At 64.5% G+C, this 57,142-nt stretch carries 50 protein-coding genes and 1 tRNA gene (1 of these 51 only partly in view); 22 read left to right on the top strand and 29 right to left on the bottom strand.

From position 1 onward, the window contains the following. Positions 1-41 precede the first annotated feature (41 nt). The 3 genes from FFS18_RS08190 to FFS18_RS08180 all read left to right on the top strand — a co-directional run bounded on the left by FFS18_RS08190 (position 42) and on the right by FFS18_RS08180 (position 2,555). A complete protein-coding gene (locus FFS18_RS08190; protein WP_120217846.1) occupies positions 42-563 on the top strand; it encodes a winged helix-turn-helix transcriptional regulator in 522 nt (173 codons plus the stop codon). Positions 564-627: 64 nt separating this feature from the next. Further along, positions 628-1,752, top strand: coding sequence for a sensor histidine kinase (locus FFS18_RS08185; RefSeq protein ID WP_120218385.1), 1,125 nt, complete (start codon positions 628-630; stop codon positions 1,750-1,752). After that, entirely contained in the window at positions 1,749-2,555 is an 807-nt protein-coding gene (locus FFS18_RS08180) for a LytR/AlgR family response regulator transcription factor (RefSeq protein ID WP_120217847.1), read from the top strand. Before FFS18_RS08185 ends, FFS18_RS08180 begins: the two co-directional genes overlap by 4 nt. An 89-nt stretch (positions 2,556-2,644) precedes the next feature. On the opposite strand, the gene ribA is transcribed toward FFS18_RS08180, so the two are convergent. From ribA to FFS18_RS08160, 4 genes are all read right to left on the bottom strand, one after another. Further along, the gene (gene ribA / locus FFS18_RS08175) at positions 2,645-3,709 is read right to left on the bottom strand and encodes a GTP cyclohydrolase II (RefSeq protein WP_137870400.1); all 1,065 of its coding nucleotides are present in this window, start codon (positions 3,707-3,709) and stop codon (positions 2,645-2,647) included. Continuing rightward, on the bottom strand, positions 3,706-4,500 hold the full coding sequence (locus FFS18_RS08170) for an exodeoxyribonuclease III (RefSeq protein WP_137870399.1): 795 nt from the start codon (positions 4,498-4,500) through the stop codon (positions 3,706-3,708). The genes ribA and FFS18_RS08170 overlap by 4 nt, the downstream gene beginning before the upstream one ends. A 386-nt stretch (positions 4,501-4,886) precedes the next feature. Continuing rightward, positions 4,887-5,540: a LolA family protein gene (locus FFS18_RS08165; RefSeq protein ID WP_137870398.1), complete on the bottom strand. Its 654-nt coding sequence runs from the start codon at positions 5,538-5,540 to the stop codon at positions 4,887-4,889. A gap of 203 nt (positions 5,541-5,743) precedes the next feature. After that, positions 5,744-8,056 (bottom strand): FtsK/SpoIIIE family DNA translocase, encoded by a 2,313-nt coding sequence (locus FFS18_RS08160; RefSeq protein WP_137870397.1) that lies wholly within the window; start codon positions 8,054-8,056, stop codon positions 5,744-5,746. 121 nt (positions 8,057-8,177) lie between these two features. On the opposite strand from FFS18_RS08160, the gene FFS18_RS08155 reads away from it, so the two are divergent. Together FFS18_RS08155 and FFS18_RS08150 are read left to right on the top strand one after the other, a co-directional pair. Then, a complete protein-coding gene (locus FFS18_RS08155; protein ID WP_137870396.1) occupies positions 8,178-9,419 on the top strand; it encodes an FAD-dependent monooxygenase in 1,242 nt (413 codons plus the stop codon). Positions 9,420-9,762: 343 nt separating this feature from the next. After that, positions 9,763-10,464 (top strand): sigma factor, encoded by a 702-nt coding sequence (locus FFS18_RS08150; RefSeq protein ID WP_137870395.1) that lies wholly within the window; start codon positions 9,763-9,765, stop codon positions 10,462-10,464. 7 nt (positions 10,465-10,471) lie between these two features. Here FFS18_RS08150 and FFS18_RS08145 read toward each other — a convergent pair whose 3' ends face one another. Next, positions 10,472-11,122, bottom strand: coding sequence for an LON peptidase substrate-binding domain-containing protein (locus FFS18_RS08145; RefSeq protein ID WP_120217855.1), 651 nt, complete (start codon positions 11,120-11,122; stop codon positions 10,472-10,474). Continuing rightward, complete coding sequence (locus FFS18_RS08140) at positions 11,122-12,033, bottom strand: tetratricopeptide repeat protein (protein ID WP_137870394.1); 912 nt, start codon at positions 12,031-12,033, stop codon at positions 11,122-11,124. The genes FFS18_RS08145 and FFS18_RS08140 overlap by 1 nt, the downstream gene beginning before the upstream one ends. A 192-nt stretch (positions 12,034-12,225) precedes the next feature. Between FFS18_RS08140 and FFS18_RS08135 the strand changes: the two genes are divergently transcribed. Then, positions 12,226-12,300 (top strand) — tRNA-Gly (locus FFS18_RS08135). Between the two features lie 195 nt (positions 12,301-12,495). Here the strand turns inward: FFS18_RS08135 and FFS18_RS08130 are convergent. From FFS18_RS08130 to FFS18_RS08105, 6 genes are all read right to left on the bottom strand, one after another. Then, positions 12,496-13,092, bottom strand: a complete 597-nt coding sequence (locus tag FFS18_RS08130; protein WP_003046522.1) for a cation efflux transmembrane domain-containing protein — start codon at positions 13,090-13,092, stop codon at positions 12,496-12,498. A 117-nt stretch (positions 13,093-13,209) separates the two neighbouring features. Then, entirely contained in the window at positions 13,210-16,371 is a 3,162-nt protein-coding gene (locus FFS18_RS08125) for an efflux RND transporter permease subunit (protein WP_037553392.1), read from the bottom strand. A 17-nt stretch (positions 16,372-16,388) separates the two neighbouring features. Beyond that, positions 16,389-17,651, bottom strand: a complete 1,263-nt coding sequence (locus FFS18_RS08120; RefSeq protein ID WP_003046516.1) for an efflux RND transporter periplasmic adaptor subunit — start codon at positions 17,649-17,651, stop codon at positions 16,389-16,391. Next, positions 17,648-18,883 (bottom strand): TolC family protein, encoded by a 1,236-nt coding sequence (locus FFS18_RS08115; RefSeq protein WP_003046513.1) that lies wholly within the window; start codon positions 18,881-18,883, stop codon positions 17,648-17,650. The genes FFS18_RS08120 and FFS18_RS08115 overlap by 4 nt, the downstream gene beginning before the upstream one ends. Before the next feature lie 65 nt (positions 18,884-18,948). Continuing rightward, the gene (locus tag FFS18_RS08110; RefSeq protein WP_003046510.1) at positions 18,949-19,287 is read right to left on the bottom strand and encodes a hypothetical protein; all 339 of its coding nucleotides are present in this window, start codon (positions 19,285-19,287) and stop codon (positions 18,949-18,951) included. 49 nt (positions 19,288-19,336) lie between these two features. Then, the gene (locus tag FFS18_RS08105; RefSeq protein WP_037553271.1) at positions 19,337-19,711 is read right to left on the bottom strand and encodes a DUF3703 domain-containing protein; all 375 of its coding nucleotides are present in this window, start codon (positions 19,709-19,711) and stop codon (positions 19,337-19,339) included. 446 nt (positions 19,712-20,157) lie between these two features. Here FFS18_RS08105 and FFS18_RS08100 point away from each other — a divergent pair, with 446 nt between their 5' ends. The 12 genes from FFS18_RS08100 to FFS18_RS08045 all read left to right on the top strand — a co-directional run bounded on the left by FFS18_RS08100 (position 20,158) and on the right by FFS18_RS08045 (position 35,350). Continuing rightward, a complete protein-coding gene (locus FFS18_RS08100; RefSeq protein WP_003046504.1) occupies positions 20,158-20,520 on the top strand; it encodes a hypothetical protein in 363 nt (120 codons plus the stop codon). Positions 20,521-20,585: 65 nt separating this feature from the next. Continuing rightward, on the top strand, positions 20,586-21,893 hold the full coding sequence (locus FFS18_RS08095) for a TolC family protein (RefSeq protein ID WP_037553274.1): 1,308 nt from the start codon (positions 20,586-20,588) through the stop codon (positions 21,891-21,893). 109 nt (positions 21,894-22,002) lie between these two features. Beyond that, the gene (locus FFS18_RS08090; protein WP_003046498.1) at positions 22,003-23,172 is read left to right on the top strand and encodes an efflux RND transporter periplasmic adaptor subunit; all 1,170 of its coding nucleotides are present in this window, start codon (positions 22,003-22,005) and stop codon (positions 23,170-23,172) included. Positions 23,173-23,175: 3 nt separating this feature from the next. Beyond that, positions 23,176-26,418 (top strand): efflux RND transporter permease subunit, encoded by a 3,243-nt coding sequence (locus FFS18_RS08085; protein WP_003046495.1) that lies wholly within the window; start codon positions 23,176-23,178, stop codon positions 26,416-26,418. Positions 26,419-26,430: 12 nt separating this feature from the next. Further along, positions 26,431-26,775, top strand: coding sequence for a DUF190 domain-containing protein (locus tag FFS18_RS08080; RefSeq protein WP_003046493.1), 345 nt, complete (start codon positions 26,431-26,433; stop codon positions 26,773-26,775). Positions 26,776-26,856: 81 nt separating this feature from the next. Then, a complete protein-coding gene (locus FFS18_RS08075) occupies positions 26,857-27,327 on the top strand; it encodes an SRPBCC family protein (RefSeq protein WP_003046490.1) in 471 nt (156 codons plus the stop codon). A 190-nt stretch (positions 27,328-27,517) separates the two neighbouring features. Then, positions 27,518-30,058, top strand: a complete 2,541-nt coding sequence (locus FFS18_RS08070; protein ID WP_003046486.1) for a heavy metal translocating P-type ATPase — start codon at positions 27,518-27,520, stop codon at positions 30,056-30,058. Positions 30,059-30,102: 44 nt separating this feature from the next. Then, a complete protein-coding gene (locus FFS18_RS08065; protein WP_003046483.1) occupies positions 30,103-33,282 on the top strand; it encodes an efflux RND transporter permease subunit in 3,180 nt (1,059 codons plus the stop codon). 13 nt (positions 33,283-33,295) lie between these two features. After that, positions 33,296-33,781: an SRPBCC family protein gene (locus tag FFS18_RS08060; protein WP_003046480.1), complete on the top strand. Its 486-nt coding sequence runs from the start codon at positions 33,296-33,298 to the stop codon at positions 33,779-33,781. Then, the gene (locus tag FFS18_RS08055; RefSeq protein ID WP_003046478.1) at positions 33,778-34,212 is read left to right on the top strand and encodes a disulfide bond formation protein B; all 435 of its coding nucleotides are present in this window, start codon (positions 33,778-33,780) and stop codon (positions 34,210-34,212) included. The genes FFS18_RS08060 and FFS18_RS08055 overlap by 4 nt, the downstream gene beginning before the upstream one ends. Next, positions 34,209-34,853: a DsbA family protein gene (locus FFS18_RS08050; protein ID WP_003046475.1), complete on the top strand. Its 645-nt coding sequence runs from the start codon at positions 34,209-34,211 to the stop codon at positions 34,851-34,853. Before FFS18_RS08055 ends, FFS18_RS08050 begins: the two co-directional genes overlap by 4 nt. Before the next feature lie 191 nt (positions 34,854-35,044). Further along, positions 35,045-35,350, top strand: a complete 306-nt coding sequence (locus tag FFS18_RS08045) for a hypothetical protein (RefSeq protein WP_003046472.1) — start codon at positions 35,045-35,047, stop codon at positions 35,348-35,350. Between the two features lie 27 nt (positions 35,351-35,377). Here the strand turns inward: FFS18_RS08045 and FFS18_RS08040 are convergent, their stop codons facing one another. The 4 genes from FFS18_RS08040 to FFS18_RS08025 form a co-directional block, all read right to left on the bottom strand. Beyond that, positions 35,378-36,037: a class I SAM-dependent methyltransferase gene (locus FFS18_RS08040; RefSeq protein ID WP_037553277.1), complete on the bottom strand. Its 660-nt coding sequence runs from the start codon at positions 36,035-36,037 to the stop codon at positions 35,378-35,380. A 47-nt stretch (positions 36,038-36,084) separates the two neighbouring features. Next, positions 36,085-36,639 (bottom strand): helix-turn-helix transcriptional regulator, encoded by a 555-nt coding sequence (locus FFS18_RS08035; protein WP_171005260.1) that lies wholly within the window; start codon positions 36,637-36,639, stop codon positions 36,085-36,087. 261 nt (positions 36,640-36,900) lie between these two features. After that, complete coding sequence (locus FFS18_RS08030) at positions 36,901-38,847, bottom strand: cytochrome c/FTR1 family iron permease (protein ID WP_003046463.1); 1,947 nt, start codon at positions 38,845-38,847, stop codon at positions 36,901-36,903. A 5-nt stretch (positions 38,848-38,852) separates the two neighbouring features. Continuing rightward, positions 38,853-39,494 (bottom strand): cation efflux transmembrane domain-containing protein, encoded by a 642-nt coding sequence (locus FFS18_RS08025; protein ID WP_037553278.1) that lies wholly within the window; start codon positions 39,492-39,494, stop codon positions 38,853-38,855. A 70-nt stretch (positions 39,495-39,564) separates the two neighbouring features. Between FFS18_RS08025 and FFS18_RS08020 the strand changes: the two genes are divergently transcribed. Then, positions 39,565-39,978: a MerR family transcriptional regulator gene (locus tag FFS18_RS08020; protein WP_003046458.1), complete on the top strand. Its 414-nt coding sequence runs from the start codon at positions 39,565-39,567 to the stop codon at positions 39,976-39,978. Positions 39,979-40,013: 35 nt separating this feature from the next. Here the strand turns inward: FFS18_RS08020 and FFS18_RS17830 are convergent, their stop codons facing one another. Together FFS18_RS17830 and FFS18_RS08010 are read right to left on the bottom strand one after the other, a co-directional pair. Next, entirely contained in the window at positions 40,014-40,241 is a 228-nt protein-coding gene (locus FFS18_RS17830; RefSeq protein ID WP_081611194.1) for a GDCCVxC domain-containing (seleno)protein, read from the bottom strand. Further along, positions 40,234-40,491 carry a hypothetical protein gene (locus FFS18_RS08010; RefSeq protein ID WP_003046455.1) on the bottom strand — a complete coding sequence of 86 codons (258 nt, stop codon included), beginning with the start codon at positions 40,489-40,491 and terminating at the stop codon, positions 40,234-40,236. The genes FFS18_RS17830 and FFS18_RS08010 overlap by 8 nt, the downstream gene beginning before the upstream one ends. Positions 40,492-40,665: 174 nt before the next feature. Here FFS18_RS08010 and FFS18_RS08005 point away from each other — a divergent pair, with 174 nt between their 5' ends. Next, a complete protein-coding gene (locus FFS18_RS08005) occupies positions 40,666-41,067 on the top strand; it encodes a MerR family transcriptional regulator (protein ID WP_003046453.1) in 402 nt (133 codons plus the stop codon). 84 nt (positions 41,068-41,151) lie between these two features. On the opposite strand, the gene FFS18_RS08000 is transcribed toward FFS18_RS08005, so the two are convergent. The 7 genes from FFS18_RS08000 to FFS18_RS07970 all read right to left on the bottom strand — a co-directional run bounded on the left by FFS18_RS08000 (position 41,152) and on the right by FFS18_RS07970 (position 48,781). Then, a complete protein-coding gene (locus tag FFS18_RS08000) occupies positions 41,152-41,520 on the bottom strand; it encodes a copper-binding protein (RefSeq protein WP_003046451.1) in 369 nt (122 codons plus the stop codon). Continuing rightward, a complete protein-coding gene (locus tag FFS18_RS07995) occupies positions 41,517-44,651 on the bottom strand; it encodes an efflux RND transporter permease subunit (RefSeq protein WP_037553279.1) in 3,135 nt (1,044 codons plus the stop codon). Before FFS18_RS07995 ends, FFS18_RS08000 begins: the two co-directional genes overlap by 4 nt. Then, a complete protein-coding gene (locus tag FFS18_RS07990; RefSeq protein ID WP_003046445.1) occupies positions 44,648-45,874 on the bottom strand; it encodes an efflux RND transporter periplasmic adaptor subunit in 1,227 nt (408 codons plus the stop codon). The genes FFS18_RS07995 and FFS18_RS07990 overlap by 4 nt, the downstream gene beginning before the upstream one ends. Further along, positions 45,871-47,097 carry a TolC family protein gene (locus tag FFS18_RS07985; protein ID WP_003046442.1) on the bottom strand — a complete coding sequence of 409 codons (1,227 nt, stop codon included), beginning with the start codon at positions 47,095-47,097 and terminating at the stop codon, positions 45,871-45,873. Before FFS18_RS07985 ends, FFS18_RS07990 begins: the two co-directional genes overlap by 4 nt. Before the next feature lie 66 nt (positions 47,098-47,163). Continuing rightward, a complete protein-coding gene (locus FFS18_RS07980; protein ID WP_228383749.1) occupies positions 47,164-47,502 on the bottom strand; it encodes a hypothetical protein in 339 nt (112 codons plus the stop codon). Continuing rightward, positions 47,495-47,857 (bottom strand): hypothetical protein, encoded by a 363-nt coding sequence (locus FFS18_RS07975; RefSeq protein WP_003046437.1) that lies wholly within the window; start codon positions 47,855-47,857, stop codon positions 47,495-47,497. The genes FFS18_RS07980 and FFS18_RS07975 overlap by 8 nt, the downstream gene beginning before the upstream one ends. Positions 47,858-47,959: 102 nt before the next feature. After that, on the bottom strand, positions 47,960-48,781 hold the full coding sequence (locus tag FFS18_RS07970) for a MauE/DoxX family redox-associated membrane protein (protein WP_003046430.1): 822 nt from the start codon (positions 48,779-48,781) through the stop codon (positions 47,960-47,962). Between the two features lie 80 nt (positions 48,782-48,861). Here FFS18_RS07970 and FFS18_RS07965 point away from each other — a divergent pair, with 80 nt between their 5' ends. Together FFS18_RS07965 and FFS18_RS07960 are read left to right on the top strand one after the other, a co-directional pair. Beyond that, complete coding sequence (locus tag FFS18_RS07965; protein WP_039578962.1) at positions 48,862-49,260, top strand: MerR family transcriptional regulator; 399 nt, start codon at positions 48,862-48,864, stop codon at positions 49,258-49,260. Between the two features lie 646 nt (positions 49,261-49,906). Beyond that, positions 49,907-52,021 carry a TonB-dependent receptor gene (locus FFS18_RS07960; protein WP_058455286.1) on the top strand — a complete coding sequence of 705 codons (2,115 nt, stop codon included), beginning with the start codon at positions 49,907-49,909 and terminating at the stop codon, positions 52,019-52,021. A gap of 307 nt (positions 52,022-52,328) precedes the next feature. On the opposite strand, the gene FFS18_RS07955 is transcribed toward FFS18_RS07960, so the two are convergent. The 4 genes from FFS18_RS07955 to FFS18_RS07940 form a co-directional block, all read right to left on the bottom strand. Then, a complete protein-coding gene (locus FFS18_RS07955; RefSeq protein ID WP_011542709.1) occupies positions 52,329-53,606 on the bottom strand; it encodes a type II restriction enzyme NmeDI-related protein in 1,278 nt (425 codons plus the stop codon). Positions 53,607-53,791: 185 nt separating this feature from the next. Then, a complete protein-coding gene (locus FFS18_RS07950) occupies positions 53,792-54,385 on the bottom strand; it encodes a c-type cytochrome (protein WP_223181176.1) in 594 nt (197 codons plus the stop codon). Between the two features lie 264 nt (positions 54,386-54,649). Next, positions 54,650-55,126, bottom strand: a complete 477-nt coding sequence (locus FFS18_RS07945; protein ID WP_011542707.1) for a YybH family protein — start codon at positions 55,124-55,126, stop codon at positions 54,650-54,652. A gap of 52 nt (positions 55,127-55,178) precedes the next feature. After that, a protein-coding gene (locus tag FFS18_RS07940) for a heavy metal translocating P-type ATPase (protein ID WP_039578973.1) crosses the window boundary here: on the bottom strand, positions 55,179-57,142 show its 3' portion. The gene runs 358 nt beyond the window's last position; 1,964 of the gene's 2,322 nt are visible here — the last part of the coding sequence; its start codon lies beyond the right edge, outside the window — the gene reads right to left on this strand; it ends in the stop codon at positions 55,179-55,181.

Below are 57,142 nucleotides of genomic sequence, written 5' to 3'. Positions count from 1 at the left end.
TTTTTTGGCGCAGGGGTCGATTTTACGTTAGGGCATAGGGCATGGGAAAATTACGCGAACTGCTGAACGACATGGATGGGGGCAATTGCGCCCTGCCGCTGGCGCTGGAAGCGATGGGCGAACGCTGGTCGTTCATGATCCTGCGCGCTGCCTTTAACGGCGTCCATCATTTCGAGGAGTTTCAGCAGGAACTGAACATCGCGCGCAACATCCTGTCGAACCGGCTGTCGCGGCTGGTCGATCATGGCATCATGGCGCGCGAAGTGATGGCCGAAGACCGCCGCAAGGTGCGTTACCAGCTGACCCAAAAGGGTATCGAGTTGCTGCCGGCGATGATCGCGCTGCGCCAATGGGGCGAGAAATGGGGCGCGGGTGTGCCGTCGACCCCGGTGCTGGTCGACGCGCGCGACGAACAGCCGATCGGGCCGGTGACGCTGACCGCGCATGATGGGCGCGTGATTGGTTACAAGGAACTGCTGTGGAAGCATCGCGCGGAGCTCCAGCCGCTTGGTCAGGCTCGCCAGCGCGCCGACGGTGCGATGGCGCCGGTGGCCGCCGAATGATCGGCTGCGCCGGGTTCCGGCTGCGTATCCGCGGCCGCTGACCATCGCGACCTACCGGACCCCCATGCCGCTGTTTCGCCTGTCTTCGCCGGGACCCTTTTTCGACAACAAGGTCCGCGCCTTCTGGAACCTCCAGCTATTGGGCTGGGCCGCGTGGCTCGGCCTGCGCGGGGTTTCGGGCCTCGCCAACGGGCAGCCGCTGACCTTTCTGATCCCGCAGACGATTTCGGCGATCACCGGCTTCTCGCTCTCGCTCATTCTGGCGGTCTGCTACCGCGCCTTGATCAGCCGCCGCCCCCTGCTGATGTGGGGCGTGAGCTTCGGCCTGTCGGGGCTCGCGACGGCGCTATGGGCGTTTATCGACGCCTGGGTGGCGCAGATCCAGAATCCGAACAGCGAGGCGGGTTTCACTAGCCTGCTTCTCGGCGCCGTCTATATCGACGCGACGTCGCTCGCGGCGTGGTCAGCGCTCTATTTCGCGATCAACTATTTCCTCCAGCTCGAGGAACAGAATGACCGCGTGCTGCGGCTCGAGGCGCAGGCTGCGTCGGCGCAGCTTGCGATGCTGCGCTATCAACTCAATCCGCATTTCCTGTTCAACACGCTGAACAGCATTTCGACGCTGGTTCTGCTCAAGCAGACCGAACCCGCCAATGCGATGCTGTCGCGGCTGTCGGCGTTCCTGCGCTATACGCTCGCGAACGAGCCCACCGCGCAGGTCACGCTGGCGCAGGAGATCGAAACGCTGAAGCTCTATCTCGACATCGAAAAGATGCGTTTCGAGGACCGGCTGCGCCCGCATTTCGAGATCGATCCGGTTGTGGCGCGCGCGAGGCTGCCCTCGCTTTTGCTGCAACCTCTGGTGGAAAACGCGATCAAATATGCGGTCACACCGCAGGAAAACGGCGCCGATATCACGATTTCCGCGCAACTGGCCGGTCAAAATGTTCGGATTACCGTGTCCGACACCGGGGCGGGATTGTCAGCCGACCGCTCGGACCCCACGACGGGCTTTGCAACGGAATCGACCGGCGTGGGTTTAGCCAATATCAGGGACCGTCTGGCGCAGGCTTTTGGCGACCAGCACCGGTTCGACGCTCAACGTGGCGCTGATGGCGGGTTCACGGTGATTATCGAGTTTCCGTTTCAGCCCGATGGGCAAATGACGATTGGAACCGAACGGACATGACGATCAGAACCATCCTGGTGGATGATGAAAAACTGGCCACCCAAGGCCTGCAATTGCGGCTCGAACCGCATGCGGACGTTGAAATCGTCGACACCGCGCAAAATGGCCGCGAGGCGATCCGAAAAATCAAGACGCACAAGCCCGATCTGGTCTTTCTCGACATCCAGATGCCGGGTTTCGACGGCTTTTCGGTGATCCAGGGCTTGATGGAAGTCGAACCGCCGCTGGTGGTGTTCGTCACCGCCTATTCGGACCATGCGATCCGCGCGTTCGAGGCGCAGGCGGTCGATTATCTGGTCAAGCCGGTCGAACCCGAACGGCTGGCCGACGCGCTCGACCGCGTGCGCCAGCGCCTCACCGAAAAGCGCGGCGCGGCCGAGGTCGAGCGGCTGAAGACCGTGCTGGCCGAGGTCGCCCCCGATGCGGCGGACGATTATGGCAGCGAGGCGGCGCCCGACGCGCATGCCGCCGATCGCTATGAAAAGATGATCAATATCAAGGATCGCGGCCAGATCTTCCGCGTCGATGTCGACAGCATCGAACGCATCGACGCCGCGGGCGACTATATGTGCATTTACACCGCCGACAACAGCCTGATCCTTCGCGAAACCATGAAGGATCTGGAAAAGCGGCTCGACCCGCGCAACTTCCAGCGCGTGCATCGCTCGACGATCGTCAACCTGTCGCAGGTGAAGCAGGTGAAGCCGCACACGAACGGCGAATGTTTCCTCGTGCTGGGTTCGGGCGCGCAGGTGAAGGTCAGTCGAAGCTATCGCGACGTGGTTGCGCGGTTCGTGCATTGAATTGGCCGTCGCCCCCGCGAAGGCGGGGGCCGCCATCGGCGTAGTGCTACGTTGCCTGCGGCCCCCGCCTTCGCGGGAGCGACGTGTTTCTAAAGCTGGTGACCGGTGCGATCGCGTTTCGTCGCGAGATATTGCTCATTATATTTGTTGGTCGGCAGCGCCAGCGGCAGGCGTTCGACCACCTCGACGCCCTCCTTTTCCAGTCGCGCCACCTTTTCCGGGTTGTTCGTCATCAGCCGGATGCGCGGGATGTTGAGCAATTCCAGCATCCGCCCAGCGATCGCAAAATCGCGCGCCTCCACCGGAAACCCCAGCCGGAGATTGGCATCGACGGTGTCATAGCCTTGATCCTGCAGTGCATAGGCGCGCAGCTTGTTGACGAGGCCGATGCCGCGTCCCTCCTGCCGCAGGTACAGCAGCACCCCCCACGGCGCGTCGGCCATTGCATGCAGCGCGGCGTGGAGCTGCGGCCCGCAATCGCATTTCAGACTGCCGAGCACATCGCCGGTCAGGCATTCGCTGTGCAGGCGAACGACCGGGGGATTGCCGTCGCGCTTTCCGATGACGAGCGCGACATGGTCGGAGGCTTCTTCGGGCGAACGGAAGGCGACGATCTCGGCGCTCTCGCTCGCCGCCACGGGCAGGCGCGCGCGCGCCGCAATCTGAAGCCGCGACGGGTCGAGCAGCGCCGCGACATCCTCGGCATGGCACGCTGTTTCGGCGTCGCCCGCCGCCGCGCGGACAAAAAAGGCCGGGAGCAGCCCGGCGTGGCGCGCCATCGTCATCGCGGCGGAGGCGGCGCTTTCGCTCCCGGTGGCGACGGTGCGAAACGGTCCCTTGAGCGGATTGGCGAGGTCGAGCGCCGGATCGGCGATCGCCAGCGCCGCGGCGACGGTCGGGGCGGCGGCATCGAGGCGCACCGGACCCGGGGTCGCGGCGACGCGCTGGTTGGTGAGCTTCAGCGTGACCGCGCGCTCGCCCGACAGCAGCACATCATGGCTCGCGAAATCGGCGAGCGCGTCGTCGCGCGCGCTTTCGACTGCGAGCAGGTCGAGCGCGCCGTCGGCGCTCTCGACGCGAAAGGGCCAGCCGCGGCGTAAGGCGTCGATCGCGCGCGCGGCGCGGCGGGCGCCTCTATGGTCGGCGTCGCTCAAAAAGCGAATTCCGTGACCAGCGGGATATGGTCCGACGGCCGCTCCCAGCTCCGCGCCGGCTGCACGATGCGGTGCGACACCGCTTTGTCGACGAGGTCGGGGGTCACCCACATATGGTCGAGGCGGCGGCCGCGGTTTGATGCTTCCCAATCCTTGGCGCGGTAACTCCACCAGGTATAGAGCCGCTCCGGCGCCGGAACGAAATGGCGACCTAGATCGACCCAGTTCGACGCCGCCTGCAACCGCGCGAGCGTTTCGACCTCGATCGGCGTGTGGCTGACGACGTCGAGCAGCGCCTTGTGGTTCCATACGTCGCTTTCGAGCGGCGCGACGTTGAAGTCGCCGGTCAGCACCGTCGGCGTACCGTTCAACGCCCCCGACCATTCGGTCATGCGGCCAAAGAAATCGAGCTTCTGCCCAAATTTGGGGTTGAGCTCGCGATCGGGAATGTCGCCGCCGGCAGGGATATAGACATTGTCGAGGCGCACCCCCGACGGCAACGTCACCCCGACATGGCGCGCCTCGCCATTCGCCTGCCAGTCATATTTGCGCACGTCGGTCAGCGGCACCTTGCTGATGATCGCGACGCCATGGTGCATCCGCTGGCCGTGGGTGATGATGTGTTCATAGCCTAACGACTGGAACATGTCCTTGGGAAAGATGCCGCATTCGACCTTGGTCTCCTGCAGGCACAAAATGTCGGGCGCTTCCTCGCGCAGGAATTTCTCGACGATGCCGATGCGGGCGCGGACGCTGTTGATATTCCACGATGCGATGCTGGTGCGAGTCATGCAGTCGGCTCTATCGGCGCGGTGCATTGTTCGCAATGCGATTGCGGACTGGTGCTGCAAAGCCGCGTTAGCGGAAAAAAACGCCGGGAATCATAAACCCCCGTCCCAGGGGCGGTGGAACGGGGGTTCAAGGTCAGCGTTCGTCACGCTCTTGAATGAAGACACCGGGCAATCCGGGTGGGGCAACAGGGGGAAACCCAAATCCGGGGCCGTGTTGGCGTCTTCGAGAGTTGAAATAGCCCGCTCTCCCTGTCGCCAAGCTGAACAGAAATTGGCCGCAATGCGCCGATTTTGCAGTTCGTCGATGCCGGGCGACGGTTCGGCGGAAAAAGGCCGGGGAATTTTGCAAGAAAACGCCCCGGCCTGAATTTTTCGTTCAGCTTCGACTACCGACCACGCTTGTTCGGGCGCGGATCGGTCCAGCGGAACGCCGAATCGGCGACCGCGACGTTGAATTTCTGGTTGCTGAGGTCGATGCGCGTCCGGTTGTTCTGCGAATCGAGCGCGACCCAGCCGCGTAGGCGCAGCCCGGCGGGCGCCGATCCGTCGCGCACGAACACCATCGTGATCGTGCCATATTCGGGGCGCTTGGGATCCTTGACCTCGACGCTCAGCACATCGTTGCTGCCGGTGGGCAGGACCTTGGCGTATCGGGTGAGATCGCGGTCGGGGTCGAGTAGCGCGCCCAGCGGCGAATTCTTCACCGGCCAGCGCTGCACCTGCCGCACCTCATAATCGATCATGGTCAGCGAGCTGCCGTCACCAACGATCAGCAGCGGCACGCCCTTCTGATACTGGAACCGGATCTTGCCGGGGCGCTTCAACGTCAGCTTGCCCGACAGGCGCTGGCCGTTGCGGTCGGTCTGGACAAAGTCGGCGGTCATCGAACTCGTCGATTTGAGGTGCGATTGGACCGACGCCAGCGCGTTTGCCGATTGCGCGGTGGCGGGTGCGGTCGCGGCAAGGCCGGCCGCGGCCAGCGGCGCAAGCGCCAGCGCGGCGGCGCGCGTCAGGTTCAGGCGAGGAAAAGTCAGGGTCATGATGCTCTCATTCTGCAAAAATCGTGGTTCGCATGTGACGTTGGGGCGTTGAATATCCACTGAACCGCCGTTTCATCTCTCCGTCATCCCGGCGAAGGCCGGGATCTCACCCTCGCGCAACGACGCATGGCGAGATCCCGGCCTTCGCCGGGATGACGATGATGGGAAGTCCGGATTGAAACCCTAAACCCCGTAAAAGTTCCCTACCGCGGCTGGCCATATTGATCGGTCAGCACGTCGCGGCGACCGACATGGTTCGGCGGGCTCACCAGCCCTTCCTCCTCCATCCGTTCGATCAACCGCGCAGCGCTGTTGTACCCGATCCGCAATTGACGTTGCAGCCAGCTGGTCGAAGCCTTCTGGCTCTCGACGACGATCTGGCACGCCTTTGCATACATGCGGTCTTCGGCGCTGTCGCCGCCCGCGGGGGCGCCCTCCATCGCAAAACCGCCGTCCTCGGGATCTTCGGTGACGCTCTCGATATAGTCGGGGCGGCCCTGCCCCTTCCAGTGATCAGCGACCGCGCGGACCTCGTCGTCCGACACGAAGGGACCGTGGATGCGCGTGATCTGCTTGCCGCCGGGGACATAGAGCATGTCGCCCTTGCCGAGCAGCTGTTCGGCGCCCGCTTCGCCCAAGATCGTGCGGCTGTCGATTTTCGACGTGACGTTGAAGCTGATGCGCGTCGGCAAATTCGCCTTGATGACGCCGGTGATGACGTCGACCGAAGGGCGCTGCGTCGCAAGGATCAGGTGGATACCCGCCGCGCGCGCCTTCTGCGCGAGCCGCTGGATCAGGAATTCGACCTCTTTGCCCGCGGTCATCATCAAATCGGCGAGCTCGTCGACGACCACGACGATCTGCGGCAGCGGCGCATAATCGAGCGTCTCTTCCTCGTAGACCGGCTGGCCGGTGTCGGGGTCGTATCCGGTCTGGACGCGGCGCCCCAGCGACTTGCCCTTGGCGAGCGCCGCGCGCACCTTGTCGTTGTACGACGCGAGGTTGCGCACCGACAGCGACGACATCATCCGGTAGCGATCCTCCATCTGCTCGACCGCCCATTTGAGTGCGCGGATCGCCTTCTTGGGTTCGGTCACCACCGGAGCGAGCAGGTGCGGGATGTCGTCGTAGACGCTGAGTTCCAGCATTTTGGGATCGATCATGATCATCTTCACCTGATCGGGACCGAGGCGATAGAGCAGGGACAGGATCATCGCGTTGAGCCCGACCGACTTGCCCGATCCGGTGGTCCCCGCAATCAGCAGGTGCGGCATCGGCGCGAGATCGGCGATCACCGCGTCGCCGCTGATATTCTTGCCCAGGATGATCGGCAGCGCACCGGTCTGGTCCTGGAACAGCGCACTGCCGATGATTTCGTGCAGCACCACCGATTCGCGGTGCGCGTTGGGCAGTTCGATGCCGATCACGGTGCGGCCCGGGATCGGCGCGATGCGCGCCGACAGCGCCGACATGTTGCGCGCGATATCGTCGGCGAGGTTCGACACCCGGCTGGCCTTGGTCCCCGGCGCGGGCTCGAGTTCGTACATGGTGACGACCGGACCGGGACGGACCGCGGTGACGACGCCTTTGACCTGAAAATCCTCGAGCACGGATTCGAGCAGCCGCGCGTTGCGCTCCAGCCCCGCCTTGTCGATCTGGCCGGTCGGTCCCGGCGGCGGCGGCGCGAGCAGGTCAATCGATGGCAGCTGGTAATTGGTGAACAGCTCGGTCTGCGGCTTGGGCCGGGGCTTCGACGGTGCGGTGCGCTCGGCTGGGTCGGCGATTTCGGGCGGGGCGCGGTCGCTCGGCTCGGCGATCGCGCGGGGGCGCACGACGCGCTCCATCAGGTTTGGCGCGCGGGCGCCCTCGTCGGCGGTGCGCGCCGGCTCGGCGACGCGGCTCCGCTCGGCGGCGGGCAGGCGGAAGCGCGAGGCCCATCCCTTTTCAAGCCGCAGCGCGCGCCAAGCGAGCCACAGCCCCGCGGTCACCAGCAGCAGGATCGTCGCAATGCGGATCAGCGCTGCGGCGGGTTCGCCCGCGGCTGCGAACAGCGGCGTGATCGCTCCGCCGACCAGCAGCGCGATGATGCCGCCCCACCCCGCGGGCATCGGCGCGCCGGTCGCGGGCGACCACAGTTCGGCACCCAGCCCGACAAGGAGGATGCCGACGAAGCTGTACGCGAGCTGGCGCGGCCAATAGGGTTGGGGTTCGCCCAGCCACAGCCGCCACGCGAGCAGGCCGAGCAGCGGCAGCAGCAACGCGATCCCGACCCCGCCGATCGACAGCCCCAGATCGGCGAACCACGCGCCGGTGCTGCCCATCCAGTTGGCGGCGGTGCCGTCGGCGGCGGTGTTGAGCGCCGCATCGGTGCTGTCGTAGGTAACAAGCGCAAGCGCCAGGAACAGTGTGAAGAGCCCAAGCGCGGCCGCCGCGGCGATCACCAGCGATCGCGCGATGCTCTGGCGGAAAACGGTGCGCCAATCGGCCTTTATCGGTGCGGCCTTGCGGCTAGCCATGTTCTTCACGGTCCCTGTCAGTTAACCACGGCGATATGCGCATGGGGGGGAGTCGCCGTCAAGCGCGGCCCGGCGCGCACACGGCCTTTCCAACCGCCCTGCCGCGCGCTAGGGCAGCCCCATGAGCGAAACGCTGCGCAGCGATGTCCTGATCTCCGGCGGCGGCCTCGTCGGCCAGGCGCTCGCCCTTGCCCTGGCGCACCATGGCCTGTCGGTCCAGATCGTCGATCCCGCCGACCCGGTGGCGACGATCGCACCGGGATTCGATGGCCGCGCCTCGGCGATCGCCAGCGCGACCTGGCAGATGTTCGAGGTGCTGGGGATCGCGCAGCGGCTGGCGGGTCATGGCTGCCCGATCCGCGCGATCAAGGTCGGCGATGGCGCCCCCGACAGCGGCCGCGGCGGCGAGCTCGATTTCGTCACCGCCGACGGCGATCCGCCGCTTGGCACGATGATCGAGAACCGCCAGCTGCGTCTGGCACTCGCCGCGGGGTTGGCCGATGCACCGCTGGTGCGGCTGCATATGCCCGCCACCGTCACGACCCGCGACATCGGCGTCCATGGCGTCACGCTGACGCTCGCCGACGGGACGCGGCTTGCCGCGCCGCTGCTGATCGTCGCGGAGGGTCGCCGCTCGCCGACGCGCGACGCGGCGGGGTTCAGTATCGCGAGCTGGTCGTACCACCATCACGCGATGATCGGGGCCGTTGCGCACGAAAAGCCCCATGGCAATATCGCGCACGAAATCTTCTACCCCTCTGGTCCCTTCGCGCTGCTGCCGCTCGTCGATGATGGCGAAGGGCGGCACCGTTCGGCCTTTGTGTGGACCGTTGCCGAAAAGGACGGCCCCGGATTCGTCAAGCTGGGCGACCGCGGCTTTGTCGCCGAACTCGAAAAGCGCGCCGGCGGGGTGCTCGGCGCGATGGAGCTCGTCGCGCCGCGCATGACCTATCCGCTCGGTTTCCATCACAGCGCGTCGATCGTCGCCGAGCGGATCGCGCTCGTCGGCGACGCCGCGCATGGCATCCATCCGATTGCGGGGCAGGGGCTCAATCTTGGCCTCCGCGATGTCGCGGCGCTGACCGAAGTGCTCGTTGAGGGCGCACGGCTCGGACTCGATCTGGGCGATGCGGCCTTGCTCGCGCGCTATCAACGCTGGCGCGGGCTCGACAATATGATGGTCAGCCTCGCGACCGACGGGCTGACCCGCCTGTTCGGTATTCCGGGCCGCACCGCCGCCGCCGTGCGCCGCACTGGGCTCGGCGCGGTGCAGCGGCTGCCGATGCTCAAACGCTTCTTCATGGACGAAGCGCGCGGCGAGGCCGGCGATCTGCCCAAACTGCTCGCGGGGGCCGAAGTTTAAAGTCTGTCCTGCTCAAGCAGAATCATATCACCGTCGCCCTGAGCCTGTCGAAGGGCGCTTCTCGGCGATAAGCGCCCTTCGACAGGCTCAGGGCGACGTTTCCGTTTGAACAGGACAGACTCGAACCGGTTTTGTTCATCCGTCATCCCGGCGAAGGCCGGGATCTCGCCGGTGCGTAGAACCGCGAGGTTGAGATCCCGGCCTTCGCCGGGATGACGGAACATCTAAGCCTTGTTCGGCCGCGGTACGTATTTCTACCTAGCCCTTCAGCAGCCCGCCGCTCACCCTGTTTCCTTATCCTTGTCACCGCGGCACCCCCGCCGCGGCACGATGGGGAAGGACCATGTCGGCAAAAAGCGATGCACTCGAAACAGCGGTGACGGACTATATCCAGGCGCGAACCGCGCTCGATATGGCACCGGGCGCGCGGGCACGGACGCGCGCCGACCGAGCCTTCGCGCGCCTCGCGGAGCTGGCAGCGCCGCGCATCCGCTATTTCACCCGCCGCTACGGCCTCTCCGATGTCGCCGACGACGCGGCACAGGTCTGCGCCATCGCGCTGCACCGCGCCGCCGAACGCTATGATCCGGCGCGGGCGCGCTTCACCACCTATGTGAACTGGCAGCTGCGCGCCGAGCTCCAGGCACTGCGCCTTCGCCTCCATGGCGACCAGCGGACGGCGGGGCGGCAGCATGTCACCGCAACCTTGTCGCTCGATGCCTTGCAAGCCGATGGCGCCGACGACTGGCTGATCGATCCCGCCGCCGAAGCCGCGACCGAACAAGCCGCTGCCGACGGGCTGGCGATGCTTGCCGCCGATCGCCTGGTTGCCGATTGGGCGACGCGGCGCCGCGCGACAATGTCGCGGTCGGCGCGACACACGGATGCGCGGATCGAGGCGCGCGTCGCTGCCGAACAGGCGCTGGTCCGCCGCCAGCTGACCGTGACCGCAACGACCGAGCGACTAAGCGAAAGCGACCGCCATATCGTGCGCCGCGCGCTCGCCGACATCGCGCGCCACGCGGCGCCGCGCAAATTGCATTGAATGCCGCCTATTGCAGCGTGGCGCGGCCGTCGTCGCTATCGTAGCGACCGAAAAACTGCATCAGCTGGACGACCAGCTCGGCGCGCGCGTCGATCGGCGATGCTTCCAAGAGCGCCTGCTTGGCGGCGGCGTCGAACGGCGCGACCTGCGCGATGCCGTTGACCAGCGTCGCATCATCGAGCTGCCCGACCGAATCCCAATCGACGACATAACCCTGTCTGGTCGCAAAGCGCTTTGCCTCGCGTTCCAGACTGGCGCGCTCGACGCTCGACAGCACCGCATCATCCTCGATTTCGGCCTCGATCTCGGCCTCCACCTGACGAAAGGGGGTCGTGACGTCGAGTTCGCGGCGGACGCGAAACCGCGCCACGCCTTCCAGCACCAGATTGAAACGTCCCTCGTCGAGCGCTTCGACATCGACAATACGCCCGACGCAACCGACGTCATAGAGCGCGGGCGGCTCGCGGCTTTCCTCGCCCGGCAGCATACGCGGCTGGATCATCCCGATCTGGCGGTCGCGCGCCAACACCTCCTGCACCATCGCCGAATAGCGCGGCTCGAAAATATGCAGCGGCAGGTGCAGCCCGGGAAACAGCACCGCGCCGGGCAGCGGAAAAATCGCGATCCGCTGAATGGTCAGGGGCGCGTCCGCGTTCATCAACCAAACAGTACCAGCGACAGGCGGCGGCGCTGCGCCGCCACCCACGGATCCTCCAGCCCGACGGCTTCGAACAGCGACAGCAGCTTGGCGCGCGCCGCATCCTCGTTCCATTCGCGGTCGGCGGCGACGATATGGAGCAGATTGTCGGCAGCCGCGTCGCGTTGACCCGCCCCGATCTGCGCACTGGCGAGGTCGAAGCGCGCCTGATGATCGGCAGGATTTGCGGCAAGAGCGGCTTCAAGCGCCGCCAGCTCGCCAGCATCGGGGGCGTCGGCGGCCAGTGCGAGTGCGCTTTTCGCCTGCGCGATCGCGGGGTCGTCGGCGATTTCAGCGGGCAGCATGTCGAGTGCACCTTGTGCGCTGGTCAGGTCGCCTGCGAGGACAAAGGCGCGGATCAACCCGCCATGTGCCGCAGCATTGTCAGGCGCCATTTCGAGGATCTGCCCGAAGATGCTCGCGGCACGCTCGCCGTCGCCTTCGGCCAGCACGGTTTCACCCATGTCGATCAGCGGCGCGATCTCGACCGCGCGTGCCGTCGCTTCGCTTTCGATCGGCAGCTGCGCGAGCAGCTGGTCGAGCATCGACTTCAGCTGGCTTTCGGTGCGCGCGTTGGTGAGGTTGGCAACCGGCTGGCCCTGGAAAATCGCATAGACGGTCGGGATCGACTGAACCTGGAACTGGCTGGCGATGAACCGATTCGCATCGACGTCGATCTTGGCGAGCAGCACGCCCTTGTCGGCATAGTCGGTGGCGACCTTTTCCAGAATTGGGGTCAGCTGCTTGCACGGCCCGCACCATTCGGCCCAGAAATCCAGGATCACCAATTTGGTCATCGACGGTTCGACGACATCGCGGCGGAACGCGTCGACGGCTTCCTTTTCTTGCGGATTCAGACCCAATGTGGCCACGAAATCATGCTCCTGTTGCTCGTCCCCGGTCGTCGGCGCACCGATAGCAAGGACTCTTGTCCTGCTTATGTGGGAATTGCGGGCGATATGCCAACCCTTCGGCAAAAAACGCAAACAGGGCTTGCCGAGTCAAAAAGCCGGTGCTAATCGCCCGCCTCACCCGCTGGAACCGACCGGTTTCCAGCCGCCAGAGCGGGCGTAGCTCAGGGGTAGAGCACAACCTTGCCAAGGTTGGGGTCGAGGGTTCGAATCCCTTCGCCCGCTCCAGTTTTCCTAACAATTTCAGACACTTACGCCGAATGGCGGCGTAATACGCGTCGTTACGTGGGCTCGATTTTTGCCTCGCGTAATAAGGACGTAATATGATGGGAGCGAGCTGTCGGGTGCCTCTAGGGCAGGATCGGCGACGTTGTTCGCAGAGGTCCGAACATTCTTCCGCCGATCCGACACGCCTCACATGCTCTAATCTTTCTGCTGTTTGGCCTCTTGGCGGGCGTCGCGAAGGATTTCGATGCCGCCCTTGATCGCGATCAGCGCAGTCGCAAATCCAACCAGAAGGTCCGGCCAGTTCGTACCGAGCCACCAGACGAGGACACCCGCGATCAGGATGCCGCCGTTCGAGATGAAGTCGTTGTAGCTGAAGGTTGTCGCGGCTCTGAGGTTGACGTCCGGATCCTGAATGCGCTGCAAGAGCTTCAGACAAGCATAGTTCACCACCGCAGCGACGGCCGACATGATCATCATTGTCGGACCGATCGGTTCGCTGCCTTCGAAATAGCGCCGTCCTACATCGAACAGGACGCCGGCCGCGAAGACCAGCAGCATGACACCCGATGCCGTGGCAGCACGGGTTTTCCATTTCAGGCCGTGGCTGAGCGCAACGAGGCTCAAGGCATAGACCGCGGCGTCGGACAGATTGTCGAGCCCATTGGCGATGAGCGCGCTCGAATCGCCGAGCCCGCCGGTTACGAGGAAGGCGATCGCGATAGCCGAGTTCAGGACGAGAACGATCTGGAGCGTTCGCTTTTCGCGTTCGCTCCCGGATGCTTTTTCATTCATTGCAAGCTCCTCAATCCTCACCATCCCTAAAAGGAGGCGGAACCCGCTTGGGTTCCGCCCCAGTCAGCACTCTCGGTTGCCGCCGACAGGGGGGAATGGCGGCCATCCGGGAGTGTCTCAGCCTTCGGGGCTGGGGACGCTGCTCGGGCGCGCCAGCTCTTCCTCTTCGGCCTTCGCGGTCCGTCGATGGACCAGGAGGTACAGGGCCGGCAGCACGAGCAAAGTCAGGATCGTCGACGAGATGATCCCGCCGATGACGACAGTTGCCAGCGGCCGCTGCACCTCGGACCCAGCCCCGACATTGAGCGCCATCGGTACGAACCCGAGCGACGCCACCAGCGCCGTCATCATCACCGGTCTGAGGCGGGTCAGCGCGCCTTCGCGGATCGCCTCGACGAGCGCTTTTCCGCGTTCGCGCAGATCCTTGATGAAGGATAGCATCACCACGCCGTTCAGCACCGCGACCCCGGACAAAGCGATGAAGCCGACGCCCGCCGAGATCGATAACGGAATGTCGCGCAGCGCCAGCGCCGCGACCCCGCCCGTCAGCGCCAGAGGCACGCCCGAGAAGACGATCGCAGCATCGCGCACCGTGCCGAACAGCATGAACAGCAGCCCGAAGATCAGCAGCAGCACCAGCGGCACGACGATCTGGAGGCGCTCGGTCGCGGACTGAAGCTGCTCGAATGTGCCGCCATATTCGATGTAGTAACCATCGGGCAGCACGACCTCAGCTTCGACCTTTTGCGTGAGCTCGTCGATGAACGAGCCCAGATCGCGCCCACGAACATTCGCCGTGATCACCGCGCGGCGCTTGCCATTTTCGCGGCTGATCTGGTTCGGCCCCGCCGCGAGCGATATCTCCGCCAGCTCCGAAAGCGGCACGAAGCCGCCGGCCGGAAGTGCAACGGGGAGATTGCCGAGCGACGCGAGATCGGTGCGAATGGCCTCGGGAAGCCGGACGATGACGTCGAAGCGGCGGTCACCCTCGAAAAGCTCGCCGGCCTGACGGCCGCCGGTCGCTGTCGAAACCGCATCCTGCACCGTTTCCATGCTGACACCGTAGCGCGCGAGCTTGTCGCGATCGGGCGTGACCGAGAGCATCGGCAGGCCGGTGACCTGTTCGAGCTTCACGTCCTGCGCGCCCGCAATTCCGCCCGCGACTTCCTCGATCGCCTGCCCCGATTCGAGCAATTGATCGAGGTCGTCGCCGAACAACTTGATCGCCACGTCGGCGCGAACGCCGGCGATCAGCTCGTTCATGCGCATCTTCACCGGCTGGGTGAACTCATAATTGTTCCCTGGCACCTCGTTCGCCGCCTTGTTGAGTTCGGCAACGAGCTGGTCGCGCGTCTTTCTCGGATTGGGCCATTCCTTCCGGTCCTTGAGCATGATGAAATTATCGGCGACCGACGGGGGCATCGGATCGGTCGCTACCTCGGGAGTGCCGATCTTCGCGAACACCCGCTCGACTTCGGGGAACTGCCTGATCCTCTTCTCCAGCGCCTCCTGCATCGCGATCGACTGGGTGAGGCTCGTCCCCGGAATGCGCATCGCGTGCATCGCGATATCGCCTTCGTCGAGGTCCGGGATGAACTCGGACCCGAGACTGGTCGCCGCCACGCCGCTCAGCGCGACAAGCGCCAAAGCACCAGCCAGCGCAGCCTTCGGCCAATTGAGGACGCGGTCGAGCATCGGGCGGTAGCCCTTGCCGAGCCCGCGCATCAGCCAATTTTCCTTTTCTTCGACCTTGCCGGTCACGAACAGCGCCACCGCGGCCGGAACCAGGGTGAGCGACAGCAGCAGAGCGGCGGTAAGCGCGAGGACGACGGTGATCGCCATCGGATGGAAGGTTTTGCCCTCGACGCCCTCGAGCGCGAAGATCGGCAGATAGACTGCGGTGATGATAATAATGCCGAAGATGCTCGGCTTGATCACTTCTGCGCTTGCGGAAGCGACTAGGCCGAAGCGCTCGTCGCGGTCGAGCAGGCGTCCGAGCCTGTGCTGAGCCTCGCCGAGCCGGCGGAGGCAGTTCTCGACGATGATGACGGCCCCGTCGACGATGAGGCCGAAGTCGAGCGCCCCGAGGCTCATGAGGTTTGCCGATGTCCGCGTCTGGAGCATGCCCGTCAGCGTCATCAGCATCGCGACCGGAATGACCGCCGCCGTGATCAGCGCGGCCCGGAAATTGCCGAGCAGCAGGAACAGGATCACGATGACGAGCAGCGCGCCCTCGGCGAGATTCTTCTGCACCGTCGAAATCGTCCGCTCGACGAGCGCGGTGCGATCGTAGAGCGGCTTGGCAACGACACCCTTCGGCAACGCACGCGAGGCTTCGACGAGGCGTTCGGCCGAGGCCTGCGCCACCACGCGCGGATTCTCGCCGATCAGCATCGAGACCGTCGCGAGGACGACTTCCTTGCCATTTTCGGTTGCGGCGCCTGTGCGGAGCCCCGAGCCGATCGCGACATCGGCGACGTCGGCGATCCGGATCGGAACCCCGCCGCGGGTGGTGACGATGATCTGCGACAGGTCACGCTCATTATTGGCCTGACCCGGCACGCGGATCAGAATCTGTTCGCCGCTGCGCTCGACATAACCGGCCCCGCGGTTGGCATTATTGGCCTCGAGTGCGGTGACGACATCGTTGAGCGAGAGATTGAGCGAGGCGAGCGAGGCCGGGTTGGGTGTCACATGATATTGGCGGGCATAGCCGCCGATCGTGTTGATCTCGGCGACCCCCGGAATCGTGCGCATCTGCGGCCGGATGACCCAATCGGACATCGTCCGGAGGTCTTCCGCCGTATAAGGCGTGCCGTCGGGTTTTCGCGCGCCCGGTTCGGCCTCGATCGAGAACATGAAGATTTCGCCGAGGCCCGTCGAGATCGGGCCCATTTCGGGCTCCATCCCGGGCGGAAGCTGGCCGCGCGCGGCCTGGAGCCGCTCGTTGACCTGCTGGCGCGCGAAATAGATGTCGGTCCCGTCCTCGAAGACGACAGTGACCTGGCTCAGGCCATAGCGCGAGATCGACCTGGTATAGTTGAGGTTCGGGATGCCCGCGATCGCGGTCTCGATCGGATAGGTGATGCGCTGCTCGGACTCGAGCGGCGAATAGCCTTCCGCCTTGGTGTTGATCTGGACCTGGACGTTGGTGATGTCGGGAACGGCGTCGATGGGCAATTTGGTCGCGCTCCACGCGCCGATCGCGCAGAGGAGCGCGACCACCGCGAGGACGAGCCATCGTTGCCGGATCGAAAAGCCTATGGTTCTGGCTAGCATGTTATCCTGCTCCCCGATCAATGGTCGTGGCCCGCGCCGGACTTTTCGATGTCGGCGCGAACGAGGAAACTGCCCTTGGTGACATAGGCGGTGCCGGGCTTGATGCCCGACAGGACCTCGGTCCATTCGGGCGACGAACGGCCGAGCTTCAGCATCCGGACCTCATAGTCCTGCCCGAAATTGGCATAGACCACCTTGAAGTCGCGGAAGGGCTGGATCGCCTCGGTGCGCACGGCAAGCGGCACGGTGACGGGGTTGACCATCACGCGGCCGCGCAAGGCCATGCCAGGGCGGAGCGTTCCCGAGCGGTTCGGGATGGTCGCGCGGATGAGCGCAGTGCCCGCCTCGACATTGCCGTCGGGCAGGAACTGCCCGAGCGGCGCGGTCGCGATTTCGGCGCCGTCCTGCGTCTCCACCGTCACCCGCATGCCCGGACGTATGATCGCGAGGTCGCGGGGGAAGATGTTGAAGACGACCGTGGTCTGCGCCGGGTCGGTGACCACATAGAGTGCGCGCCCGTCGGTGACGTCGCCGGGGTTGGCGTTGCGCTCGGCGATCACGCCGCCGACCGTCGCATATACCGGATAGACCTGGAGGCTCTCGCTCGACTCGATGCGCGCGAGCAGTTCCCCACGGCGGACGCTGTCGCCCACCGCCTTGGTCACCGAGACGACGCGGCCGGGGAACTGGCCGCGAATTTCGGAGCGGGCGGTCGGCGACAGTTGGACGGTGCCGTAGAGTTCGCGCATTTCGCCCACCGTCGCCGGTCCGACGACCGCGGTTTCGATGCCTCCGGCCTTGGCGGCGTCAGCCCCGATCCGCGTGCGCCCTTCGGGGTTCGCATATTTCCAAACGTGCCGCTTGCCGCCCGTCACCGCGACAACCTCGACGTCGAAGCTGTGCGGTTCGGTGACGACACCTTGCCCTGCGAGGAATTTGCCCTGCGGGCGGAAGGTGAAGCGATCGACGTCGCCGCCAAGCCGCGTGAGGGTGATGGCGAGCTGGACATCCTTCGGGTCGACCGGTTTGCCGTCCCGCGTTGCGAAAACGCGGAATTGCGGCTCGGTGCCATTCTCGAAGATTATGACCTCGACCGCGAAATCGCCATTCTTGAGCAATTTGCCACCGTTCGGGCCTTTGGCATCTTCCTCGCCTTCGCCCTCAGCGTGGCTTTCGCCTTCTTCATGCTTGTCTTCGCCCTCGGCTCCGCCACCGCAGGCAGCGAGAGGCACAGCAAGGAACAGCGCCGCAGCCGCGGCGGGAAATGGAAACTTCTTCATGGAATATTCTCCGCAAGGGGAGCCGCATCGAAGCGGCCGGTCAGGCGATCGATCTCCGCGAGCAAATCGCGGTAGCGTGTCATGGCCTCGGCCCACTGACCCTGGATCTGGATGATGACGTCGGCGGCATCCTGTACGTCGGCGAACAGGAACCCGCCGCGGGCATAGCCTTCGCGCACCTGGCCGAGCGTCTTCACCGCCTTGGGATAGACGTCGTTCATGATGCCCTCGGCCCGGACGCGTGCGGCGTCGGCATCGGCGCGCAGCGACGCGAGGCGCCGCAGCCGCTCGAGCCGGCTCGCTTCGGATTGGAACTCGAGCTGCCGCCGTTCGGCCTGCGCCCGGGCGATATTGCCCTGGTTGCGGTCGAACCGTCCGAGCGGGATCGAGATGCCGCCAAGAACGGCGACATCATTGGTCTCGCGAAGAAAGCGCGTGCCGCCCGAGACCGTATAGTCCTGGTGCGCACGGCTCTGCTCGACGACGACCTGCGCGCGGGCCCGGTCGACGGCGGCGTCGAAGACCGCCGCGTCGGCTTCGGCGAGCGGCGGATCGCGCGGATCGGGTTTCTCGATCCCCTCGGCGATAACGAGGCTGTCAGGCGTGCCGCCCCAGAAGGAGGTGAGCAATGCGCGTGCGGACTGCCGCTTCGCCTGGGCTTCCTTCAGGGCCAGTTCGGCTTCGAGAATGCGGGCATCGGCGCGCGTCTCGACGAAGAGCGGATCCTTGTAGCCGCGCACGCGCCTGATCGCTTCGGTCCGCATCTCCTTTTCAAGTTTGACGCGATCCTCTGCGATCCAGACCATCTGCTCGGCGATCTGGACGTCGATATAGGCGCGCTGCACTTCCTGGGCGATGTCGAGCCGGACGAGCCGCCACTGCGCCTCGGCGAGAACGACACCGCGCTCGGCAAGCGCCATTCGCGCCTCGCGCTTGCCCCCGCGTTCGAGCGGCTGCGAATAGGTGACGGTGAGTTCCGATTGCCGGAACAGGCCATAGCCGCCCGTCCCGACGCCATTGTCCATGTCGACCGACACGGTCGGATTGGGACGGACGCGGGCTTGCAGCTGGTCGGCGCGCGCGGCGTCGACCCCCGCTTCGCCCGCTCTAAGCTCGGGCGATGCAGCGATGGCCCGCTCGACCGCCTGGTCGAGCGTTAGCGGCTGGGCCCAAACGGACCCCGCCAGCAGCGCAGCCCCGGCCAACAGGGCGGCGCGCATATGGATATGCATGAATGATCACTCCTGAACGATTCGACTGAGCGCAGGCCGAAAAGGGGCCGCGCGGCAGGCGGCGTTCAGGCGAGGGGAGGGTTCAGGGGCGGTGCGAGCGCGCGCGAAGCGAGGCGCGTCGCGGGCAACGCAAAGTGCAGGCCGCCGGAAAAACAGGACAGATCGTCATGACCCGAAAGGGCCTGATCGGATGCGACCGGGCAATTATGGTGACTGCCGTGGAGGTCGGCGTCCTGCTGACCTTTTTGCGTGTCCTTGTCCGACGCATGGCCCGGCTCGACATGGTGCGAAAGATGCGAATCCGTCGCATGGTGCGTCATGCCCGCCATCGCCGGCGCAGCATTGTGGAGCCCGCTGAGCAGCAGGATGAACACAAGCAACAGGCGAAGGGTAGCGCCGGACATGGTCGCGCCCCTAACAGCGAATGACCCGTTCCGGAAGTCCAAAACCGGATCAATCGGTTCGCGCAGCGCGGCTCTCCGTCGACCGGGCCGTTTCGATCAGCGCTTCGAGGGCCTGCGGCATCGGCATCGGCTCGAAGGCGCTCACCCGCGCGCGACCATTATTCCCTGCGGGGAGGCGGCCGGTCAGCGAACCGAGCGGGACGAGCAGGAACCGCATTGCCTGACCGGTAGCTTCACGGGCATCGCCGAGCTCGATCGCATAGCGAAACATGTGCCAGTGGGAGGCGAGATGCGCGCCCATATAGGGCTGGCTCAATATATGTTCCCATTCCAGCGCCTGCCACGCAGCGGCTTCATCTCCGATTCGGCGTGATTCGCAAAACAGGCGATATTGCTCGCGCAGCAGCGGCTCGATGACGGCCATGCTCACGGGATTTACTGTCGGCGGCACCATCCTCTTTCCCCCTTTTTTGTGCAGGGCAGGCTCTTGCACCCTGTAGTAGATACAGGGTCAAGCCCTGATGTTCCGGCAGGACGCTGTGCCGCTCTGCGTCCGATTTACCCCCTCGTCTCACGGGAAGCATATCGCTCGAATGTCGTCCCGAACAAAGGAGGCGGGAGCCAATAGCGAAGCGATAGAAATAAGAGTGAAAGACAATTGTAGAATTATTGTGCTTAACGCGTGATTGTTCGGCCGATATCCTGTTTCTTGAGGCGCATCTGCAACTATAGAGGGGCAAGGTGCACTGCTCTCTTACCTCCATGAGATAAAATTACGGAGCCGGTTCGGGGGTTCGAAGAGTGCCGCCGAAGTTGATTGAAAATCTTCTACTTTTCACCGCGCCGTTTCGATGCTAGGGGCCGGTTTCAATGCGACGGGTGATCCTCTTCCTCCTGACCCTTCTCCTTGCATCCGGAACGGTTGCGGGGTCGCTCGCACATGCGACCGAGGATCGGGCCGAGGCGAGCCTTTTCGTTGCTGTGATCGAAGCCGGCTGCGTTCCCGCACCGGCGATCGAAGGCGCCGAAGTCGACAAGAAAAAATCCTCTCCCGGCGAAAAGCAGCAGGTGCCTGCCGCCGCTCATGGCTGCCACGGTCACCATTCGGGCGTCCCGGCGGAATCGCTGTCGGCAGCGACCGAAACGCCTGCCCCTGAAGCGCATACGCGCATCCTGACGGCCGCCTTGCCGCCCGTCGCCTATATCGGGACGTTCCGCCCTCCAATCGCCTGACGCTCTAGGTCTGCGCGTGCCCTTCGCGTGCGCTTCTCCCTGGAAACGTCAGGAGTCTCCTTTTCATGAAATCCATAGTTGTCGCCGCGAGTCTCGTGGCGCTCGTTGCAGGCTCAAATTCCGCGCCCGCCGCTGCCCAGTCGGCAGCGACGGAGCTGGTGGGACCGCCTTCTTCCGCAGGCGAGGCCGTGCGTACCGGCCCGCTTCCCGCTCGATTGTCCCTCGCGCAGGCGATGGAGGAAGCCGACGCGCGCTCGCCGCGCGTGGTTGCCGCCGAAGCCGAAGTGGAGGCCGCTCGCGGTCGCCAGCGTCAGGCGGGCTATCGCTACAATCCGACGCTCAATGTCGATGTCGAGAATTTCGCAGGCACCGGCCCCTACTCGGGCCTGAACGGTCTCGAAACGACCGTGTCGGTCAATCAGCGTCTCGATATCGGGGGCCGGCGCCGGTCGCGCATGACGCTCGCCGACGCCGAGTTTCTGGCCGCGAAGTACAAGTTGGAGATTGCACGCGCAGATCTTGCGCTCGATGTCCGCAACCAGTTCGCGACCGCTCTCGCGGCCCGCGATAGCCTCGCGCTCGCACGCGAAAATGAAGCGCGTGCCCGCGAACTCGTCCGCGTGGCACAGGCCATGGTCGATACCGGCAACGAGCCGCCGCTCCGTGCGTTCCGCGCCAATGCGGCTCTCGTTCAGGCCACCGCCGAGCTACGCACGGCCGAGGCCGAAGAAAGGACCGCCCGGCGTTCGCTCGCGGCGCTCCTTGGAAGCTCGGTCCCGCCTGCCGAGTTGATGGAAGGCGATATGTGGGTGGCACCGGAGACGGTGGACTCGCTCGCGACGCTCGACGTTCGCTTGGCAGAAACCGAGAAGCTGATTGCTGAAGCGCGGCTCCAGGGGCAGCGCGCCGATGGCCGGCTCGATCCGTCGGTCGGCTTCGGGGTGCGTCAGCTTCGCGACACCGGCGATCGCGCATTGATCGCCAATGTTTCCGTGCCGCTCCCCGTCTTCGACCGCAACCGCGGCAACATCTCGGCAGCCAAATCCGATGTCGCCGCCGCCATTGCGCGGCGCGAGAATGCAGTGGTCAATGCTCAGGCGGAGATCGCCAATGCGCAGGCCGAACTCGAAGCCGCAGAGGCCCGCCTCGCGGCGCTTGAGGGTAGCGGCATCGAGCAGGCGCGCGAAGGTGTCCGGCTCGCCGAACTCAGCTACCGCGCCGGCAAGTCCTCGCTCGTCGAATATATCGACGCGCAGCAGGCCTATGCGGCAACGCAGGCCGAACTGATCGCGGCGCGCCAGGCCCGGGCCGAAGCCCGCGCCATCCTATCGCGCCAGGCAGCCGCCGACGGCGATGCGGATCATCAGCCATGAGCGCGCCGAGCCTTCCAGTGGACGGAGGCGCCTTCGCCATCGTCCTTCCAAGTCAACAGGGGTGCGCCGCCGGTCGGCGCGCGAACCGCATCAACAGCGGAGATAGAATATGATCACCAAGGACAAGCGTCTCCTCGGCACTGTCGCGGGCGCCATGATACTCGCTGCCGTCACGGGCTTCGGCGTTGCACGCTGCACCGCCGACCCGGCCGCCGCGCCGGCTGCCGAAGGCGAAAAGGAAGCGGCGAGCGAAGCCCTTCCGAGCAGCCTCGCCATCACGCCCGAAGCGATCAAGGCCGCCGAGATCGGCGTCGAGACGATCGGCGCCGGCGGACTCGGTTCGGAAATCATCTCGCAAGCGACCGTTACCGCCGCGCCGAGCGGCGAGGCGATCGTCACCGCCCGCGCGGGCGGCGCGGTCACCCGTCTCTTCAAGCGGCTCGGCGATCCGGTCAGCGCCGGTGAGACGATCGCGATCGTGCAAAGCCGCGACGCCGCCCAGATTGCGGCCGAACGGATTGCCGCCGATGCGCGCTCGACGCTCGCGCAGAAAAATCTCCACCGCGAGAAGACCCTGTTCGACCAGAAGGTGTCGGCGCGCGTCGACTATGAGCAGGCGCAAGCCGAAGCCGCGGCCGCCGCGGCCGAAGCGCAGCGCGCGCGTGCCGCAGCGAGCGCCGCGCAGGTCACGCGCGATGGCAGCAGCGTCATCGTGGCAAGCCCGATCTCGGGACGGATCACGGCCGAGAACGCCAGCCTTGGCGCCTTCGTTCAGCCCGAAACCGAATTGTTCCGCGTTGCCGATCCCAGCAAGGTGCAGATCGAGGCCGCCGTCGGTCCGGCCGATGCCCAGCGGCTCTCGCCCGGAGACCGTGCGATCATCGAACTTCCCGACGGACGGACGATCGATGCCCGCGTGCGCGCCGTCACGCCCGGCCTGTCGGGCGACACGCGCTCGGCAACCGCCGTGCTCGACGTACCCGGGGCGCTCCAGCCGGGCTTGGCGGTCCGGGTGCGGCTGCTTCCGAGCCGCGGCGCCGAAACCGGTGGGCCGGCCCGTATCGTGATCGCGGACGAAGCCCTCCAGACGCTCGAAGGCCGCGACGTGGTGTTCGTCCGCACGAAGGACGGCTTCCGCGCGCAGCAGGTGACCGTCGGCCAGCGCAGCGCGGGCCGTGTCGAAATCCTCGCCGGGCTGAAGCCGGGCCAGATCGTCGCGACCAAGAACGCATTCCTGCTCAAGGCCGAACTCGGCAAGGGCGCGGGCGAGGAGGAATAAACCGTGATCGCGAAACTGATGGCGCTATCCGTCCGCGCGCGCTGGGCGGTACTCTTTCTCTTCCTCGTGATCGCGGGACTCGGCGTATGGCAGCTCACCAAGCTGCCGATCGACGCGGTTCCCGACATCACCAACAAGCAGGTGCAAATCAACACGATCGATCCGCGTCTCTCGCCGGTCGAAATCGAGAAGCTCGTAACCTATCCGATCGAAATCTCGCTCGCCGGCATTCCGGGGCTCGAGACGACACGCTCGATCTCGCGCAACGGCTTCAGCCAGGTGACGGCAATCTTCACCGATGAAACCGACCTCTATTTCGCGCGCCAGCAGGTGGGCGAACGGCTTCTCCAGGCGGGCGAGAATCTTCCCGACGGGGCCCAGCCGCAGATCGGTCCCGTCACGACGGGTCTCGGCGAGGTCGTCATGTACACCGTCGGCTACAAAAATCCCGACGGGAAGGGCGCCAAGAAGGTCGCGGGCCAACCAGGTTGGCAACCCGACGGCAGCTATCTGACCCCCGAGGGCGATATCCTCACCGACGAGATCGCCAAATCGGGCTATCTTCGCACGGTCCAGGACTGGATCGTCAGCCCGCAATTGAAGTCGGTCGGCGGCGTCGCCGGCGTCGACTCGATCGGCGGCTATGCCAAGACCTTCGTGGTCGAACCCGATCCGACCCGCCTCACCAGCTACGGCATTTCCTATAGCGAACTGGGCGAAGCCCTTGAACGCGCCAACCTCGCGGTCGGTGCCAACTACTATAACCGGGCAGGCGAGGCCTATCTCGTGCGCGTCGATGCACGCGTCCGCTCGGTCGACGAAATCCGCAACGCCGTCGTCGCGACGCGCGGCGGCGTGCCCGTGACGGTTGGACAGCTCGCCAATGTGAAGATCGGCGGCGACCTCAGAACCGGTGCGGGCAGCATGAACGGCAAGGAGGCGGTCATCGGGACCGTGCTCATGCTGATCGGGCAGAATAGCCGCACTGTTGCGGAGGATGTTTCGGCGAAGATCGCGCAGGTGTCGAAGACCCTGCCGCCCGGCGTCGAAGTGAAGGTGGTACTCGACCGCGCCAAGCTCGTGAACGCAACCGTCGGCACGGTTGAAAAGAACCTCACCGAAGGCGCGCTGCTCGTAGCGGCCGCGCTCTTCTTCCTGCTCGGCAACTGGCGCGCCGCGATCATCGCGGTGCTCGTCATTCCCTTCTCCTTCCTGATGATGGCGATGGGCATGAACGCCTTCCGGGTCCCCGGTAACCTGATGAGCCTCGGCGCGCTCGACTTCGGTCTGATCGTCGACGGGGCGGTGATCATCATCGAAAACTGCCTCGCCAGACTGGCGCACCGGCAGGAGCATGAAGGGAGATTGCTCAACCTTCGCGAACGTCTCGAGGAGACGATGCGCGCGAGCCAGGAGATGATCAAACCGACCGTCTTCGGCCAGGCGATCATCCTACTGGCCTTCGCGCCGTTGCTGATGTTTACGGGCGTCGAGGGGAAGACCTTCTCGCCGATGGCCATCACCATCATGCTCGCGCTCGTTGCGGCCTTCATTCTCGCGATCACCCTGGTTCCGGCGCTTGTCGCGCTGATGATTCGCGGCAAGGTTGCCGAGAAGGAAGTCTGGGCGATCCGCAAGTCGAAGGAGCGCTACCTGCCCTTGCTCGACAAGGCGCTCGCCAAGCCGTGGGCTTTCATCGCCGGCGGCTTTGCCTTCTTCGTCCTTGCGATCCCGGCGTTCGGACTGCTCGGCTCGGAATTCATTCCGCAGCTCGACGAGAAGAATATGGCGCTTGCCTCGACGCGCGTGCCTTCGGTGAGCCTCGAACAGTCTCTGGTCATGCAGCGCAACGTCGAGACGGCGATCTCGAGCCTGCCCGAAGTCGAGCTGATGTTTTCGAAGACGGGTACGGCCGAGGTGGCGACCGACCCGATGCCGCCGAACATCTCCGACGGTTTCGTGATCCTGAAACCCCAGGATCAGTGGCCGGCAGGTGTCGATTCGAAGGCCGATGTCGTCGAGCGTATCGAGAAAGCCGCTGGCGGCCAGCTCGGCCAGCTTTATGAAGTCAGCCAGCCGATCCAGCTTCGTTTCAACGAACTGATCGCGGGCGTTCGCGGCGACGTGGCCATCAAGCTCTACGGGGACGACCTCGACAAGATGTCGCTCGCGGCGAACGAGATGGTGCGCGTGCTCCAGGGCATACCGGGTGCGGGCAGCGTCAAGGCCGACCAAGTGGGCGGCGCTCCGACGCTCGACGTGAAGCTCGATCGCAATGCGATCGCGCGCTACGGTCTCTCGGTACAGGAGGTTGCCGATACGGTGTCGGCGGCGCTCGGCGGGCGGGAATCCGGCCTGCTCTATGAGGGCGACAGGCGCTTCGACATCACGGTTCGCGTCCCCGACGCGACCCGGGTCAATCTCGACGACATCCGCGCGCTGCCCGTGTTGCTGCCCTCCGAGGGCGGCAATCGCGGACAGATACCGCTCGCCCAGGTGGCGCAGATCCGGCTGACCGAAGGGCTCAACCAGATCAGCCGCGAAAATGGCAAGCGGCGCGTCGTCGTGCAGGTGAACCTCGAAGGCCGCGATGCGGGATCCTTCGTGGCCGAAGCGCAGGCGAAGATCGCCAATGTGAAGCTTCCGGCGGGCTATTACCTCGAATGGGGCGGGCAGTTCGAAAGTCTGCAGGCCGCATCGCAGCGGCTCTCGATCGTGGTGCCGCTCTGCTTCGCGGGCATCTTCATCCTGCTTTACATGGCGCTCGGCACGTTCGGGCGCGCGACCGCCGTGTTCCTCGCCGTGCCGCTTGGGCTCGCGGGCGGGGTGTTCACTCTCGCGCTTACGGGCATCAACTTCTCGGTGTCGGCGGCGGTGGGCTTCATCTGCCTTGCCGGCGTCGCGGTGCTCAACGGTCTCGTCGTCATGACGGCGATCCGCGAACGGCTCGAGAATGATGTCCCGCTCACGGAGGCAATCCGCGAGGGCATGACCGAGAAGATGCGTGCGGTGATCATGACCGGCTTCGTGCCCGCGATCGGCTTCGTGCCGATGGCGATCGCGACCGGCACGGGTGCCGAGGTGCAGAAGCCTCTCGCGACGACCGTCATCGGCGGTCTCATCGCGGCGACCATCCTGACGCTGCTCGTTCTCCCCGCGATCGCAAAAGTCGTCCTCGGGGCGAACTGGCAGCCGAAGTTCCTCAAGCGAAAAGCGGAGTCGGCGGTCCAGCCGGTCACGGAATAGGGAGAGACTGTCATGACAAAAGCATCCAAGCTCTTGCGCATCTACACCGATGAATCCGCCTTCTTCGGTGATCAGCGGGTCTTCGAGTTCATTTCCGAACTCGCTCGCCAGCAAAAGCTGGCAGGCGTTACGGTGCTCGAAGCGGTTCTCGGTTTCGGTCGCTCGGCGCATCTCCACCGCAAGCATGCGCTGGAGAATGACCGGGCGGTCGTGATCGAGATCATCGACGAGGAGCAGCGGCTCCGCGACTTTGCGGCGCAGCTGACCGAAATACCGGACATCGGGCTCATCACGCTCGAAGCGGTCGAAATCCTCGGCGGGAAATCCGCCGCGGAGCCCCCCGATGTTCAGAGCTGACCGGCATCTTGCCGGTCTACACCGCGGCGCAGGTCCCCGGCCTGCGTCGCGGACCAGCTCGTGCGAGCGAGGAGGTCTCCGATGTTCTCGGTAGGCACCTCGCTCCGCTTGCCGGTCCCGATCGGGCGGGTCTGGCGACTGCTCGTCGATATCGAGCGGTACGACGACTGGCATCCGACGCTCCGTTTCACCGATCGTCCGGGAGATGATGAGCGCGTAGGCTATGTCTATTCTCCGCGCGGGAAGCGGGGTCCGGAATTTGCATCCGAGGGGCGGATAACCGGCCTCGACTGGCTGACGGGCTTCTCCTGGCGGACAGGCACGCGCGGGCTGCTCGTCATCGAGGAGAGCTACCGGCTCGAAAAGCTCGGCCAAGGGGTGGAGGTTACCCATCGCCTGGAATGCGCGGGTCTCTTCTCATGGCTCGGCTATCCCATTCTGCGGCGGGTTTGCAGCGTTTTTCTCAAGCGCTCGAACATGGCGCTCGAACAGCAACTCCGTCGCACGACAGTTCAGTCCCGCTACGCGCGGCCAAGCGGGCGCCGCGCATGATCTTGAATTCGAAACCTGGCCGTCGGAGGCCCCTCTCAATCGCCCCCCTCACCACGGGCAGGGATTTCCGGCTGTCAGGGAGGTGCGGGAGCCGGGTCGCATCCCGCAATGGCTCCCGCACCTCATCCTGCCGCGCGTTTAACATGCGCCCGGATCGCATTGCCGACCGCCAACAGAGAAGGATGGCATCATGAGTGACCAGTTGCGGCTCGATATTCCGCTTCTCCTCCCCGAAGTCGCCGATACCGCCGACCGCTGCGTCGCGCGCCTGACGAGCGAACTCGAAGGACGCGAAGGCGTCGACAAGGTCCATGTTGTCCGCTCAAGCGACGGTTCGCCGCCACAGCTCTGCATCCATTACCGTCCGGATATTCTCCCGCTCGAACGCGTGCGGCAGCTCGCGCGCAGCGCCGGTGCCGAGCTCACCGGCCAGTATCAGCATCTCTTCTGGGATGACCTCGAAGGCGTCGGCCACGCCCGTCGCGCGCGGACGATCGGACTGAAGCTTCGCGAAATGCCGGGCGTGATCGAGGCCGAAGTCGGCGCCGCCGGTACGCTGCGCGCCGAGTTCCAGCGCTCGGAGACCTCCATCGAAATGATCAGAAAGACACTCTCGGATATGGGCGTCACTCAGAAATCGACTGCCGTCGCCGCGGCTGCCCCGGCACAAGCCGCCCACCAACATGGCGATGATGGCCATGACCATGGTCCGGATCACGCGCATGGGCCAGATCACAAACATGGCCATACGGGCGAGGATAGCCACGACCATGGCCATGATCATGGCGGCATCTTCGGCGAGCGGACCGAGCTGATCTTCGCGCTGCTGTGCGGTCTCGTCCTCGGCATCGGCTTTGCGATCGAGAAGCTCGCCGCGGCGCCGGAGTGGGTGCCGCTCGCATTCTATATTGCCGCTTATGGCTTCGGTGGCTGGTTCACTGTCCGCGAGGCCATCGAGAATCTGAAGCTCAAGCGCTTCGAGATCGACACGCTGATGCTCGTCGCCGCGGCCGGCGCTGCCGCGCTTGGTGCGTGGGCCGAAGGCGCGCTGCTCCTCTTCCTCTTCAGCCTCGGCCATGCGCTCGAACATTATGCCATGGGCCGCGCCAAGCGCGCAATCGAGGCGCTTGCGGAGCTGGCGCCGCAGACCGCGACGGTGAAGGATGCCGACGGGACGGCTCGCGAAGTCCCGGTCGAGCAGCTGGCGATTGGCGACACCGTCATCGTCAAGCCCAACGAGCGTCTTGCCGCCGACGGCTTCGTCGTCGTTGGCCGCACGGCGATAGATCAGGCTCCGGTGACCGGCGAGAGCGTCCCCGTCGACAAGGAACCGGTGGCCGATCGTGCGCAGGCCGCGGCAAAGCCCGATGCACTCGACGCAAAATATCGCGTCTTCGCGGGCACCATCAACGGCTATGGCGCGATCGAGATCGCGGTAACCCGTCTTGCGGCCGATACCACGCTCGCTAAGGTCGTGAAGATGGTGAGCGAGGCGGAAACGCAGAAATCGCCGACCCAGCGCTTCACCGACAAGTTCGAGCGCATCTTCGTGCCGAGCGTGCTCGCGCTTGTGTTCGTCCTGCTCTTCGCCTGGGTCGTTGTCGACGAGCCGTTCCGCGACAGCTTCTATCGCGCCATGGCGGTCCTTGTCGCGGCAAGCCCGTGCGCGCTCGCGATCGCGACGCCGAGTGCCGTCCTGTCGGGCGTTGCGCGTGCGGCGCGCGGCGGCGTGCTGGTCAAAGGCGGTGGCCCGCTCGAAAATCTCGGCTCGCTGACCGCGCTGGCGTTCGACAAGACGGGAACGCTCACCGAAGGAAAGCCGCGCATCACCGACGTCCTGCCGGCCAGCGGCGTGCCGAAGGAGGAACTGCTGCGGATCGCGGTGGCGGTCGAGCGGCTGAGCGATCATCCGCTTGCCGCTGCCATCGCGCGCGATGGCGAGGCCATGCTGACGTCGACGCGCGTACCGGTGGCGGACGACCTTAACAGCCTGACGGGTCGCGGCGTCACGGCAAAGGTCGAGGGCGAAACCGTCCTGATCGGCAAGGCCGAAATGTTCGGTGCCGACGGCATCGCGCCGATCGGCGGCGAAGTGGCGGCTGCGATCGCCGGCCTCCGCGAGCAGGGCCGCACGACGATGGTCGTTCGTATGGGCGACCGCGATCTTGGCGCGATCGGTCTGATGGACACGCCGCGCGAAGCGGCGCGCACCGCGATCGCCAAACTGCGCGAGCTCGGCATCGGCCGGATGATCATGATTTCGGGCGATCACCAGAAGGTCGCGGAATCGATTGCCGCCGAGGTCGGGATCGACGAGGCCTGGGGCGACCTGATGCCCGATCAGAAGGTCGACGCCATTCGCGACCTCAAGGCGCAGCAGCCGGTCGCCATGGTCGGTGACGGCGTCAATGACGCACCGGCGATGGCGAGCGCCACCGTCGGGATCGCGATGGGCGCCGCGGGGTCCGATGTTGCCCTCGAAACCGCCGACGTCGCGCTGATGGCCGATGACCTCGCTCATCTGCCGTTCGCGATCGGACTTAGCCGCCAGACGCGCCGCATCATCCGCCAGAATCTGGTGGTCAGCCTCGGCGTCGTCGTGGTCCTCGTGCCGGCGACGATCTTCGGACTCGGAATCGGTGCGGCGGTCGCGGCGCACGAAGGCTCGACCCTCGTCGTCGTCGCCAACGCGCTTCGCCTGCTCGCCTATCGCGATCGCAGCATGGGCTGAGGGCGCACAGTCGCGGTGGGATCGAACCGGAAGGGGGAGAGAGGATGAACTTCAAGAATATCTCGGCCTGGTCCATCCGGAACCCGATCCCGCCGCTCGTCATGTTCTTCGGTCTGACGGTGGCGGGCATCGTCTCCTTCCTCATGATGGGGGTCCAGAGCGATCCCGACATCGATTTTCCGGGCGCCATCGTCATCATCGCCCAGCCGGGCGCCGCGCCCACCGAACTCGAAACGCAGGTCACGCAGCGTGTCGAGGCGGCGGTGCGGACGATCGAGGGGATCGACGAGCTCAATTCGACGGTTACCGAAGGCCAGTCGCAGACCTTCGTCCAGTTCGCGATCGGCACGCCGATCGACCGGGCGGTGACTGACATTCGCGACAAGATCACCCAGATCCGCAGCAACCTGCCGAACGGCATCCTCGAACCGCAGGTTATCCGCCTCTCTACCTCGGGCAACACGCTTGCCTATTGGTCGGCTTCGGCCACCGATATGACGCTCGAGGAATTGAGCTGGTATGTCGACAATGTCGTCGCGAAGCGGCTGATCGCGGTCCCCGGCATGGGCGACGCCTATCGCCGGGGCGGCGTCAGCCGCGAAATCCGCGTCATCCTCAACCCCGAACGCATGCGCGCCTACGGCCTTACCGCCGCCGCGGTGAACACCCAGCTCGTCCAGCTCAATGTCAATGCGGCCGGCGGCCGGATGGAGGTCGCGGGCTCCGAGCAGGCGGTGCGTATCCTCGGGAACGCGAGCAGCGCCAACGCGCTCGGCGAGACGCTAATCTCGGTCGGGACGAACCGGACCGTGCGCCTCGCCGATATCGCCGAGGTCAAGGATCTCTACGCCGAGCAGCGCTCGGTCTCGAAGCAGGACGGGCGGCAGGTGCTGACCTTCGGCTTCGAGCGCGCCAAGGGCGCCTCGGATGTGACCGTCTATGACGCTGCGGTCGAGGAGCTGCGAAAACTCGAGAAGGAAAACCCCAAGGTCAAATTCACCGAGCTGTTCAGCGATATCGAATATACCAAAGGCCAATATCATTCGGCGATCAATGCGATGGTCGAGGGCGCGATCCTCGCGGTCGTCGTCGTCTTCCTTTTCTTGCGCGACTGGCGGGCGACGTTGATCTCGGCGCTCGCCATCCCGCTGTCGGCGGTCCCGACCTTCCTGTTCATGGACCTCATGGGCTTCTCGCTCAACATGATGACCTTGCTCGCGCTCAGCCTCGTTGCCGGCGTGCTGGTCGACGATGCGATCGTCGAGATCGAGAATATCGTGCGCCACATGCGGATGGGCAAATCGGCCTATCAGGCCTCGATCGATGCGGCCGACGAGATCGGCCTCGCGGTGCTCGCGACAACCATGACGATCGTCGCGGTGTTCCTGCCGGTCGGGCTGATGCCGGGCGTCGCCGGGCAATATTTCAAGAATTTCGGACTGACGGTCGTGGCCGCGGTGCTGATGAGCCTCGCGGTCGCGCGCATGATCACACCCATGCTCGCCGCCTATTTTCTCTCTGCGCAGGGTCCGCAAAAGCATGGCGAGGGCCCGCTGATCGACACCTATATGCGCATCTTGCGCTGGAGCCTCGACACCAGCGGGGCCGCTGCCGCGCGTGCGCGCGGCGGGCGCTGGAAATGGCTCGGTTACATCAAGGACCATCGCGTCTGGGTGGTCGGCATCGGTGTGCTGGCGCTCTTTGCGACCATTTTCAGCTTCTCGCTGCTCCCGATGACCTTCCAGCCGTCGATCGATTCCGACACGAGCCGCGTGGCCATCCAGCTCGCCCCGGGCGCAACGCTCGAACAGACCGAGGCAGTGGCCGACGAGGTGACCGATCTCATGAAGCGCGACCCGCTCGTCGAATCCGCCCTGTCGCGGATCGATGTCGGCACGGCGACGGTCTATCTGAAATTGCGCAAGGACCGCGAGCTGACCTCGACCGAGTTCGAAAAGGACCGCGCGCCGCGGCTAGCGCAGGTTCCCGATGCCCGAATCAACTTCCAGTCGCAGCATGGCGGCGGCGGCGGCAGCAGCCGCGACATCTCGATCACGCTCGGCAGCGACGACCCGAAGAAGCTCGAAGATGTCGGCAACCGGCTGCTTGCCGAGATGGCCCGCGTGAAGGAAATCCGGTCGCCGCGTGTCGAGGGCAATCTTCAGCGCCCCGAGATCGTCATTCGCCCGCGCTTCGCGCTCGCGGCGCAGCTCGGCGTGACGACGCAGGCGCTCAGCCAGTCGATCCGCGTCGCGACATTGGGCGAGATCGACCAGAATAGCGCGAAATTCTCGCTGTCCGACCGGCAAATCCCCGTTCGCGTCGCGCTTGCGGAAACCGCGCGCGAGCGGCTCGATACGCTGCGCAATATGCCTGTTCCGACCCGGAACGGGGGAACGGTGCCGCTCTCGGTTGTGGCCGAGATCGGCTTCGGCGCCGGCCCGACCCAGATCAATCGGACCAACCAGGTGCGCCAGCTCACCATCGGGGCCGACCTGGCTCCGGGTCTCGTGACCGGTCAGGCGATGGACAAGGTCGAGGCGCTGCCGGCGCTCAAGGCGCTGCCCGCCGGGGTCACGCGGCTGGTACTCGGGAGCGCCAAGTGGCAGGCCGAGATGCTGCGCAACTTCGCGATCGCGGTCGTATCGGGGATTTTTCTCGTGCTCGCTGTGCTGATCCTACTCTATCGCAAGATCATCCCGCCCTTCGTCAACATGGGCTCGCTTCTGCTCGCCCCGCTCGGCGGGGCGGTCGCGTTGCTGCTGACGGGCTATCCGCTCTCGCTTCCCGTGTTCATCGGCGTGCTGATGCTGCTCGGTATCGTCGGCAAGAACAGCATCCTTCTCGTCGACTTCGCGATCGAGGAAATGGCGTCGGGGGTGCCGCGCGACGAGGCGATTGTCGACGCCGGACACAAGCGCGCGCAGCCGATCCTGATGACCACGGTCGCGATGGTCGCGGGCATGATCCCGACCGCGCTGTCGCTCACCGGCGACGGCGCATGGCGCGCGCCGATGGCGGTCACGGTGATCGGCGGGCTCATCCTGTCGACGATGCTGACACTGCTGATCGTGCCGGCGTCCTTCAGCCTCGCGGCGGGCTTCGAACGCCGGATGGTCCCGCGCTTGCGCCGCTGGTTCACGACGGGCGGCGCGCACGCCGACCCATCGCCTGCGGGCGTCACCGACATCGGCGCGGGGCAAAGCCCGGCGGCCGATCGATAGAGGAGTTAAGCTGATGGAGTTCGAGCGGGAGCATGACCTCCCCTATAGTCCGGAGCAGATATGGGCGGTCCTCGGCGATTTCGAGAACCACCGGATCTGGAATCCCTATGTCCGGATCGAGCAGCTTGCCGAGGACCCGATCGCGATCCGCTATTCGATGCGCATGGATCCGCACAAGCCCAAGTTTCTCGAAGTCTCCGCGGCGGTGCTCTCCGCGCGCCCGGGCGAGGAGCTGATACTCGACGTCAAGCCGAGCTTCATCCTCCAGTTCGAGGAGAGTTATATCCTGACGCCGACGGCGAGCGGGACGAAGTTCGTTCACCGCTATCGTTGCCGCGGGCCCTTTGCCTGGCTCCGGCTTCCCGGCATCAAGACCAGCTTCCAGCGAATGATCGCGTCGATCGACGGCATCCTGCTCAGCTACCTCAAGTCCAAATACAGCAAGCCGCCACCGCCGCCGCGACGGCCCAAGTCCAAGTTCAAAGGTGGCCGGCGATGACGAGCTTTCCGCTGCTCGCGCCGCACAAATGGCGTCCGCTCGGCGCGGCCTGGGCAATCGCCCTCCTGTCGAGCCTGGCCGTCCTCTTCGTCGGCGAGGTCATGGGCCAGGCGCCGTGCGACCTCTGCTGGTTCCAGCGTAGCTTCATGTTCCCGCTTGCGATCATTCTCGGCATCGCGGCGTTCAGGTCGGACCGCGCCATCGTTCCTTATGGGCTGGCGCTGGCTGCGGGCGGTGGTCTCGTCGCTTTCTATCATAGCCTGCTCTACGTCGGCGTCATTCCGGCCCCGATCGTCCCCTGCACCGGCGGTCCATCATGCTCGGGAGAGAGCATGGCAATCGGAGGCGTGCCGCTGCCCCTCCCGTCGCTGACCGCGTTCGCGCTCATCCTCACCCTCTTGCTCAACTTCCAAAGGAGACTGAAATCATGAACAAACGCATCGGAGTGGTGGCCACGCTTGTCGTTTCCGCACTCGCTTTCACCGGCGGCGCGATGCTCTACAGCGGAACCGCCGAGGGCGAACCCACGAAGAAGGTCGTGGCGGGGCCCGTCGACAGCCTCATTCGCCCGCATTCGCCGATCATCGGACCGAAAAATGCCCCGGTCACCATCGTCGAATTTTTCGACCCGTCGTGCGAGGCCTGCCGCGCCTTCTATCCCACGGTGAAGGGCATCGTTGCCAAATATCCCAAGGATGTGCGTCTCGTTATGCGCTACCTGCCGCTGCACCCCGGCTCGGCCGAGGCGATCGTGATCCTCGAAGCCGCCCGCGTCCAGGGCAAGCTCGAGCCGGTGACGGCCGCCCTGCTCGAAGCGCAGCCCGAATGGCACGACGGCAAGATGGACGGTGCCTGGGCGGCCGCCGAGAAGGCCGGCCTCAATGTCGCGAAGGCGCGCGCGATGCCGACAACCGATGCGATGGCCTGGATGGAGCAGGACATCGCCGACGCGCGTGCGGTCGGCGTCCGGGGCACGCCGACCTTCTTCGTCAATGGCGAGATGCTCGTCCAGCCGAGCCCCGAACAGGTCGAGGCCCGAGTCCAGGCCGCGGTAGCGGCAAAGGGCAAATGAGGGCCCGCACCCGTCCCGCTTCGTCCACGCGGGACGGGTGCCCACCATGCGGCGCGATACTGTCTCTCCCGCCATCGGCCTGTCGCATGGAGACGCCGGGTCACCGTCCGATCGGCAGCATCGGAGCCAATATTCACAGCGCATTCAAACATGAAGGGGGATTTTGAACGCCACGAAAAGGAGAGACTGACATGCGAAAACTGATGACGATCGCGGCCGCGATGCTCGCCTTCGCGCTCCCCGGAACAGCGCTTGCCCAGCACCATGGCGATCGCGGGGGATATAGCCGCGGACATGACGCGCCACGTGGTCATGACCGCGACTATCGTTCCTCACGCCACGGCGTGCCCAATTATGGCTATGATCGTGGCTATCGTGGCTACGATCCCTACTACCGCGGCCATGATCGCCGCTATGAACGGCGGGACCGCTACGAGCGGCGCTATCAGAAGCGCCGGATGCACCACCATCACCGCGGGCGTCACTGGCGCGGCTAGCCGCGACCGCGCGGGCCGGGCGAGAAACTACCGCTTCGCCCCATAGATTGAAATCGAGCCGGTCGGCGTCGGGATGACTCTCATCTCTTCGACCGCCTCGAAACCCGCGGCTTTAAGGATCACCGGGACGCAGCCCTTAGCGTTGGGTTCGGTATATTCGAACCCGTCGAGCAGCTGGATCTGTCGAAAAAGCATGCGCATCAGCAGCGAGCGCTGCTCGCCATAGTCGGCTATGAAAAGGGTCCCGCCCGGCCTCAGGAGCCTGAACATCTGCGCGGCAATCGCTTCCTTAACGGCCATCGGGCACTGGTGAAGGACCAGGCTCGATACGATCTTGTCGCATTGCCGGAGTGCGTCGATGCCGTCCAGCTCGTCGCCCATAGCCTCGAACCATCGAATCTCGGCATCGGCAACCTCAGCCTTGGCGCGCGCGATTTCCAGCACGGCGGGGTCGGGATCGACCGCCAGAACGATGCTCTCCGGCGCCGCCTGCTTGAGGGCGATCGCAAAGGTTCCCGTGCCGCACCCGATATCGACGATCCGCTCGCCCGGCCGCGGTTCGGCGAAGCGCAGCAAGTCGCTTCGCCATCTTTTCTCTCTGGTCATGAGGGCTATGGCGGCATCGTAGCGGTCGAGCGATCCGCTCTTGCCGAGTGCCGGGACGAAGTCTCTGTGTGCGTCTGACATGATGCGCCTCTACCAGGCGCGATCACGCACCGGCTTGAACGGAGAGGCTATGATTCGATGAAAAGGTCGCTTGCCCGGATACCGAACATCGCCTTGATCGTGCGGGCGAAATGCGCGCTGTCGCTGAACCCTGCCATGTGTGCGGCCTCGGTCGCGCTGCGGCGCATTCCCAATTCGTCGAAGGCGATAATCAACCTTCGCCAGAGCACAAAGCGCTGGAAGGGCATGCCGATCTCGGCGGCAAAGAGATGCCGGAAGCGGCCGAGCGAAAGGCGGCTCTCCTCCGCCACAGCCGCGAGACGGACAGAGCCCATGGGGATCAGGCGGTCAATCGAGGCGGCGGCGCGGGTGATGCGCGGATCGAGCGGGGGTCGGGCGCCTCGCGTGAGCCAGTTTTTCCAGAAGGACCGCTGTCCCGGCAGCGCGACATGAATCGGATCGGAGCAGATCAGCCGGTCTTTCAGATCTACCGGCGGACCGAAGACCACTGTCGGCTCGACGAACCATAATTCAGCCGTGGGCGCGGGGAGCAGCCGGTGCACGGTATCGGGTTCGATGAGCAAGCAACGCCCCGACAGGCGCGCGCCATCAGCATCGACCACGGTAAGCGGCTCGGCACAAAACACTGCCTGCGCCGCAAAATGGCGGTGCGCGGCGGCATCGCCAACCGAACCCGACCAGAGAGCATGATAGTCGCCGAGGCTAAGTCGGCCGTTCCAGTTGGACGTTTCGGGCATCGGGTCGCAATAGCAGGCCTAACTCGTGTGCGTAACGGGCGCCGGGTAAGCACTCTGGCTCGGAGGCTCTTTTCGGAAGCCGTCTTACGGCCAAGGAGGAGTGCGCCGACCCCGTGATGATTCCCCTCATCGACCGGGCGCTGTCTCGATGCGGCGATGTTGCCGACTGTTGTAACGATAGCCGATCCAGAGGATTGCAAGCGCGAGAAGCTGGAGCAACAACGGTTCGAGCGAAGGAAATATCCCCATCGCCGGGAAGCGGGGAAAATGAGCTAGCGGGGTGATGCCGAGGAGGCCGGCTTCCTGTAGCGCGCCCGCGCCCTTGCCGGCCAGGACAACCGCGAGGATAGCGATGAGCGAAGAGCTGTAAGCGAAAAATCTTCCGATCGGCAGGACCCGGCTGTAACGAAGCATGACCCATGCGATTGCTGCCAGGATCACCACTGCGGTTCCGGCTCCGGCGGCGATCGCGCTGCGGCTTCCTTGCGCGGCGAGAGCTGCGAAAAACAGGATGGTCTCAAAGACTTCCCGATAGACCACGAGGAAAGCGAGCCCGAACAGGAACCAGGCCGAGCGACGTGAAAGCGCTTTGCCCATCGCTTCGCGAATATAGCGCTGCCAGCTCTCCGCATGTGACTTTCCGTGCATCCAGATGCCGACCCAGACGAGAACGACTGCGGCGAAAAGCGAGCCAAATCCCTCTGTCAACTCGCGGTTCGCTCCGCTGATCGAGATTGCATAGGTCGCGACTGCCCAGGTTGCGCCGCCGGCTGCCAGGGCTGCGATCCAGCCGCCATGGACATAGGGTAGGACCTCAGGCCGTTCGGCCTTTCGTAAGAAAGCGATCATCGCCACGATGATCAGAAGCGCTTCGAGACCCTCGCGCAGCAAGATGGTAAGCGCCCCGACAAAGGTCGATGCGTCGCTGGCTGCATCGGGAGACAGTGCAGCTTCGGCATCGGCGAAAAGGGTTTCGACTGCGGCGGCTTTACCCGCGACCGCATCGACCGGCACACCTCGCGCGATGGACACGCGATAATCGGACATCGCGGATTCGATTTGCGCCATAAGGGCGGAATCGCGCGTCGTCAGGATCGGCTCAATCGGTTCGAAACCGTCGAGATAGGCGGACAGCGCGAGACGCTCTGCCTCGCTCCGATTTCCCTTGCGGTACGCGGCAAGGCTTTGCGCCAATTTGTCACGGGCAACCGCAAGCGTCGCGGGCGAAGCGGTTGTCAATGCTTGGGGATCTGAGCGCAAATAGGCGGTAAGCGCGTCGGCCTGCTCCGATCCCAGCCCACGACCAAGCACTTCCGGGCTGAGACTCGTGAAGGCTTGCAGGTCGGGGACCAGTTCGCGCGCCGCAGGGGTCTGGTTCCAGACACGCCGGCCGGCTGCGACGTCGCGAAAGGCAAATCCACCGGCATAGGCTGCTACCGCCCAGCGGTCGTCGGAGGGCAAATGGGCAAAACTGGGCATGGACGTGCCTTCGAGCCCCTGTCCTATCACCTGATAGAGCGCGAACAGACTGCGCTTGCGAGCGCGTCCGGCGTCGGTGAAATCGATAGGTGCCGGGTCGAGCCCCTTGGCCTGAGGTCCATTGCCATCGCCGCGCGCGCCGTGACAGCTGGCGCAATTTTCCAGATAGACTTGGGCTCCGCGCCGGGGATCTGGAGCGTTGCGCGGCGCGAGGGGCACAGGGTAGGCGGCGAGGAGGTCCGCCGCGAGTCCGCGCGCCTGGCCAGCCACCTTGCCGGGGTCCGCCTTCGATGCGATCGCCGTCTGGAGTTGTCCCGCTTCACTGACAAGGCGAGCCCGCGCCGGGGATACCGGAAGCGCTTCGATCCCCTTGCGAACGGTGGCGGAAAACTCGGTCATCTCGGCATATTCGACCGTGCTCGTCACCGCGCCATTCGAGACCGCTCCACCATAGTCGACCGCAACATAGTCCAGCAGGCGCCAGATGGTCTGGACTTCGCCGGCATCAGTGCGGGCCTGTGCCGTCGGCACGACGAGGCCGCAGATTGCAGCGAGCGCGATCAGCAGAGAGAGAAAGCGGCGGGCGGGGGGCATTGGCCCTATTGTCCGGGCACAGTCGACAGTTCGCGCAATTCGGTCCGCGCGCTGCGTAGAATCTCATAGGCCGAATGCAGGAAAAGCGTGGCAATGATGGCGGCGACTGCAAGGTCGGGCCAGGCTTGCCCGGTCCATGCGACGAGGCCGGCGGCGATGATCACCGCCACATTGGCGATCGCGTCGTTGCGGCTGAACAGCCACACCGCCCGGACATTGGCGTCGCCTTCGCGGAACCGCGAGAGGACCGCGGCCGAGGTGAGGTTGACGAGGAGGGCGGCGGCGCCGATGCCGCCCATCAGCTCGGCTTCGGGCGGAACCGCGGTCAGGGCACGCCACAGCGCGACGCCGATGACCCCTATGCCAAGCGACAGCAGGAACAGGCCTTGGGCTAAGGCGATACGCGTGCGGGCGAGCGCAGTCCAGCCTATCGCGACGAGGCCGGCCAACGTGATCGTGCCGTCGCCGATAAAGTCGAGCGAGTCGGCTTTCAGCGCCTGGCTGTTGGCGATGAACCCGCCGACGATCTCGATCGCGCCGAAGCCGAGATTGAGAATTACGACGATCCACAAGGCCCTTCGATAGGCGGGATCGCGTTCGGCCCTGACGGTGTCGCCCGTGCAGCCGCAATTGCTGTCGTTGCTCATTCCCCTGTTCTACATTCTACAGTAACTGTAGAAGCAAGCTGAAATCGAAACGAGACTGAGAGGAAGGGAGATGGCGCGCGACACGCGGCTGCCGATCGGCGGCCTGGCGAAACGCACCGGCACCAAGGTAAACACGATCCGCTTCTATGAGGATATCGGATTGCTGCCTTGCGCAGCGCGCACAGCCTCTGGCCGGCGCACCTACGGGGATGAGGATGTCGGGCGCCTCGCATTCATCCGCAATGCCCGCGGCCTCGGCTTTTCGATCGATGAAATCCGGTCGTTGACGGCGCTGGCCTTGGGGCCGGGGCAGGACTGCGCCGAAATCCGCGCAGTTGCGGCGCGTCACCTGCTCGATGTCGATGAAAAGCTGGAACGGATGGCGCGGCTCCGTGCTGAACTTGCCCGTATCGTCCAGCTCTGCGATGGCGGGCCGGTGTCGGATTGCCGGGTCATCGAGGCCATCGCCGCCGGAAATGCCTAGCCGCCGCGCTATCGGGACTGTCGGCGGCTTGCGGCTCAGCCGCAGCAACTGCCCTTGCCGCCGTCAACCTGTATTGGCGGGCAGGGTACCGTGCCATAGGAACAGAAGACACAGCAGTCTCCTGGCAGCGGCTTGAGCAGCGCGCCGCATCCCTTGCAGTCGTAGAAATACTGACACGCATCGGTGGGCATGATTTCGTCGGCGATTTGACCGCAGAGCGGACACGTCAGCGTCGATTGCAGGACCGGCGAGGGATCAAGCATAGCGATAGCCGAGCCAGAGGAGGACGGCGGCGAGGAGCAGTCCGATCAGGGTCACAAAGCGCAGCGACGCGGGCACGCACAGGCCATCGGCGCCGCAGCGCGCCGCGCGCATCTGCTGGCGCGCCAGCAGGACGCCACCGGCGACGAGCGAAATTGCGCCGAATGCGACGAACCAGAGCCGGTAGGGCGCGGCCGGGACCGCTATGCCGACGAGCCAGGCGGACCCGAGCCCCGCCGAGGCCAGCAGCATGGGGAGGGCGCAGCAGGTGGCTGCGAGAAAGCCCGATGCGATCCCGCCAAGCGCCAGCGAAATGGCCCCAAATCCTTTTGGACGCCTTGCATCTCCAGCCAAATTCAAACTCCTTGTTTCGCGGTAGCGGCAAGTCTACCATCTGTAGTGACTACAGATGCAAGCGGAATCGCAATGGCCCCCTCAAGCACCATCCCCATCGGCGAGCTTTCTCGGCTTACCGGCTGCAATATCGAGACGATCCGCTATTATGAGCGCATCGGCATTCTGCCCGCGCCGGTCCGGTACGGGCGATTTCGCCGTTATGATTCAGCTGGTGTGCGGCGCCTTGCATTTGTGCGCCGCGCGCGCGAACTGGGGTTTCCCCTCGATACGGTCCGGACTTTGCTCCTTCTTGCCGAAGGCGGCGGCCATAGCTGCGATCAGGCGCGCCATATGGCCGAGAGCCAGCTTGCCGACGTCCTCGCCAAGCGCGCCGACCTCGACCGGATGGCCGCTGTCTTGGGCGATCTTGTCGAGGCGTGCGGCGCCGGCGATGCCGGGGGCTGCCCGCTTCTGGAGGCGCTGTCCGACTAGGTTCGAGTACAGCCGTCTTCCGCCAGCGCCCCAAAGCAGCCATTGCGCGCGGCAACTAGGGCCACCGCGCGCAATGGCGGCGCGTTACGGCGCCTTGTCGAGCTTGGTGATCGTCCCGGCCTTGCCGTCCCAATTGAGCTCGAACGCGACCTTGTCGCCGACCTTGATGTCCTTCAGCAGCTCGGGTTTCGCCGCAAAACCCATCGTCATCGGCGGCCATTCGAGTTCGGCGATCGCGCCATGATCGAGCGTGACCTGGCCTTTTGCCGTATCGATCGCGGTCACGGTCGCCGTGCCCTTGCCATGCTTCGTTTCGGCCGGGGCCGCCATGGTCCCTGTGTCATCGGCCATCGCGGCCTTTTCTTCCGTCTTCGGTGCTTCGCCTTGCTTGCCGCAGGCGACAAGTCCAGCGCCGAGCGCAAGGCTGAGCGTAATCGCAGTGAGTTTATTCATGTCGTTTCTCCTTCGGGTTGGACGGGATGAGCCGCACGCCTTCGCATCAGCAGATAGGCGGCGGGAATGATAAGCATCGACAGCAGCGGCGCGGTGAGCATGCCGCCGATCATCGGCGCGGCGATGCGGCTCATCACTTCGGAGCCGGTGCCGGTCCCGACGAGGATCGGGAACAGGCCCGCGAGGATAACCGCAACGGTCATCGCCTTCGGGCGGACGCGGAGCAGCGCGCCTTCGCGAACCGCGGCCAATATGTGGCCGTCGCTGCGATCGGCGAGCGCATGCTTGAGATAGATGAGCATGACGACCCCGAACTCGGCGGCAACGCCCGCAAGCGCGATGAACCCGACCGCGCTCGCGACCGACTGGTTATAGCCAAGCAGATAGAGGAGCCAGAGCCCGCCGGTGAGCGCAAAGGGCAGGGTCGCCATGATGAGCAGCGCCTCGTCCCAGCGGCGGAAGGTCAGGTAGAGCAGCAGGAAGATGATCGCGAGCGTGACCGGCACGACGACCTTCATCCGCTCGGTCGCACGAACGAGGAACTCGAACTGCCCGGTGTAGGAAACGCTGACGCCGGGCGGCAGATCGACATCGCGCGCGATCGCCCGCTGGATGTCCTGCACGAGGCCCTGCAAATCGCGGCCGCGGCTGTCGACGTAGATCCAGGTCACCGGGCGGCCATTCTCGCTGCGCAGCATCGGCGGCCCGTCGCTGACCTTGACTCTGGCCACCGTGCCGAGCGTGATCTGCTGGCGCGACGGCGTCAGGACCGGAAGGCTCGCGAGCTCGCCGATACTGTCGCGCAGCTCGCGCGGGTAGCGGACGCTGATCGGATAGCGGGCGAGCCCCTCGACCGTCTGGCCGATCGTCTCGCCGCCGATCGCGCCCGAGACGATCGCTTGCACGTCGGCGACATTGAGGCCGTAGCGTGCTGCGGCGGCGCGATCGATGTCGACATCGATATAGCGCCCACCAGTCAGCCGCTCGGCCAGCGCCGACGCTACGCCGGGTACGGTCTTGACGACCGCTTCGATGCGCTTGGCGGTGCGATCGATCCCGGCAAGATCCGAGCCCGCGACCTTGATGCCGACCGGGCTCTTGATCCCGGTCGCAAGCATGTCGATGCGATTGCGGATCGGGGGAATCCAGAAATTGGCGAGCCCCGGAACCCGGACCCGCGCGTCGAGCTCCTCGATCAATTTCTCCTCGGTCATGCCGGGGCGCCAACGGTCCTTCGGCTTGAAGCGGATCGTCGTCTCGAACATCTCGAGCGGCGCGGGGTCGGTCGCGCTGTCGGCCCGCCCCGCCTTGCCGAACACGCTCTCGACCTCGGGCACGGTCTTGATCAGTCGGTCCGTCTGCTGGAGCAGGCTCGATGCCCTTGCGGCCGAGATGCCGGGTAGCGCCGAGGGCATGTAAAGGAGGTCGCCTTCGTGCATCTGCGGCATGAACTCGCCGCCGATCTGGGTCATCGGCCACAGGCTGGTGGCGAAGACGAGGCCGGCGATCACGAGCGCTTTTTTCGGCCGTTCGAGCACCCAGTCGAGTGCCGGGCGATAGATGCGGGTCAGCCAGCGGTTGACCGGATTACTCTGTTCGGCGGGTATCTTACCGCGGATCAGCCAGCCCATCAGCACCGGGATGAGCGTGATCGAGAGGATCGCGGCGGCCGCCATCGCATAGGTTTTGGTGAAGGCGAGCGGCGAGAAGAGCCGTCCCTCCTGGCCTTCGAGCGTGAAGATGGGGAGGAAGGAGAAGGTGATGATGAGGAGGCTGAGGAAGAGGGCGGGCCCAACCTCGGCGGCGGCGTCGGTGATGACGCGCCAGCGTTCGGCGCCTTTCAGTTCCTCGCCCGGATGATCGCGCTCCCAATGTTCGAGATGCTTATGGGCATTTTCGATCATCACCACCGCAGCGTCGACCATCGCACCGACCGCGATGGCGATGCCGCCGAGCGACAATATATTGGCGTTGAGTCCCTGCAGCCGCATCACGATGAAGGCGATGAGGATGCCGAGCGGCAGCGTCAGGATCGCGACCAGTGCCGAGCGCGCGTGCCAGAGGAAGAGCGCGCAGACGAGCCCGACGATGATGAACTCTTCGACGAGCTTCGAGGTAAGATTGTCGACCGCGCGGTCGATCAACCCCGAGCGGTCATAAGTGGTGATGATCTCGACCCCGGGCGGCAGGCTGCGCTTGAGCTCGGCGAGCTTGGTGCGCACGCCGTCGATGACTTCGCGGGCATTCTTGCCCTCGCGCATGACGATCACGCCGCCCGCGACTTCGCCCTCGCCGTTGAGTTCGGCGATGCCCCGCCTTGTGTCGGGACCGATCTGCACCGTCGCGACATCGCCGACCGTTACCGGGAGTCCGCCCGCGGCGGTGCGGATCGGGACGGCGCGGAAGTCGTCGAGCGACTCCAGATAGCCGCTCGCGCGGACGATATATTCAGCCTCAGCGAGTTCTAGGGAGCCGCCGCCGCTTTCCTGGTTGGCGCGCTTGAGGGCGTCGGCGACGTCGGTTGCAGTCACCCCGAACGCGGCGAGCTTCTGCGGATCGACGATGATCTGATACTGGCGCACCATGCCGCCGATGCTCGCGACCTCGGCGACGCCGGGAACCGATTTAAGCTCGAAGCGGAGGAACCAGTCCTGAAGACTGCGGAGTTCGGCAAGATCGTGGCGGCCGCTTTTGTCGACGAGCGCATATTCATAGATCCAGCCAACCCCGGTCGCGTCGGGACCGATGCTCGCGCGCGCGCCCTCGGGGAGACGGCTTTGCACCTGGCTCAGATATTCGAGCACGCGGCTGCGCGCCCAATAGGGATCGGTGCCGTCGTCGAACAGGACATAGACGAAGCTGTCGCCGACGAAGCTGTAGCCGCGCACCACGCGCGCGCCCGGCACCGAGAGCATCGTCGTCGTGATCGGATAGGTGACCTGGTCCTCGACGATCCGCGGTGCCTGTCCCGCATAGCTGGTGCGGACGATGACCTGGACGTCCGACAGGTCGGGCAGGGCGTCGACCGGAGTCGTGCGCACCGCGGCGATCCCGAGCAAGGTCAGGATCAGCGCCGAAGCGACGACAAGCCCGCGCGCCGCGACCGAGGCGCGAATAATGCGTGCGATCATTGCGCTGGCTCCAGCGGACGAACCGTGAGACCGGTCAGGCTCGCCTCGGAATCGAGCAGGAACTGGCCCGACGCGACGACCTTCTCGCCGGGGGCGAGCCCTCGCAATATCTCGGTCTTGCCGCCGCCTTCGCGTCCGGCGACCACTTCGGCGGGATGGTAGCGTCCGTCGCCCTTCTCGAGCATCACGATGCTGCGCGTGCCGGTGCGGATCACCGCTTCGCTTGGCACCAGCAGCGTTGGCTTGGCGTCCCCGCCGAGCGCGACGACGGCGAACATGCCGGGGCGTAGGCGACCGCCGCGGTTGGCGAGCTCGATGCGCACTGTCAGCGTCCGGCTGTCCGCCGCTGCGGTCGGCAGGATCGCGACGACCCGCCCGGTAAAAGCCTCGCCGGGAAAGGCGGTGAGGTTCGCGGTGGCAGGTTGGCCGATCTTCACCAGTCCGGCCTGCGCTTCGGGGAGCGCGGCATTGAGCCACACCGTTCCAAGTCCCGAGATTTCGGCAAGTGTCTGCCCCGAGGCGAGAGTCACGCCTGCACGGGCATTGAGCGTCTGGACCACGCCGCCGATCGGCGCGCGCACCGTCAGTCTGCCGCCGGTCCGTCCGCTCCGGTCGACCTCGGCGATCACGCCTTCGGGCATGCCCATCAGCCGCAGCCGCTGTCGCGCGGCCGCCGTGAGTTCAGGTTTGCCGAGCTTCTTGACGCTCAGATATTCGGTCTGGGCGCTGCCCCATTCAGGCAATTGCAATTCGGCGATCGGCGCACCGGCGCCGATGACATCGCCAGGCGCGAGGCGATAGACGCGTTCGACGAAGCCGCCCGAGCGCGCCTGGACGATCGCGACATCGCGCTGGTTGAAATCGATACTGCCGTTGACGTCGAAGGTTGCGGCAAGGCTCCCCATTTCGGCCGCGACCACTCTTATGCCGAGGCTCTGACGCGCCGACGGGTCAATCGACACGCCGGGCGCCGCGCCGCCACCCTCGTCGGCATATTTGGGCTCGAGCTGCATGTCCATGAAGGGCGACTTGCCGGGCTTGTCGAACTTCTGGTTCGGGAACATCGGATCATAATAGTAGAGGATCTTGCGCCCGCCGCTTGCCGTCTCGGTTGGTGCATCGCTCTTGCCGCTCTGTCCCAACCAATAACCGCCGCCGCCCGCGATCAGCACCGTGGCCAGGATTGCGACGCGCCAGCGCGCCGCTGATGTTGCATCGGTCATCGACCTGCCTCCCCATAAATATAATTGATCCGGATCGCGTCGCGCGCGACCTCGGCTTCGCGCGCCAGCGCATCGACTTCGGCCTCGGCAAGCGCGAGAGTCGACAGGAGCGCGGTCCCGAGGTCGAGCTTTCCGGCGGCGTAGCTTGCAAGATCGAGCTCGGCGCGCTTCTTCGCGAGCGGCACGAGCCGCGTACGTGCATTGGCGAGCTGCTCATGATGCATGCGGTGATCGGCGAGATCGGCGTCGAGCGCTGCCGCGATGTCGCGCTTGGCAGCCTCGCGGTCGAGCCGGGCGCGCATCGCCTCGCTGGCGCGCGCGGCGATCTTGGGGTCCTGCCGCTTTTTCGAGAAGAAGGGCAGGTCGACGGTGACCCCGACCGTGACGAGATCACCGTAATTGGGCTCGCGGCGCCCATAGGCCGCGTTGACGCTCCAGTCGGGTCGCTTGTCGGCGCGTGCGAGACCGGTCTCGGCGTCGGCGGCGAGGGCGCGGGCATCGAGTGCTCTGAGCTTTGGCAGGGCGTCGATGCCGGCGCGCAATCCTTGTTCGTCGATCGACTGCGGCGGCAAGTCGCCGAGCGTGTCGGCGGCGGGGTCGCCGGTGAAGCGGGCGAGCTGCGCGCGGGCGCGGGCGATCTCGGCGGCGAGCGCGCTGCGGCGATCGTTGATCGCGGCGCGAAGCTGATCGGGTTCGAGCGCCTGCGCCGGGCGCGCCGCACCGCTGGCAAGCCGCGCCGTCACGGTCGATTGAAGGTCCTCGAGGCCGCTATCGAGCAGGTCGAGTTCCTTCAGCTCCTTCTTGGCATAATAGAGATCGACCCAGGCGAGCGCGGTCGCGAGCCTGATGTCCTGCGCGGTGACCGCTTCGTCGGCGCGGGCGATTCCAATGTCGGCCTGCGCGCGGGTCGCGCGCGCGCGGCGTTTGGCGGGGTTCGGAAAATCCTGGCTGACGCCGATGACCTGCATCGTGAAATCGTCGCGATTGAACCGGCCCGCGTCGGGTCCGGTCACCGGGAAATCCTGGAGGACGATATTGAGTTTCGGGTCGGGCAGCCGGTCGGCGGCGATCGCCGCCGATTGGGCGGCGTCGACGCCCGCTTCGCGGCTTTGCAGTTCGGGTGCCTCCGATGCTGCTCGGCTGAGCGCCGAATCGAGCGTCATCGGCTCGGCGTGAAGAGCCGAGGGCAGCGCAAGCAAGGCTGCCGTAAAATATGGGCGCATGATGTCCCCCTGCTGTGGACTGGGCGAAAGCCTCCCCGGCGTCTGTACGCCGGGGAAGAAAGACCGTTACCCTTGCGGGGGCATCCTTTGGTCGCCGGACATATTCTTCATGCAGTCCGCCGGACTCACCTTCATCATGTCGCAGTCGCAATGCGCCATCTGTCCCGGCTTGTCCTTGACCCAGACGCGGACTCGCGAGGTGGTATTGGACTTGTTCGGCCCTGGCACCTGGCGGGTCTGCCATTCATGATGGCCGCCGGACGGTTCTTGGGCGAGGACGGGAGCGGCAAGCGTTGCTGCCGCGAGCGCGGCAACGGCAAAAAACGGTTTCATGTTGAATTCCTTGATTGAAAAGCGTGAAACCGCGCGCCGGGACGAGCCGGTGCGCGTCGGCAATTCAGGCAAGAAATAGGGGCGGGTCGGGTTCGGGGCCGAATGTTCTTCCGGCGAGGCGCCGGACAGGAAGCGGATCGAAAGAGCCGGCGACAAATGTCTTTTCGGCAAGGGGGGTAGCCGGAGAGACGACGGCGGGCGGTAGCGCGCAGCCCATCTTGGCGATGCAGTCGAGCGTGAGGCCCTTGCACGGAGCGCTCTTCTGGGATTTTTTAATCCCCATCATCTCCGCGCATTCGTCGCTCATCGCCGCCGCGAACGCCGTCTCGGCCGACGGGAGCGCGGGCGCCGAGGCGAATGCGGTCTCCTGCGCCAGAAGGCCGAGTAAGGCTCCGACAAGAAGTAGAAAGGTGAGCCAGCGTTTCACGGTCGAAGCATGATCCTTGTCAAACTTGGCGTCAATCTAAACCGGGGTGGAGATCCCGCTCACTTGTTCGCCGACTGTCCCGTCGTGGTTACGCCGGACCCGTTAAGAATGGCCCATTGTCATGGCGGCGGGCGCGACCAGCATCCACAGCGCCATGGCGATCATCATCAGATTTTCGGTCAGTGAGATGAAACCCAGCGGCACATTGCTGTCGCCGCCGACGCAGGCGCATTTGAGTTCGCGCTTGTCGATATACACCGCCTTGAACACCGACACGGCGCCGATGATCCCGATGAACAGCGCCACCGGAATCGATATCCAGTTCAGCGCGCCAGAAATCATCAGGATGCCGGCAAGACCCTCCGCAAAGGGATAGATGGTAGCATAGGGTACCCAGCGTTTGGCGAGCAAGTCATAGTTCAGGAACATGCTCGAGAAGCTCTCGATGTCGCGGAGCTTGAGGAAGGCAAGCAACGCCATGCTGAACCCGATAAACCATTCGGCGGCACGGATTGTGAAGGGCGTGCCCGACACCGCTTGGCTGGCGGCCAGCGCCATCAGCGCGGTGATAGAGAAGAGCGCGATGACGGGCTTATAGGTAAGCGCCTTAGGATCGCGGACTTTCAGACCGAGATGGCGCCTCAGATCGTCAAGACCGCCGATCCGCTCGCCTTCGATGAAGGTCTGCGGCGTCGTCGCGACGCCATGTTTCGCCTTGAATGCGTCGGTTTCCTCGCGGGTCGTCAGCCAGACATCCTCGACGTCATAGCCGCGGCTGCGCAACAGATGCAGCGCCTTCAGGCCATAGGGGCAGATATGCTGCTCCATCACCATGCGATAGATGGTCGCCCGCGGCTTGCCCGAAACCGCCGCACCAGTGTGCGCTGGCGCGCTTTCGTTCGCGCGCTGAACCTGCATATTCATCGATTCGCCTTTCTTGATTCCCGATCGCTTCCCGCTATATAGGCTCCGTACCATAGTACGGAGTCAAGGCCTTGCGTGACATGACCATCGGCCAGCTTGCCCGGCAGGGCGGCGTCAATGTCGAGACGATCCGCTATTACCAACGCCGCGGCCTGTTGCCCGTTCCGCCTCAGTCGGCCAGCGCCCCGTCGGAAGGCCGAGTCCGGCGTTACGACGAGGCGGTTCTGCGCCGTCTGCGCTTCATCAAATCGGCACAGGCAGCGGGATTTACGCTCACCGAGATCGCCGAACTGCTCGAACTCGACGCGTCGAGCGATCGCGCGCGAGCGCGCGAACTGGCCGACGCGCGCATCGCGGCGATCGAAAAGACGATCGCCGAACTCGATGTGGCGCGGCGCGCGCTCATGGGCCTGTCGCGCCAATGCGCTGCCGCCGACACGCTCCACTGCCCGATCATAGCGGCGTTCGAGCAGATCTAGCCCGACTGGTCTTGGGGGCGGATGGTGCTGACGGCCCGTCTCACCTCCCTCAAACTGGTGTCAATCGGTCGCAAATGGTTCCAGCATCCCGGCTACAAGCGATGGGATGGTAACTCCGGCTGCGACATCGAGCTGAAGGCTAGCGCGGATCGCAGCCGCAGTGTCTCGCCGCTGCCGCGTCCGGAGTTGCGACGGCCGTCCGAAGTGCCTGGGTCAGGCGCCATCGAATCTCCGCGGCTAGGACCGGCATCAGAGCGAACAAATAGGCTTCCACGGGGAAGACCTGACCATAGGGTCAAGCGAGCGATTGCGTCACGTGCACGGCGCCGACCAAGGCTCCGACGAGGGGCAGAAGCGAAAAGCGCCGCTTCTGGATGAAGGAAGGAGCCTTTGGGCGTTCCGGATCAACTTCATCCTGGCGATCTGAACAAATCGGGGAGCCCAATTCCGATGGTTTTACGTCGCCCGAACCATTTTTGAGGGATGAGTCGTTCTGGTGCGTAATCAATGTCAGTAGGGGATGTTGGGTGCTTGAACTCGGAAGCCGTAAGCAGCGGTTTCCGGGCATGCATGTTTTTGTCCTCGACTTCCCCGAAACTCATTTGGGCTGCGCGAAAGGGCAGTTCTTCGAAACAGGGGAAGCATAATGAACAAATTATACTGTTATTCGTCGACGAAGCGCGCAATGCAGCGAAGCTCGATGGCGGCGATTGCGGTGGCGGTCGCGTTTCCCGCGCAGGCTCAGGAAGCCCAGTCGGACGGCCTCGCCGAGATCATCGTAACGGCGGAGAAGCGCGAGGAAAATCTGCAGTCCGTTCCCGTCTCGGTGACAGCGATGACCGGCGAGGCGCTTACGGCAACGGGCATATCAAACGTCGAAGACCTCCAATTTTTTGTGCCGGGCGTGTCGATCACCAACGATTCCATGGCGATCATCAATATTCGTGGAATTGGCACCTCGGCGTTCGGCGTTGCGACCGACCCCAGCACGACAGTCCATTATGACGGCGTCTACATCTCGCGCCCGACCACAAGCTATCAGGATTTGTTCGACGTCGAACGCATCGAGGTGCTGCGCGGACCGCAAGGCGTTCTCTTCGGTCGCAACTCCGCCGGCGGCACACTCAACATCATTTCCAAAATGCCTACGGAGGATTTGACTGGCGCGCTGGGACTCACCGTCGGAAATTACGAGAAGCGCTCGCTGAGCGGCACGATTTCTGGACCGCTTGGAGCGGGCGTCCGAGGCCGCCTCACCTTGCTTGCCAACCAGCGCGACGGCATCTACCGCGACGTCGTCTCGGGACGGCGATACCAAAACGAAGATAATCTCGCTGGACGACTGACGCTTGCGATTGACGCGAGCGACCGTCTTGAGATCGTGTTGCGGGCGGATGCCAGCCGTGATCGCGAGACCGGCGCGCGGTCTGTTCGGCCCTTTTATCCGCAAGGCTTCGTCGATGCGGGGGCGACGATCCCGGCCAATGACAAAGAGGCCGCACTCGACCGCCTGCCGCGTTACGATGTCGATGCCTGGGGCGTGTCCTCGACCATGAACTGGGACGGCGGCCCGGTCACGCTCCGCTCGATTACGGCGCTGCGCAAGAGCAAGGTCGTCCAGGCGCTCGACGTTGACTCGACTGACCTCTTCCTCCGCGATATCGAATTTTACGAACGTTCCCGCAGTTTCACGCAAGAGTTCCAACTTCTCAACAACGATGCGGACAAGCTGCGCTGGATCGTCGGAGCATTCTATCTGAATGAAAAGGGCAACGACGAAATACGGATCATCGAACCGGGTCGTCGGCTCGCGATCCCGGAAAACAATACGACGAATGCATTCGCGCTCTTCGGACAAGCAAGCTACGAACTCATCGACCGCCTGCGATTGACCGGAGGGCTTCGATACTCATACGAAAAAAAGGATTTCGGATATCGTGTCCTGCTGAACGGAAATCAGGTCGATGCCGGTCAGCCCAAATCATCCTGGACCGCCTGGACTCCGAAAATTGGGATCGATTACGACCTTGCCGATGACGTCATGGCTTATGCGTCGGCAACCCGCGGGTTCAAATCGGGTGGATTCCAGCTGGGAGACGGGCGGCCTTTCCTCCCGGAGTATGTCTGGAGCTACGAAGTCGGCTTGAAGTCGACGCTCCTCGATCGCCGGCTTCGAGCTAATTTTTCGGCCTTCTATTATGATTACACCAATCTTCAGGTGGTCGAGTATAATAATGGCGTTGCCAGTACCACCAACGCCGGCAAGGCGACGATCAAGGGCGTTGAAGCGGAACTGATGGCACGGCCGTTCGATCGCCTGACGCTTACATCCACGATCGCTTATCTCGATGCGCGCTACGATGTCTATTTTGACGACGTCGGCGCAAGCCTCAAGGGCAAGCGGCTGCCGAACGCGCCGAAGTGGAACATCACTCTCGGCGGAGAATATAAGGCCTCCCTGGGCGGCGGAATGCTGACATTACGGACCGATATCTCCTGGCGCGACAGCATCTTTTTCAAGCCCAGCAACAATCCGCTTTTTTCCGGAAACGCCACGACCCTTATAAATGGGCGTGTCGCATGGCAGCCGGCGAGCGAAGCGTGGGAAATTGCGCTTTATGGCCGAAATCTCACCAACGAGCGCTATGTGAGCTATAGTACGATCGGGACGGACGCGACGGGTGTCTCGAACCCTACTCTTCCGCTCTACATCTACGGCGAGCCGCGCCAGTACGGATTGCAGCTGCGCTACTTTTTCTGAGGTTCCTCGTCCTGCGAGGTCCCCCGGCGACTCCCCTACGGTCGTCGGTCCCCCTGGGCGCTTGCGCCCGGGGGGAATACTTCCTCTGAACGCAGGACATGATATGTCCCTGTTCTCACCGGCGCCGTTACTTGAACGGCCCTGCTGATGGCACGATGAGCCGGACAGTAAGATGGCACGAACAGATACGGGCTAGTCCCATCCTGAACGTCGGTAGCGCGCGCGATTTCGATGCCCGGCTTTCCCTGTGACGCCGCGAGGATGCAAAGACCAACTGCTTTCGGAGGCCTACGCGTCGTCGGCTGCCTCACGGCAATGGATGGGAGATCGCCTTGATCGCCTTCAGGCCCGTACCGAAGCGGGCAATGGCGACCCTGTTCTGTTCGAGCTCGGCGTAGGGCAGGTAGGAAATGTCGAGATCACCGATCCGGCTGAAAGCCGGGCGTCGGAGCTGAGCGCGGACATCGGCTTCTCGCGCATCGGGTGCAACCAGGAAAAGTGGCGTCGACAAATGAAGATTCTCGCTGCTCAGCGCGAGATCAAGCATGCGGACAATTCCGGAATAAATGGATGTCGAATGCTCGACTTCGAATGCCGCCGCGACCGTAGCCGTCGATTGCTCGAGCCATAAGATGTCGATCAGTCTTATGGCATCGCTTCCTTGAGCGGTTGCGATGGCATGCGGCAAGCTATCGAGGCATCGAGACCCGAGCGGTACACCCTCATGAAGGCGCCCCCGGTCATTTGCCGCTACCCAGACGTCATATCCAAGTGCAAGGCCGAGGTCCCGAAGCCAGGATTGGACTTCGCTATGCGTCCGGTCGCTCTCTTTCTGATTTGCAAGCCCCTTATCGAACTTGTCGGACTGTGAGCGCGTTTCATTCAGCAAGGCCATCCAATCGCGAGCATTTTCGCTCGAACCGCTGAGCGGTGGGGCTGGAAACCGTCCCGATCCGATATCGAACAGCAGCCCTCCTATCGCGCCCAAATCGTTGGAGAGAAGATCCCGGTAGCAATCGTTGAGATCCAGAATGCCCGCGCGCATCGCGAGAAAATGCTCCCAGCTGCCAAGCTTCACATTCGCACCCGTCAGCGCGTTGTAGCCCTTTACGATTGCCGTATTGAACGGAGGCACAAGGGTGGGATGCAGAAAATAGAGAATGTTGGCTACCGCAGGACCCAACCCCTTGATCTTCTGTCTGTCGATTGCGAGGATCCCGGCGACGACCTCCTCGGCGGTATCGCAACAGGAGCAATGGTGAAGAAGTCTGCCAAAAGCTCGTTGATTGTCGGCGTTCTCGTAGATGTCCGGGATTCGGAGTTTGGGCTTCCACAAGAAAGCATGATCCGCACCTTTGAAAATCTGTCGTTGCTCGGCGATTGAATGAACAATGATCTCCAATGACGAGCCCCGATATGCCGCTCCGAAGGTGCCGGCCTCAATTTCGGCGACGACCTGCGAGATTCCTCTTCTGATCGACCGAAAATTCTTCAGTCGTTCCTCCCACAGGAACCAGCTTTGATAGGTCGAGCCGGAATCGCCGCGCCAGCGCTCGATCAGTTCGCGAACAAGATCGCGCTTCATGTTTATAGCCCCCGCTTGATCCATTCCGAATTGCTGTTTTCCACCTGCGGCTTGCCGGCCAAGACAGTTCGCTCGATCCGGCCCTTAGCGAAAGGCGAAACCTTCCGTCCCACCGGCAAGGTGGGCGGGAATGGAAGGTCGAAACGAGCCCGTTCACGCCCGGCGCTGCATAATTGTCGACGACCTCAGTGCCCTGCGTGTTCGCCCGCTCCGCTTGGTTTCTGACTCGCGCCTTCCGCCTCTGTCATGCCCTTCATCATCGCGTCATGGTCCATTGGCGCATTCTGCGTAATAGCCTGATATTGTGCCGGCGACAGGCCAGGGAGTTTTCGGACAAACGCGACCATATCCCAGATGAGACGATCATCATGCGTTTTCCCCCAGGCCGGCATGGCGGTCATCTTGATGCCATGCTTGATGATCCAGAATTGCTCCGCAGCCGAACGTTCCGAACCTTTGAACAAGACGGGCGCTTGCGGATACAGCCCTTGACTCATTTCGGTCTTTTCCATCCCGGGCGCGAGATGGCAGCCGCTGCACATCTCGGTATAGAGACCTGCGCCCGACGCGATCCGCGCCGGAGCCGCCAAATCTGCCGGCACCGCGATCGATCCGGATCGCGCTGCGATGGACTTCTCCCTGAATGTTTCGATGACGCTGTAAGTCAGCCGGTTATGGGGGGCATCGGCCGCTATATTATATAGGCCGAGATAGACGGTGATCGCACCCGCGCCCGCTATCAGGGCAACCGCCAGCAGCGTGAACGTCACGCTCGGCATATGCTTTCGGAAATCGAAAGTTCGAAATCGCTCCATTATCTATCTCCCGCATAACAGGCCTTGAGCTTTGCAGCCGAACGCAATGCGGCGGCTGTGCAACAGATGATACGCACCCCAACAGCTTTGCCCTTGTCACAGACGAGGCAGGCGTTTCCGTACTTGCCGCGACGAGCCATTTCAGGGTGCCCACACCCGCTCGGGCTCATGCGTCCTGCTAGGTGTGGGTTCGGAGAGATCGTGAGGACTAGCCCCTTTTTTGCCCGCTCAGATGCCACCCGCCGGCCGCACCTTCGGCTTGCGTGAGGAGCTGTGGAGATTGAAGATCTGCCACTTTCCGTTGTCCTGTTTGAGGACACTCGTAGCGACGCCATCCCGTTCGATGGTCTCGCCGCTCGCGAGCACAATCGAGAAGCTGTAGGTCTCGGTTGCGATCGCGATATTTCCTTCGCCGCGAACCGAAATCTTGTAATTGCGGAAGGTGAAGGATTTGAATTCCTTGAGTTCGGGACCCATGTGATGGTCGCGATAGTGGGCGAAGTTCCCTTCAACGCCGCCGGACTCGAATATCTGGGCGTCTGGCGAAAAGAGGGCCTCGACGCCGGTCAGGTCCAGTTTCTCCATCGCCGATTTATACTGCGCGAGCGCTGCCGCCGCGCCCTGATAATCCGCAGGCTCGGTCGCCTGAGCCGGGACGGCCACCAGCATGGCCAATGCGATTGCTGTAATCGTCAGTCGTCTCATATCATTTCCCCTTGTTGTGCCGACACTTCACGAGTGCCTCCGGTGGTTTCGATCAGATTCTGGCAAAGCGCAGCCGCAAAGAATTGGCGATGACGCTGACGGACGAGAGTGCCATTGCAGCGGCGGCAATGACCGGCGAGAGCAATAGTCCGAAAATCGGATAGAGCACGCCCGCAGCGACGGGAATCCCGGCGACATTATAGGCGAAAGCGAAGAAGAGATTCTGACGGATGTTCGCCATCGTCGCATGGCTGAGATGCCGCGCCCGCACGATGCCCAGAAGGTCGCCGCGCAGTAGCGTCACACCCGCGCTTTCGATGGCGACATCGGTTCCCGAACCCATCGCGATGCCGACGTCGGCGGCGGCGAGCGCGGGGGCGTCGTTTACCCCGTCGCCGGCCATGGCGACGATCCGGCCCTCTTCGCGCAGCCGCTGCACGACCGCACTCTTCTGGTCGGGGAGGACATCGGCCTCGACGTCGTCGATGCCGAGGCGCCGCGCGATCGCCTCGGCGGTGACGCGATTGTCGCCGGTTAGCATGATGACCTTGATTCCGGCTTCGCGCAGCGCCGCGAGTGCGTCGCCCGTCGTCTCCTTGACCGGATCGGCGATGGCGATGACGCCGGCCGCCTTGCCGCTGACCGCGATGTAGATCGCCGTTGCACCGTCTGTACGAAGCCGGTCAGCCGCCTCGGCGAGTGCGCCCAGATCGACGTCATATTCTTCGAGAAAGTTCGCATTGCCGAGGACGATCGCCTTGTCGTCGACGACCCCGACGATGCCCTTGCCGACCGGCTGGTCGACTCCCGATGGCTCGACGAGCGCGAGGGCGCGGTCTTCCGCCGCTTTGACGATTGCGGCGGCCAATGGATGTTCGCTGCTGCGCTCAAGGCTCGCGGCAATCCGGAGGAGGTCGTTTTCCTCGAACCCTTCGGCGACTTCGATGGCGACGACCGAGGGTCTGCCTTCTGTCAGCGTCCCGGTCTTATCGACGACGAGCGTGTCGACCTTCTCCATCCGCTCAAGCGCCTCGGCATTTTTGATCAGCACGCCAACTTCGGCGCCGCGCCCCACGCCGACCATGATGGACATTGGCGTCGCGAGGCCGAGCGCGCAGGGACAGGCGATGATGAGCACCGAGACGGCGGCGATAAGGCCATAGGCCATGGCGGGCACGGGGCCCAGAAGCGACCAGACAACGAAAGCGGCAATGGCGACGACGATGACGCCGGGCACGAACCAGCCCGAAACGGCATCGGCGAGACGCTGGATCGGCGCGCGGCTGCGCTGCGCATCGGCGACCATCTGTACGATTCGCGCGAGCATCGTGTCGCGCCCGACCTTCTCGCTGCGCATGAGCAGGCCGCCCGTTTGATTGATCGTTCCGCCGACCAGCGCCGCCCCGGCCGCCTTGGTCACCGGCATCGATTCGCCCGTGACCATCGATTCGTCGACCGTGCCGCGGCCTTCTACGACGATGCCATCGACGGGGACTTTTTCGCCCGGACGGATGCGTAGCATGTCACCGACCGCGACGTCCTCGAGCGCGACCTCCTCGTCGCTTCCATCGCTGCGGACGCGCCGGGCGAGCTTCGGTGTGAGGTCAAGGAGCGCGCGGATCGCGCCGCTCGTCGTTTCGCGGGCCCTGAGTTCGAGCACCTGCCCGAGTAGCACCAGCACCGTGATGACCGCCGCCGCCTCGAAATAGACCGCGACCGAGCCATCATCGGCGCGGAACGCAGCCGGAAAGATTTGGGGGACGATCGCCGCGATCATGCTGTAGCCCCACGCGACCCCGGTCCCCATCGCGATGAGGGTGAACATGTTGAGGCTTTTGTTGCGGATTGAGAGCCACGCGCGCTCGAAGAAGGGCCAGCCCGCCCATAGAACGACGGGAGTCGCGAGCAACATCTGGGTCCAGTTGTTCGTCTGGCGACCGACAAATTGATGAAGGCCTGTCAGATGGCCGCCCATTTCGAGCGCAACCACCGGGAGTGCGAGAAGGAGCCCGATCC

It is taken from the genome of Sphingopyxis sp. 2PD, from assembly GCF_005503695.1.
GTDB lineage: Bacteria > Pseudomonadota > Alphaproteobacteria > Sphingomonadales > Sphingomonadaceae > Sphingopyxis.
The sequence above is the reverse complement of the archived record's forward strand: the minus strand, read 5'-3'. Positions and strand labels throughout refer to the sequence as shown.

What these genes read in the sequence shown, in the direction of transcription:
- FFS18_RS08190 (WP_120217846.1), top strand. Translation starts at nt 42, where the DNA reads ATGGGAAAATTACGCGAACTGCTGAACGACATGGATGGGGGCAATTGC.
- FFS18_RS08185 (WP_120218385.1), top strand. Translation starts at nt 628, where the DNA reads ATGCCGCTGTTTCGCCTGTCTTCGCCGGGACCCTTTTTCGACAACAAG.
- FFS18_RS08180 (WP_120217847.1), top strand. Translation starts at nt 1,749, where the DNA reads ATGACGATCAGAACCATCCTGGTGGATGATGAAAAACTGGCCACCCAA.
- FFS18_RS08170 (WP_137870399.1), bottom strand. Translation starts at nt 4,500, where the DNA reads ATGACTCGCACCAGCATCGCATCGTGGAATATCAACAGCGTCCGCGCC.
- FFS18_RS08165 (WP_137870398.1), bottom strand. Translation starts at nt 5,540, where the DNA reads ATGACCCTGACTTTTCCTCGCCTGAACCTGACGCGCGCCGCCGCGCTG.
- FFS18_RS08160 (WP_137870397.1), bottom strand. Translation starts at nt 8,056, where the DNA reads ATGGCTAGCCGCAAGGCCGCACCGATAAAGGCCGATTGGCGCACCGTT.
- FFS18_RS08155 (WP_137870396.1), top strand. Translation starts at nt 8,178, where the DNA reads ATGAGCGAAACGCTGCGCAGCGATGTCCTGATCTCCGGCGGCGGCCTC.
- FFS18_RS08150 (WP_137870395.1), top strand. Translation starts at nt 9,763, where the DNA reads ATGTCGGCAAAAAGCGATGCACTCGAAACAGCGGTGACGGACTATATC.
- FFS18_RS08145 (WP_120217855.1), bottom strand. Translation starts at nt 11,122, where the DNA reads ATGAACGCGGACGCGCCCCTGACCATTCAGCGGATCGCGATTTTTCCG.
- FFS18_RS08130 (WP_003046522.1), bottom strand. Translation starts at nt 13,092, where the DNA reads ATGAATGAAAAAGCATCCGGGAGCGAACGCGAAAAGCGAACGCTCCAG.
- FFS18_RS08125 (WP_037553392.1), bottom strand. Translation starts at nt 16,371, where the DNA reads ATGCTAGCCAGAACCATAGGCTTTTCGATCCGGCAACGATGGCTCGTC.
- FFS18_RS08120 (WP_003046516.1), bottom strand. Translation starts at nt 17,651, where the DNA reads ATGAAGAAGTTTCCATTTCCCGCCGCGGCTGCGGCGCTGTTCCTTGCT.
- FFS18_RS08115 (WP_003046513.1), bottom strand. Translation starts at nt 18,883, where the DNA reads ATGCATATCCATATGCGCGCCGCCCTGTTGGCCGGGGCTGCGCTGCTG.
- FFS18_RS08110 (WP_003046510.1), bottom strand. Translation starts at nt 19,287, where the DNA reads ATGTCCGGCGCTACCCTTCGCCTGTTGCTTGTGTTCATCCTGCTGCTC.
- FFS18_RS08105 (WP_037553271.1), bottom strand. Translation starts at nt 19,711, where the DNA reads ATGGCCGTCATCGAGCCGCTGCTGCGCGAGCAATATCGCCTGTTTTGC.
- FFS18_RS08100 (WP_003046504.1), top strand. Translation starts at nt 20,158, where the DNA reads ATGCGACGGGTGATCCTCTTCCTCCTGACCCTTCTCCTTGCATCCGGA.
- FFS18_RS08095 (WP_037553274.1), top strand. Translation starts at nt 20,586, where the DNA reads ATGAAATCCATAGTTGTCGCCGCGAGTCTCGTGGCGCTCGTTGCAGGC.
- FFS18_RS08090 (WP_003046498.1), top strand. Translation starts at nt 22,003, where the DNA reads ATGATCACCAAGGACAAGCGTCTCCTCGGCACTGTCGCGGGCGCCATG.
- FFS18_RS08080 (WP_003046493.1), top strand. Translation starts at nt 26,431, where the DNA reads ATGACAAAAGCATCCAAGCTCTTGCGCATCTACACCGATGAATCCGCC.
- FFS18_RS08075 (WP_003046490.1), top strand. Translation starts at nt 26,857, where the DNA reads ATGTTCTCGGTAGGCACCTCGCTCCGCTTGCCGGTCCCGATCGGGCGG.
- FFS18_RS08070 (WP_003046486.1), top strand. Translation starts at nt 27,518, where the DNA reads ATGAGTGACCAGTTGCGGCTCGATATTCCGCTTCTCCTCCCCGAAGTC.
- FFS18_RS08065 (WP_003046483.1), top strand. Translation starts at nt 30,103, where the DNA reads ATGAACTTCAAGAATATCTCGGCCTGGTCCATCCGGAACCCGATCCCG.
- FFS18_RS08060 (WP_003046480.1), top strand. Translation starts at nt 33,296, where the DNA reads ATGGAGTTCGAGCGGGAGCATGACCTCCCCTATAGTCCGGAGCAGATA.
- FFS18_RS08055 (WP_003046478.1), top strand. Translation starts at nt 33,778, where the DNA reads ATGACGAGCTTTCCGCTGCTCGCGCCGCACAAATGGCGTCCGCTCGGC.
- FFS18_RS08050 (WP_003046475.1), top strand. Translation starts at nt 34,209, where the DNA reads ATGAACAAACGCATCGGAGTGGTGGCCACGCTTGTCGTTTCCGCACTC.
- FFS18_RS08045 (WP_003046472.1), top strand. Translation starts at nt 35,045, where the DNA reads ATGCGAAAACTGATGACGATCGCGGCCGCGATGCTCGCCTTCGCGCTC.
- FFS18_RS08040 (WP_037553277.1), bottom strand. Translation starts at nt 36,037, where the DNA reads ATGTCAGACGCACACAGAGACTTCGTCCCGGCACTCGGCAAGAGCGGA.
- FFS18_RS08030 (WP_003046463.1), bottom strand. Translation starts at nt 38,847, where the DNA reads ATGCCCCCCGCCCGCCGCTTTCTCTCTCTGCTGATCGCGCTCGCTGCA.
- FFS18_RS08025 (WP_037553278.1), bottom strand. Translation starts at nt 39,494, where the DNA reads ATGAGCAACGACAGCAATTGCGGCTGCACGGGCGACACCGTCAGGGCC.
- FFS18_RS08020 (WP_003046458.1), top strand. Translation starts at nt 39,565, where the DNA reads ATGGCGCGCGACACGCGGCTGCCGATCGGCGGCCTGGCGAAACGCACC.
- FFS18_RS17830 (WP_081611194.1), bottom strand. Translation starts at nt 40,241, where the DNA reads ATGCTTGATCCCTCGCCGGTCCTGCAATCGACGCTGACGTGTCCGCTC.
- FFS18_RS08010 (WP_003046455.1), bottom strand. Translation starts at nt 40,491, where the DNA reads ATGCTGCTGGCCTCGGCGGGGCTCGGGTCCGCCTGGCTCGTCGGCATA.
- FFS18_RS08005 (WP_003046453.1), top strand. Translation starts at nt 40,666, where the DNA reads ATGGCCCCCTCAAGCACCATCCCCATCGGCGAGCTTTCTCGGCTTACC.
- FFS18_RS08000 (WP_003046451.1), bottom strand. Translation starts at nt 41,520, where the DNA reads ATGAATAAACTCACTGCGATTACGCTCAGCCTTGCGCTCGGCGCTGGA.
- FFS18_RS07995 (WP_037553279.1), bottom strand. Translation starts at nt 44,651, where the DNA reads ATGATCGCACGCATTATTCGCGCCTCGGTCGCGGCGCGCGGGCTTGTC.
- FFS18_RS07990 (WP_003046445.1), bottom strand. Translation starts at nt 45,874, where the DNA reads ATGACCGATGCAACATCAGCGGCGCGCTGGCGCGTCGCAATCCTGGCC.
- FFS18_RS07985 (WP_003046442.1), bottom strand. Translation starts at nt 47,097, where the DNA reads ATGCGCCCATATTTTACGGCAGCCTTGCTTGCGCTGCCCTCGGCTCTT.
- FFS18_RS07970 (WP_003046430.1), bottom strand. Translation starts at nt 48,781, where the DNA reads ATGAATATGCAGGTTCAGCGCGCGAACGAAAGCGCGCCAGCGCACACT.
- FFS18_RS07965 (WP_039578962.1), top strand. Translation starts at nt 48,862, where the DNA reads ATGACCATCGGCCAGCTTGCCCGGCAGGGCGGCGTCAATGTCGAGACG.
- FFS18_RS07960 (WP_058455286.1), top strand. Translation starts at nt 49,907, where the DNA reads ATGAACAAATTATACTGTTATTCGTCGACGAAGCGCGCAATGCAGCGA.
- FFS18_RS07955 (WP_011542709.1), bottom strand. Translation starts at nt 53,606, where the DNA reads ATGAAGCGCGATCTTGTTCGCGAACTGATCGAGCGCTGGCGCGGCGAT.
- FFS18_RS07950 (WP_223181176.1), bottom strand. Translation starts at nt 54,385, where the DNA reads ATGCCGAGCGTGACGTTCACGCTGCTGGCGGTTGCCCTGATAGCGGGC.
- FFS18_RS07945 (WP_011542707.1), bottom strand. Translation starts at nt 55,126, where the DNA reads ATGAGACGACTGACGATTACAGCAATCGCATTGGCCATGCTGGTGGCC.